At 68.2% G+C, this 57671-nt stretch carries 48 protein-coding genes and 6 pseudogenes (1 of these 54 running past the window's edge); 27 read left to right on the top strand and 27 right to left on the bottom strand.

Going from position 1 to position 57671, the window contains the following annotated elements; all coding sequences use genetic code 11:
- The 6 genes and pseudogenes from AB0G20_RS38050 to AB0G20_RS38025 all read right to left on the bottom strand — a co-directional run.
- Positions 1 to 1301, bottom strand: the 5' portion of a protein-coding gene (locus tag AB0G20_RS38050; RefSeq protein WP_361311054.1) for a M48 family metalloprotease. 820 nt of this gene lie to the left of the window's left edge; only the first 1301 of its 2121 coding nucleotides appear in the window; the start codon lies at positions 1299 to 1301; its stop codon lies beyond the left edge, outside the window.
- 1 nt (position 1302) lies between these two features.
- Positions 1303 to 1890: a hypothetical protein gene (locus tag AB0G20_RS38045; protein WP_358524252.1), complete on the bottom strand. Its 588-nt coding sequence runs from the start codon at positions 1888 to 1890 to the stop codon at positions 1303 to 1305.
- A gap of 133 nt (positions 1891 to 2023) precedes the next feature.
- A pseudogene (locus AB0G20_RS38040) lies at positions 2024 to 2194 on the bottom strand (SAM-dependent methyltransferase); the annotation flags it as partial.
- A 684-nt stretch (positions 2195 to 2878) separates the two neighbouring features.
- A pseudogene (locus tag AB0G20_RS38035) lies at positions 2879 to 3673 on the bottom strand (alpha/beta hydrolase); the annotation flags it as partial.
- 50 nt (positions 3674 to 3723) lie between these two features.
- Entirely contained in the window at positions 3724 to 4545 is an 822-nt protein-coding gene (locus AB0G20_RS38030; RefSeq protein WP_361311049.1) for an oxidoreductase, read from the bottom strand.
- A gap of 548 nt (positions 4546 to 5093) precedes the next feature.
- Positions 5094 to 5846, bottom strand: a complete 753-nt coding sequence (locus AB0G20_RS38025; protein ID WP_361311047.1) for an alpha/beta hydrolase — start codon at positions 5844 to 5846, stop codon at positions 5094 to 5096.
- 494 nt (positions 5847 to 6340) lie between these two features.
- Here AB0G20_RS38025 and AB0G20_RS38020 point away from each other — a divergent pair, with 494 nt between their 5' ends.
- Together AB0G20_RS38020 and AB0G20_RS38015 are read left to right on the top strand one after the other, a co-directional pair.
- A complete protein-coding gene (locus tag AB0G20_RS38020; protein ID WP_361311045.1) occupies positions 6341 to 6904 on the top strand; it encodes a helix-turn-helix domain-containing protein in 564 nt (187 codons plus the stop codon).
- Between the two features lie 73 nt (positions 6905 to 6977).
- Positions 6978 to 7837, top strand: a protein-coding gene (locus AB0G20_RS38015) for an IS5 family transposase (protein WP_361311104.1) whose coding sequence is annotated in 2 segments (ribosomal slippage) — positions 6978 to 7266 and positions 7266 to 7837 — 861 coding nt in all. Because the reading frame shifts where the segments join, the coding sequence is not laid out codon by codon here.
- Here the strand turns inward: AB0G20_RS38015 and AB0G20_RS38010 are convergent.
- The 3 genes and pseudogenes from AB0G20_RS38010 to AB0G20_RS38000 all read right to left on the bottom strand — a co-directional run.
- Positions 7834 to 8283, bottom strand: coding sequence for an SRPBCC family protein (locus tag AB0G20_RS38010; RefSeq protein WP_361311043.1), 450 nt, complete (start codon positions 8281 to 8283; stop codon positions 7834 to 7836). The genes AB0G20_RS38015 and AB0G20_RS38010 overlap by 4 nt on opposite strands.
- Positions 8284 to 8632: 349 nt before the next feature.
- The gene (locus tag AB0G20_RS38005) at positions 8633 to 8845 is read right to left on the bottom strand and encodes a hypothetical protein (RefSeq protein ID WP_361311041.1); all 213 of its coding nucleotides are present in this window, start codon (positions 8843 to 8845) and stop codon (positions 8633 to 8635) included.
- 171 nt (positions 8846 to 9016) lie between these two features.
- A pseudogene (locus tag AB0G20_RS38000) lies at positions 9017 to 9814 on the bottom strand (IS30 family transposase); the annotation flags it as partial.
- An 835-nt stretch (positions 9815 to 10649) separates the two neighbouring features.
- Between AB0G20_RS38000 and AB0G20_RS37995 the strand changes: the two are divergent.
- Positions 10650 to 11690 (top strand): hypothetical protein, encoded by a 1041-nt coding sequence (locus AB0G20_RS37995; protein ID WP_361311039.1) that lies wholly within the window; start codon positions 10650 to 10652, stop codon positions 11688 to 11690.
- A 202-nt stretch (positions 11691 to 11892) separates the two neighbouring features.
- Positions 11893 to 12090, top strand: coding sequence for a hypothetical protein (locus AB0G20_RS37990; protein ID WP_361311037.1), 198 nt, complete (start codon positions 11893 to 11895; stop codon positions 12088 to 12090).
- An 8-nt stretch (positions 12091 to 12098) separates the two neighbouring features.
- Here the strand turns inward: AB0G20_RS37990 and AB0G20_RS37985 are convergent, their stop codons facing one another.
- A complete protein-coding gene (locus tag AB0G20_RS37985) occupies positions 12099 to 12323 on the bottom strand; it encodes a hypothetical protein (protein WP_361311108.1) in 225 nt (74 codons plus the stop codon).
- A gap of 497 nt (positions 12324 to 12820) precedes the next feature.
- On the opposite strand from AB0G20_RS37985, the gene AB0G20_RS37980 reads away from it, so the two are divergent.
- The 6 genes from AB0G20_RS37980 (at position 12821) to AB0G20_RS37955 (ending at position 25421) form a co-directional block, all read left to right on the top strand.
- On the top strand, positions 12821 to 14239 hold the full coding sequence (locus AB0G20_RS37980) for an FG-GAP-like repeat-containing protein (protein ID WP_361311034.1): 1419 nt from the start codon (positions 12821 to 12823) through the stop codon (positions 14237 to 14239).
- Between the two features lie 222 nt (positions 14240 to 14461).
- Complete coding sequence (locus AB0G20_RS37975) at positions 14462 to 14656, top strand: DUF6207 family protein (RefSeq protein ID WP_361311101.1); 195 nt, start codon at positions 14462 to 14464, stop codon at positions 14654 to 14656.
- A gap of 830 nt (positions 14657 to 15486) precedes the next feature.
- The gene (locus AB0G20_RS37970) at positions 15487 to 22539 is read left to right on the top strand and encodes an RHS repeat-associated core domain-containing protein (protein ID WP_361311031.1); all 7053 of its coding nucleotides are present in this window, start codon (positions 15487 to 15489) and stop codon (positions 22537 to 22539) included.
- 64 nt (positions 22540 to 22603) lie between these two features.
- Entirely contained in the window at positions 22604 to 22891 is a 288-nt protein-coding gene (locus tag AB0G20_RS37965; protein ID WP_361311029.1) for a hypothetical protein, read from the top strand.
- Between the two features lie 711 nt (positions 22892 to 23602).
- Complete coding sequence (locus tag AB0G20_RS37960; protein WP_361311027.1) at positions 23603 to 24124, top strand: hypothetical protein; 522 nt, start codon at positions 23603 to 23605, stop codon at positions 24122 to 24124.
- Positions 24081 to 25421 carry a Dyp-type peroxidase gene (locus tag AB0G20_RS37955; RefSeq protein WP_361311024.1) on the top strand — a complete coding sequence of 447 codons (1341 nt, stop codon included), beginning with the start codon at positions 24081 to 24083 and terminating at the stop codon, positions 25419 to 25421. The genes AB0G20_RS37960 and AB0G20_RS37955 overlap by 44 nt, the downstream gene beginning before the upstream one ends.
- A gap of 546 nt (positions 25422 to 25967) precedes the next feature.
- Here AB0G20_RS37955 and AB0G20_RS37950 read toward each other — a convergent pair.
- The 3 genes from AB0G20_RS37950 to AB0G20_RS37940 all read right to left on the bottom strand — a co-directional run bounded on the left by AB0G20_RS37950 (position 25968) and on the right by AB0G20_RS37940 (position 27877).
- Positions 25968 to 26795, bottom strand: coding sequence for an HD domain-containing protein (locus tag AB0G20_RS37950; RefSeq protein WP_361311021.1), 828 nt, complete (start codon positions 26793 to 26795; stop codon positions 25968 to 25970).
- Positions 26792 to 27136 (bottom strand): PadR family transcriptional regulator, encoded by a 345-nt coding sequence (locus AB0G20_RS37945; RefSeq protein ID WP_361311018.1) that lies wholly within the window; start codon positions 27134 to 27136, stop codon positions 26792 to 26794. Before AB0G20_RS37945 ends, AB0G20_RS37950 begins: the two co-directional genes overlap by 4 nt.
- A 315-nt stretch (positions 27137 to 27451) precedes the next feature.
- On the bottom strand, positions 27452 to 27877 hold the full coding sequence (locus AB0G20_RS37940; RefSeq protein WP_361311016.1) for a hypothetical protein: 426 nt from the start codon (positions 27875 to 27877) through the stop codon (positions 27452 to 27454).
- A gap of 802 nt (positions 27878 to 28679) precedes the next feature.
- On the opposite strand from AB0G20_RS37940, the gene AB0G20_RS37935 reads away from it, so the two are divergent.
- A complete protein-coding gene (locus AB0G20_RS37935; RefSeq protein WP_361311014.1) occupies positions 28680 to 29369 on the top strand; it encodes a hypothetical protein in 690 nt (229 codons plus the stop codon).
- Positions 29370 to 29558: 189 nt separating this feature from the next.
- Here AB0G20_RS37935 and AB0G20_RS37930 read toward each other — a convergent pair whose 3' ends face one another.
- Positions 29559 to 31088, bottom strand: a complete 1530-nt coding sequence (locus tag AB0G20_RS37930) for a methionine--tRNA ligase (RefSeq protein ID WP_361311011.1) — start codon at positions 31086 to 31088, stop codon at positions 29559 to 29561.
- 295 nt (positions 31089 to 31383) lie between these two features.
- On the opposite strand from AB0G20_RS37930, the gene AB0G20_RS37925 reads away from it, so the two are divergent.
- Entirely contained in the window at positions 31384 to 31530 is a 147-nt protein-coding gene (locus AB0G20_RS37925; RefSeq protein ID WP_361311009.1) for a hypothetical protein, read from the top strand.
- 91 nt (positions 31531 to 31621) lie between these two features.
- Here the strand turns inward: AB0G20_RS37925 and AB0G20_RS37920 are convergent, their stop codons facing one another.
- Together AB0G20_RS37920 and AB0G20_RS37915 are read right to left on the bottom strand one after the other, a co-directional pair.
- On the bottom strand, positions 31622 to 32677 hold the full coding sequence (locus tag AB0G20_RS37920) for a YaaC family protein (protein ID WP_361311006.1): 1056 nt from the start codon (positions 32675 to 32677) through the stop codon (positions 31622 to 31624).
- Positions 32678 to 32976: 299 nt separating this feature from the next.
- Positions 32977 to 33153 carry a hypothetical protein gene (locus AB0G20_RS37915; RefSeq protein ID WP_361311003.1) on the bottom strand — a complete coding sequence of 59 codons (177 nt, stop codon included), beginning with the start codon at positions 33151 to 33153 and terminating at the stop codon, positions 32977 to 32979.
- Positions 33154 to 33197: 44 nt separating this feature from the next.
- On the opposite strand from AB0G20_RS37915, the gene AB0G20_RS37910 reads away from it, so the two are divergent.
- Positions 33198 to 33569, top strand: coding sequence for a hypothetical protein (locus tag AB0G20_RS37910; protein WP_361311000.1), 372 nt, complete (start codon positions 33198 to 33200; stop codon positions 33567 to 33569).
- Between the two features lie 67 nt (positions 33570 to 33636).
- Here the strand turns inward: AB0G20_RS37910 and AB0G20_RS37905 are convergent, their stop codons facing one another.
- Positions 33637 to 34920, bottom strand: coding sequence for an MFS transporter (locus tag AB0G20_RS37905; protein WP_361310997.1), 1284 nt, complete (start codon positions 34918 to 34920; stop codon positions 33637 to 33639).
- A gap of 56 nt (positions 34921 to 34976) precedes the next feature.
- Here AB0G20_RS37905 and AB0G20_RS37900 point away from each other — a divergent pair, with 56 nt between their 5' ends.
- The gene (locus AB0G20_RS37900; protein WP_361310995.1) at positions 34977 to 35987 is read left to right on the top strand and encodes a DUF5937 family protein; all 1011 of its coding nucleotides are present in this window, start codon (positions 34977 to 34979) and stop codon (positions 35985 to 35987) included.
- A 679-nt stretch (positions 35988 to 36666) separates the two neighbouring features.
- On the opposite strand, the gene AB0G20_RS37895 is transcribed toward AB0G20_RS37900, so the two are convergent.
- Complete coding sequence (locus tag AB0G20_RS37895; RefSeq protein ID WP_361310992.1) at positions 36667 to 37692, bottom strand: Gfo/Idh/MocA family oxidoreductase; 1026 nt, start codon at positions 37690 to 37692, stop codon at positions 36667 to 36669.
- A 50-nt stretch (positions 37693 to 37742) separates the two neighbouring features.
- Positions 37743 to 38525, bottom strand: a complete 783-nt coding sequence (locus AB0G20_RS37890) for a TIM barrel protein (RefSeq protein ID WP_031143643.1) — start codon at positions 38523 to 38525, stop codon at positions 37743 to 37745.
- Between the two features lie 182 nt (positions 38526 to 38707).
- On the opposite strand from AB0G20_RS37890, the gene AB0G20_RS37885 reads away from it, so the two are divergent.
- The 4 genes from AB0G20_RS37885 (at position 38708) to AB0G20_RS37870 (ending at position 42460) form a co-directional block, all read left to right on the top strand.
- The gene (locus tag AB0G20_RS37885; RefSeq protein WP_266898947.1) at positions 38708 to 39733 is read left to right on the top strand and encodes a LacI family DNA-binding transcriptional regulator; all 1026 of its coding nucleotides are present in this window, start codon (positions 38708 to 38710) and stop codon (positions 39731 to 39733) included.
- Positions 39734 to 39760: 27 nt separating this feature from the next.
- A complete protein-coding gene (locus AB0G20_RS37880; protein WP_361310988.1) occupies positions 39761 to 40816 on the top strand; it encodes a hypothetical protein in 1056 nt (351 codons plus the stop codon).
- 55 nt (positions 40817 to 40871) lie between these two features.
- Complete coding sequence (locus AB0G20_RS37875) at positions 40872 to 41459, top strand: ALF repeat-containing protein (RefSeq protein WP_361310985.1); 588 nt, start codon at positions 40872 to 40874, stop codon at positions 41457 to 41459.
- Between the two features lie 224 nt (positions 41460 to 41683).
- Positions 41684 to 42460 (top strand): hypothetical protein, encoded by a 777-nt coding sequence (locus tag AB0G20_RS37870; RefSeq protein WP_361310982.1) that lies wholly within the window; start codon positions 41684 to 41686, stop codon positions 42458 to 42460.
- A 662-nt stretch (positions 42461 to 43122) separates the two neighbouring features.
- Here the strand turns inward: AB0G20_RS37870 and AB0G20_RS37865 are convergent.
- On the bottom strand, positions 43123 to 43779 hold the full coding sequence (locus AB0G20_RS37865) for a TetR family transcriptional regulator (protein WP_361310979.1): 657 nt from the start codon (positions 43777 to 43779) through the stop codon (positions 43123 to 43125).
- 76 nt (positions 43780 to 43855) lie between these two features.
- On the opposite strand from AB0G20_RS37865, the gene AB0G20_RS37860 reads away from it, so the two are divergent.
- Positions 43856 to 44548 carry an NAD(P)H-binding protein gene (locus AB0G20_RS37860; protein ID WP_361310976.1) on the top strand — a complete coding sequence of 231 codons (693 nt, stop codon included), beginning with the start codon at positions 43856 to 43858 and terminating at the stop codon, positions 44546 to 44548.
- On the top strand, positions 44545 to 44949 hold the full coding sequence (locus tag AB0G20_RS37855) for a TIGR03618 family F420-dependent PPOX class oxidoreductase (protein WP_361310974.1): 405 nt from the start codon (positions 44545 to 44547) through the stop codon (positions 44947 to 44949). Before AB0G20_RS37860 ends, AB0G20_RS37855 begins: the two co-directional genes overlap by 4 nt.
- Positions 44950 to 45130: 181 nt before the next feature.
- On the opposite strand, the gene AB0G20_RS37850 is transcribed toward AB0G20_RS37855, so the two are convergent.
- On the bottom strand, positions 45131 to 45424 hold the full coding sequence (locus AB0G20_RS37850; protein ID WP_361311098.1) for a GNAT family N-acetyltransferase: 294 nt from the start codon (positions 45422 to 45424) through the stop codon (positions 45131 to 45133).
- On the opposite strand from AB0G20_RS37850, the gene AB0G20_RS37845 reads away from it, so the two are divergent.
- The 3 genes and pseudogenes from AB0G20_RS37845 (at position 45423) to AB0G20_RS37835 (ending at position 47927) form a co-directional block, all read left to right on the top strand.
- Positions 45423 to 46106 carry a LysR substrate-binding domain-containing protein gene (locus tag AB0G20_RS37845; RefSeq protein WP_361311096.1) on the top strand — a complete coding sequence of 228 codons (684 nt, stop codon included), beginning with the start codon at positions 45423 to 45425 and terminating at the stop codon, positions 46104 to 46106. The two genes, AB0G20_RS37850 and AB0G20_RS37845, sit on opposite strands and share 2 nt — an antisense overlap.
- Before the next feature lie 199 nt (positions 46107 to 46305).
- A pseudogene (locus AB0G20_RS37840) lies at positions 46306 to 47640 on the top strand (ISL3 family transposase); the annotation flags it as partial.
- Positions 47538 to 47927: a transposase gene (locus tag AB0G20_RS37835; protein ID WP_361311093.1), complete on the top strand. Its 390-nt coding sequence runs from the start codon at positions 47538 to 47540 to the stop codon at positions 47925 to 47927. The pseudogene AB0G20_RS37840 and the gene AB0G20_RS37835, both read left to right, overlap by 103 nt.
- Here the strand turns inward: AB0G20_RS37835 and AB0G20_RS37830 are convergent.
- The 6 genes and pseudogenes from AB0G20_RS37830 to AB0G20_RS37805 form a co-directional block, all read right to left on the bottom strand.
- Positions 47913 to 48515 carry a hypothetical protein gene (locus tag AB0G20_RS37830; RefSeq protein WP_361310971.1) on the bottom strand — a complete coding sequence of 201 codons (603 nt, stop codon included), beginning with the start codon at positions 48513 to 48515 and terminating at the stop codon, positions 47913 to 47915. The two genes, AB0G20_RS37835 and AB0G20_RS37830, sit on opposite strands and share 15 nt — an antisense overlap.
- Positions 48516 to 48870: 355 nt before the next feature.
- A protein-coding gene (locus AB0G20_RS37825; RefSeq protein ID WP_361310969.1) for an IS5 family transposase occupies positions 48871 to 49688 on the bottom strand; the annotation gives its coding sequence in 2 pieces (ribosomal slippage) (positions 48871 to 49328 and positions 49328 to 49688; 819 coding nt in all).
- A gap of 203 nt (positions 49689 to 49891) precedes the next feature.
- A complete protein-coding gene (locus tag AB0G20_RS37820) occupies positions 49892 to 51025 on the bottom strand; it encodes a peptidoglycan-binding protein (protein WP_361310966.1) in 1134 nt (377 codons plus the stop codon).
- A gap of 263 nt (positions 51026 to 51288) precedes the next feature.
- Positions 51289 to 51474, bottom strand: a complete 186-nt coding sequence (locus AB0G20_RS37815) for a hypothetical protein (RefSeq protein ID WP_361310964.1) — start codon at positions 51472 to 51474, stop codon at positions 51289 to 51291.
- 110 nt (positions 51475 to 51584) lie between these two features.
- Positions 51585 to 52402 (bottom strand): annotated as a pseudogene (locus AB0G20_RS37810) (IS5 family transposase).
- Between the two features lie 429 nt (positions 52403 to 52831).
- Entirely contained in the window at positions 52832 to 53482 is a 651-nt protein-coding gene (locus AB0G20_RS37805; RefSeq protein ID WP_361310961.1) for a hypothetical protein, read from the bottom strand.
- Positions 53483 to 54153: 671 nt separating this feature from the next.
- On the opposite strand from AB0G20_RS37805, the gene ctaD reads away from it, so the two are divergent.
- From ctaD to AB0G20_RS37785, 4 genes and pseudogenes are all read left to right on the top strand, one after another.
- On the top strand, positions 54154 to 55866 hold the full coding sequence (gene ctaD, locus AB0G20_RS37800) for a cytochrome c oxidase subunit I (RefSeq protein WP_361310958.1): 1713 nt from the start codon (positions 54154 to 54156) through the stop codon (positions 55864 to 55866).
- Positions 55863 to 56237 carry a hypothetical protein gene (locus AB0G20_RS37795; protein ID WP_361310956.1) on the top strand — a complete coding sequence of 125 codons (375 nt, stop codon included), beginning with the start codon at positions 55863 to 55865 and terminating at the stop codon, positions 56235 to 56237. Before ctaD ends, AB0G20_RS37795 begins: the two co-directional genes overlap by 4 nt.
- Before the next feature lie 56 nt (positions 56238 to 56293).
- Positions 56294 to 56392 (top strand): annotated as a pseudogene (locus AB0G20_RS37790) (IS5/IS1182 family transposase); the annotation flags it as partial.
- A gap of 96 nt (positions 56393 to 56488) precedes the next feature.
- The gene (locus AB0G20_RS37785) at positions 56489 to 57529 is read left to right on the top strand and encodes a pentapeptide repeat-containing protein (protein ID WP_361310954.1); all 1041 of its coding nucleotides are present in this window, start codon (positions 56489 to 56491) and stop codon (positions 57527 to 57529) included.
- Positions 57530 to 57671: the final 142 nt, after the last annotated feature.

The following is a 57671-nucleotide window of genomic DNA, read 5'->3' as shown; positions in this document are numbered from 1 at the left end:
AGCCCCACGAACAGCCCCAGGGCGAGCAGCGCGAGCCGCCCCACCACGGCGCGCCCACCGCGCGCACCGCCCCACGCGGCGACCGTGTGCCGGATGCCGGTGCCGAGGACGGCACCGGCGGGCAGGAGCAGGGGCAGCGCCAGCCAGGCGTAGACCGGGCGCAGCGTCTTGAGCTCCAGGAAGCCCAGGCGCAACCCGGACAGCATGATGTTGAAGCTGTCGCCCAGCAGCAGGTTCACGGCCAGCAGAGCGACACAGCCCGTCAACGCGGCGTCCCACACACCGAGTTCACCCGCGAGGTCGGGGTTGCACAGGACCGCCCGGCGGCGCTGGAGGGCGGGGTGGGTGGCGAACGGCAGACCGCTTCCGCCGCGTCCGGCGGCCAGATCGACGAAGAAGGTGTCCAGCCTCCGTCGCCGTTCGTCCCCCCGGCCCGTTCCGGTGGGACCGCCCCGTACGGCGAACGCGTCGGCGTGCAGTTCCCTGGACTGCAGGAAGGCGTTGCGGGCCGCGTACAACAGGCAGGCGAGCAGAGCCAGATGGAAGGAGAGCCGCAGCAGGTACGCGCCTTCCCCGGCGTCACCGAACACGGCGAAGCAGAAGGCGACGGCGAGCAGTACGAGGAAGGCGCCCCACAGCGCGGTGACGCCGTGGGTGAGGTCGAGGTCGCGGTGGCGGATGTGGCCGAGCTCATGACGGACGACGACCTCGAAGGTGCCTCGATCCTCGTCGAACAGCTTCTCCATGCCGCTCGCGAGCTCGATGTGCCGACGCCGCCAGTGCCCGAATGCCACCGCGTTCTTGGTGTAGTCGTCGGCGTTCAGCCACACCCCGTGGACGGTGACCCCGGCGTCGCCTGCCAGCCGGAGCACCGCGTCGGCGAGGTCCGGCCGGTAGCCGGATCCCGGGCGCAGTCGCAGCAGGCGGCGGAAGAGGATCTGCCGGTACGGGCTGAGCCAGTACAGGACGAAGCCCCCCACCCCCAGAATCCCCAGCGCCAGCCCCACCCGCGACTCGTCCCGCGGCTCAGCAGGCTGCGGGCAGTGCTCCTCCAAGTACCGCTTCAGGGCAGGTCCGTGCCCATCCGGTACCGGTTGCGGGGGCCACACCGGGGCCTGGCGAAGGATCTCGCGTTCCACCGGGGACATCGGCAGGGTCAACTGGAACGACCTGAGCGCGCCCGGCCAACACAGGCTGTAGGCCTCGGACTTGGCCTTCTCCTGGCTGGTGGTGGCCGGAAAGGCGATCGTGACGGCGGCGGCGGCTAGGGCGGCACAGAAGAGGAGGGCCCGTGCGAACACGTCAGCGCCCGGTCGCCGCTGAACCGTCTCCCTCTGTGTCTGTATCTGGGGCTGGGTCCCCAGTGTCCGTGGCGTCCGTCGTGTCCGTGGCCAGCATGCGGACGAGCTCCGCCAGCACGGAGTCGGCGACCCGTTCGGCCCGCTGCTCGGAGACATGACGCAGGGCGCCCGACAGCGCGGCCGCGCGCCAGCGGGCCAGTTCCGCCGCCGCCGGCACGGCGGGTGCGGCGGGCTCGGGCGGCTCCACCTCGGCCCGTCGCCGACGCCGCGCCACCCGGCCCACGAGGCGCGAGGTCAGCCTGCTCACCAACTCGGCCGACATCACCCCGAGCACCCCGACCGCCGCCGACAGCGCCGCGGGCGTCACCGCGTCGGTCGGCAGCCCGAGGATGTCCACCGACAAGGGCCTACGGCGCCACAGCCGGGGGCGGAAGTGGCTCCGGGCCCGCCGCTCGAAGAGCGGGAGCTCCTCCGCGGCCACCTCGGTCACCACCGACTCGGCCAGGGCCCGCGCGAGCAGACGGCGCTCCGCGTCGAGCCGCCACGGGCTCGTGGACAGGACGGTGCCGGACGGTGTCGGAGTCGTCATGAGTGTGCGTCAGCCCCCCGCTGCGTCGTCAACCCCCCGCCGCGACTGCGCGAATTCGGACTTCGGCACATGTGTCGCCACGTGTCGCAAGTATGGACCCGTGCTCCTCGCCCTGTCCGGCGAACGGCTCGAATCAGGCCTTGCGGGCCACACCCGCGTACACCGGCACGATGCCCTCCGCCTGCAGGGCCACGTCCTGCGGGTCCGGCCGCCATCCGGACACCGGGATCAGGCCCGGCCCGAGCAGCTCCAGGCCCTCGAAGAAGCGCGCGAATTCGGCCAGGGAACGCGGATGGAAGGGTGTACGGAAGTCACCCGTCGGCCGGGGGCGGACAAGCATTCCGAATCCCGCGCCCAGGCTGGCGGCACCTGCGCCCGCTGCGACTCCCGCCCAGCCGTCCAGGAGGAAGCCGAAGCAGGCTCCGCTACCCACCACGCACACCAGCACCGTGACGGTCATCGCGTACACGCGGGTACGGAGCGGGGTCGTCATGGCCAGCAGTATGCCCACGCCCTCGAGTGCTGCGGCCGGGGCCCTCATGTCGTTGGCGAGCGGAGTTGTACGTCGCTCGCCGGGCGATGCGCAGCCACTCGGGTGGCGGACATGGCGGGTGGAAGGGATGGGAGGTGACATGGACGCTGCCGGAGCCGATGCTGACCACCCCTGTGTCCGTGCCCGATCTGCGACCTGGCTGTGCTGCGGAGCCGAAGTGGGACGGATTTCGGGCTCTCGTCTCCGTCGATGCGGGCCAGGTGGTGCTGCGTTCCAGGCGTGGGGCCGTCGTTTCCGGAGGTCGTTGCCGGGGCCGTGCAGCTGCCGGACGCGACCGCGGCGCGCCGGGTCGCTGGTCAACTGCACGATGACTCTCCTCGGTGCGGGAGGCGTCCCGACTTTGTCGTGCCTCCTGGGGGGCCGGTGTCCGTGTGAACGGTCAGTCGGCGAGGAAGGCGTCACCTGGCTGGCGAAGTCCTTGGCGTGTTGGAAGAGGAAGGCGTGCCCGGCGTCGCTGTAGGCGACGAGGGTGGCGTCGGGGACGTACTGGACGGCGGTGTAGGACGCCAGGGCGGGGATCATCGCGTCCTTGATGCCGGTGGCGTACAGAACGGGCTGCCGGATGGTTGCCAGGTCCGCGCGCACCTGCTCGAAGGGGATCGACGCGTCCTTCTGGATCGCGGCGATCTGGCCCATGGCCGCGGCCTCGGACACGTCGGGGCGTCCGGCGGCCAGCCGGGGGGCCACCCTGGCGAGGTGTTCGTACCCGGCGGCGCGGCCGGTGTCCGTCTCGGGGAAGAACAGGAACACAAGGTCGTCCCCGGTGGTCTCGGGCTTGGTCATGGTGGCCCGCACCTTCGGGTCCGGGTCGGGAGCGCCGGGCACCGTGCCGCCGGGGTTGGCGGCCGCCACGACCAGCTTGCGCACGAGATCGGGCCGAAGGCGGGCGATGTGCTGGGCGATGGTGCCGCCCAGGGTCCAGCCGAGCAGGTCCACCTGGGGCAGACGGAGGGCCTCGATGAACTCGACGGTGCCGTTGGCCATCCCCTCGACCGAGTCGCGCGGGGTGCCGGTGGTGTAGCCGGTGCCGACGTTGTCGAACACGATCACGTCATGGCTGGCGGCGAGGTGGTCCAGGAACTCCGGGTCCCACCAGTCGAGGGTCCCGCGGACCCGGTTCAGCAGGACCAGCGGGATACCGCCCCGCGGGCCGATGCGCCGGTAGGTGAACGTCGCGGAGGGTCCTTCCACGGTGAGGTCCTCGGCCGCGTCTGCAATGTATGTGCTCATGGCGGGGTTCGCTTTCCTGTCGATGTGTCGTGGAGGTCTTCTGGGAGTCGTCAGGCGGGCAGGTGGTTGAGCTTGCGCAGCTGCTGGTCGAACATGCGGGAGGGGACCATGCGGCGCATGGTGCGGACGCGTCCGGTCATGGCGCCGGCGGTGTAGCGCAGCTTGGGCTTGGCGTCGGTGGCCGCCGCGACGATCTCCTTGGCGACGACGGCGGGGTCGTCGCCGCCCTTGACCGCGCCGGCCATGTACTCCTCGAAGGCGAGCCGCCGCTTGGCGTAGACGTCCAGGGGCTGGTCGGGCCGCACGCTGGCCGCCTCGATCGCGGTGTTGGTCCAGGCGGGTTCGACGAGCAAGGACCGTACGCCGTACTCGCGTACCTCGTGGTCGACGGACTCCGAGTAGCCTTCGACGGCGTGCTTGGAGGCGGCGTAGACCGCCATGTAGGGCTGCGGGATGAACCCGACGATGGACGAGATGTTGATGATCCGTCCGCTGCGCTGGGCGCGCATGTGCGGCAGGACGGCGTTCGTCATGCGGATGACGCCGAAGACGTTGATGTCGAAGAGACCCTGCGCCTGCGCGGCGGAGCTCTCCTCGGCGGCGCCCGCCGAGCCGATACCCGCGTTGTTGACCAGAACGTCGATCCGCCCGAACCGGTCGATCACCTCGCCGACCGCAGCGGTCACCGAATCGTCGCTGGTCACATCGAGGTCGAGGAAGGTCACGCCCTTCACAGGGGTGACGTGCACGGTGTTGCGGCTGGTGCCGACCACGTCGTAGCCCGCCGCGGCCAGCGCGAGCGCGGCTGCCTTTCCGATGCCGGAGGACGCACCCGTGATGAGGGCTACCGGTCGTGTTGTCGTCGTTGCCATTTCGGACTCCTGACTCATGGGATCGCTTCCGATGTCCCCTCAATCGGTTTCATCAATGTATCAGGTTTGCCTGTAGCAGCAACAGTAGAGCATCAATTAATCGGTTATCCGTAGCGCCAACGTATCCTCTACGGAGGGTCACCGGATGGGCTGACGCTGCCGGGCAGGGGTCGTTCCAAGGTGCCGCCGGCTCCATGGAGCAGACCCGCGGACGGCGGGCTGAGCTGCAACGACGTGTTGGGCCGGGCGGACACGCAGGCCGTCGCCGTGACGGCCAGGACGACGCACCGACCCTTTCGCGGCCAGCACGCGCCGCCGGCCGCGGGGGCGCCTCAGTCGCCCATTGGGCCCATGGCTTCGATGGCGGCGCAGATGTGAGCGAATGGTCTGGGGTGCGCAGTCGTGACGCGGAGGGCTGCGAGGGTGCCGGGGGGACTCTCTGCGTGGCTCTGCCCCGCCGGGCGGGGCTCCGGCGGGGCAGGTGTGTTGATCGGCCGTCACCGTGTGCGGTGTCGGTGACCGTCTCGCGGTGCTGGATTGATGGGTTGTCAGTGGTCGAGGAAGGTGTTCACCTCGGCGCCGAACTTGGCGGCGTACTGGATGAGGAACCCGTGGCCGGCGTTCGGGTAGATGCTGAGCTGGGCGTTGGGGAGGTACTTGGCCAACAGGTGGGAGTTCTTGGGGGGCATCAGGATGTCGCTGTCCCCGTCTGCGACCAGCGTGGGCTGGAAGAGGGCGTTGAGCCGCACCAGCTTGGACTTGTCCGGGATGCCCCACTCCGACATCGCGGTGAGCTGCGCGTCGCGGGTCTGGAGGCTCGCGGGCGCGTCGTGGTCAGTGGTGCGCTGGCCGAGGCGCTGCAGGAACTCAGTTCCGGCGGCCTGGCTGGATGCGGTGTTCTTGAAGAACAGGAAGAGGAAGTCGGCAGGGCCGGGGTTGTCCGCCAACGCGCTCGCCAGCACCTTGAGGTCGGACGCCCTCTGGTCGACCCCGCCCTGCGGGCCGGTGCCGGCCAGGACGACGCGACGGACCTGCCAGGGGCGCCGCAGGGCGACCTCCTGGGCCACCTGGCCGCCGAGGGAGAAGCCGAACAGGTCGTAGTGGGGCAGCTTGAGGGCGTCGATGAAGTCGATGGCGTCCAGGCTCATCTGCTGGATGGTGCTGGGTGTGGTGCCGGTTGAGCCGCCGACGCCGACGTTGTCCACGAGGATGACCTCGCGCTTGGCGGCGATGGTGTCGATGAGCTTGGGGTCCCAGTTGTCGAGGGTGCCGCGGTAGTGCTGGAGGAAGATCAGGGGCACGCTGCCGGCGCTGGGGTTGCCGAAGCGCCGGTACTGGTAGGTGACGCCGTTGGCGGCCTTGACGCGCAGGTTGGGGGCGGTGGCGGCGCTCTGGGGGGCTCTGCGTCTGTACGACCGCGTGACGGGTGACGCTGGAGCTGTCGCTCACTGCGCTCGCCACACTCGGCGCGGCGCCGGCGACGGCGGCGACGACCGACATGGTGGCCAGCGCCACTGCGGTGCGTCGGGAGACACGGGTGCGTAGCTTCGTTGTGGGCATGCCAATTCCTTGAGTCGGGCTCGGATGTCTCCTCCGGCAGGGGAGACGGGATACCGGTCGTGAGCGACGGTCGTGCAGATGCCCGCTCCGCCGGTGCGGCGTGATCCCTTAACAGTGTCACTAAAGTATCAACTATCGCCAGAGTTGCAACATTAGAGAATCAATTAATGAGATACCCGTAGCGCACCCGTATCCTCTACAAGAGACCGGGTAGCGAACCAGACAGGAGACAGACATGGGCCGAGCACTGCGGGCAGATGCCGAGCGCAGTGTGCGCGCGATTCTGGAGGCGGCCGAGCAGGTCTTCGCCCAGGACGCCGGCGCCTCCATGGAACAGGTCGCCGAAGCGGCGGGACTGACCAGGATCACCGTTCACCGCCGCTTCGCGAACCGGCAAGCCCTCCTGGAGGCGCTCGCCATCTCCGCCAAGCAGCAGCTCATCGACGCCATCGAGGAAGCCCGGCCGGACGCCGCTCCCGCACTCGTGGCTCTGCACCGAGTGACGGCGAACGTCCTACGGGTCAAGAACACCTGGCGCTTCACCCTCAGCCACGCCACCGCTCACACCCCCGCCGCAGCCGCCCTCTGGGGCGAGATCAACACCCACACCGTCAATCTCATGAACCGGGCGCAGCGCGAGGGGCTACTCGCCCCGGACGCAGACCTGGAGTGGACGCGGCAGGTGTACTACGCCCTCCTCAGCGAAGCCATCAACAAGCCCGGCGCGGAGCAGGACCCGGACGCACTGGCCACGCTCGTCATCGACACCCTCCTGCACGGCGCCGGGCCGCGCGGCTAGGACCTGTCTGATAATTGATCTTGTGGTGGGTCGTGGTGAGCTGACGGATGCGGCGTGGTAGCGGACAGCGCCTCTGCTGCCGGGTGTTGACGGACGAGGGCGGCCGTGGCGGGATCACCGGCAGGTGATCAACGGGGTGTTGTGGCGGTTGCGGACCGGTGCTCCGTGGCGTGACCTGCCGGTACGCTATGGTCCGTGGCAGACGACCTATGAGCGATTCGCCCGCTGGGAGACGGATGGAACCTGGGCTCGCCTGCTCGAGCAGGTCCAGGTCCGGGACGACTCCGTCGGGGCGGTGGAGTGGACGGTGCCAGTCGACTCGACGATCAGCCGGGCTCACCAGCACGCCGCCGGCGCCCGCAAAAGGGGGCGTCGACGGGGGACGAACTGGAAGATCCGGCACGTGCGACGGCTGGCCAGGCGCTCGGCCGGTCCCGCGGCGGGCTGACCACCAAGGTCCATCTCGCCTGCGACGGCCGTGGCCTGCCCCTGGCCGTCGTCGTCACGCCCGGCAACGTCAACGATTCCACCGTCTTCGACGACGTCATGGACGCCTTGAGGGTGCCTCGGGCCGGTGCCGGGCGGCCCCGCCGCAGGCCCGACGCGGTTGTCGCGGACAGGGCGTACTCGTCCCGGGCGATCCGCCAGTCCCTGCGGCGCAGGGGCATCCGGGCGGTGATTCCGGAGCGGGCGGATCAGAAGGCCAACCGTGTGCGGCGCGGACAGGCCGGCGGCAGACCGCCGGTCTTCGACCGAGAGCTCTACAAGGCCCGCAACGTGGTCGAGTGCTGCTTCAACCGCCTCAAGCAGTTCCGTGCGATCGCCACCCGGTTCGACAAACTGGCCACCCCCTACAAAGCCGGAGTCCACCTCGCCTCACTCATCCTCTGGCTCCGGGAGCCCGCCCAAGATCGTTCGTCAGACAGAACCTAGGCCGTGCCCGCCTCAAGCAGTTCTTTGAGGTGCGCCTCGTCCCGCGGAATCTCCTTGCGGACCAGTGGCTTGACCACGAGCGGAACGAGGACCTTGCCGATGCCGTGCGGCTCGAGATCGAGGGACAGCGTCAGTCGGGACCGCTCGCCGTCGTCGAGCGGCTCGATCGTGCCCTGGAGGTCGCTGCGGACCGGGCCGTCGACGCCGTGGAAATGCCAACTGCGCGGCGGGTCGAACTCCGTGACCTCCATGGTCATGGGGACCTTCAGGCGTCCGATCCGCCGCTGCACCTGGAAGCGAGAGCCGACACCGAGCGGCCCTTCACTCAGGGTGCGTACCGCTTCGGCGCTCTCTTCCCACTCAGCGATGTGCTTCGGATCTGTCAGGTACGAGAAGACTTCGTCGGGGCGACGGGAGATGTCGATGGCTTCTTCGATGCGGGACATTACGCCCCCTTCAGGTAGTCTCTAGGGCAAAATGATCCCATGGAGTGGGGTGGGCGACCATAGGTCGCCGCGGCCCGGCGAGCCGCCTGTCGCACCACGCCAGAGCATGGCCCTGCCGGCCGTGATCAACGAGCCCAAGATCATTTGCCAGACAGGGCCTAGGCCGCGCAGCACAGCTTTGACCATGTACCGGTGATAGCGGCCCAGACCGGGGCGCTCTCAGCGTTTCCCTTGATACGCCGCCCATGTGAGTGGATGGTCATACCAGCTGGGTCACCCAGCACCTCGCGCGGTCGGCGTCCTCAGCGGCCTCGGAGCACCCATCCTGTCGGTCGAACTCCGGTCTCGTTCAGCGCCCTGACTGAGAGACGCCCTGCACTACCTGAACGACCACGTCCAGGATTCCCTGGCCGACCGCTGTCGGGGCGATGAGCACGCCGAAGACCAGCACGATGGCGACGGTCAGCTTCTCGTCGAAGCGGCTTCGCGCCTGCGTACGCCGACGCAGCCGCAGGATGATGATGATTGCCAGCAGAACCGCCACGTTGATCGTCACTAACATCAGGTCCGCCCTCCCCCATCAGGCACGCGTGTCCTCGAACCTGTGTAGCTGGAGCAACTTCACACGGCGGTCCGGTTTCCGATCGTTGGCGGTATAGCGCTTCTGTCCGGCCGGATTACGGGTCTTGACCAGCGCATACAGTCGTCGGCGCTCTCACACGACGGGCGCGTCCAGGTCCTCGCGGGTGTGGACCGTCAGGTCGGTGTCCTTGGGGAAGTGCTGCCGCAGCAGGCCGTTGGTGTTCTCATTCGAGCCGCGCTGCCATGGGCTGGCCGGGTCGCAGAAGTAGACCGGGATGTCCGTGGTGATCGTGAACTCGCGGTGGCGGCCCATTTCGCTGCCCTGGTCCCAGGTCAGGGACCGCTTCAGGTGGGTTGGCAGGTGCTGGACGGTCTCCACCAGGGCGTCGCGGAGCAACTCGGTTCCCCGGCCGTTGGGAAGGTGCAGGAGCATCACGTAGCGGGTGGCGCGTTCGACGAGCGTGGCGATCGCGGAGGCTCCGTCCTTGCCGATGATCAGGTCGCCCTCCCAATGGCCTGGAACGGCGCGGTCGGCGTGCATCGGCGCGGGCCTGGGCGGCGAAGGGCCGGTACTGGCCGTTGGCGGGAGCCGGTTGCGACGGATCTCCCGGCTGACGGTCGACGGGCTCCTGTTCAGCTCACTGGCTATCGCACGGACCGTGGCCTTCTCCCGAAGCCGGTCGGCGATGAAGATCCGTTCTCCCTCGCGCAAATACCTGGACGCGCCAGAAGGCGGCGCCGCCGGCCGAACCGGAGATGCCGCCTTCTGCTTGCGGTCGGCACGGCGGCCGTTACGCCACCGGCGGCCCGTCTTGGCGTTGATACCGACGATCCGGCACGCCTGGTTGTTACTGAGGCCACGCTGCATGAGCAGGAAGTATGTCTCCCGCTCACGCAGCAGCTTCTTCGACCCCTGGGCCGTCCGGATCTCCCGGATCTCGAAGTCCATCGCATCCCCTGAACTGGGGCGTTGCAACGACCGCTAGAACGGAAGGTGTTCGCTGCCGGGCCTTCGTGTGCTCAGCCGGGCAGCGAGGCTCTCGCCCCGCGTAGCCGAGCTGCTTCGGCCTCGACGCTGTTCAGCTCTCCGCACGTGCACAGTGGCCTTTGCCGCCCGGGGGCGGGTGGAGCGCCGACGGGCGGGACCTATCTGTGTGGCGTGGCGTCGGCTCAGGCCACGGGAGGTTGCGGGGGTTGCGCCTGCCCTGCCGCGTGTGTTGACGTCCGGGACGCTGGGACACGTAACACATGTCGTCCGGGTCGCTGTGCCGAACCGCGACATCTAGTGCGTGAGCGACGCGATCGATGTCGGCCGTGTCAGGAAAGACGCACACCAAGGCGCGAGCTTCAGCGCTTCTTCGACTACGCCGATAACCAGGTGGCAGCCGCCCGAACCTCGGGCAAGCAAGGGCTGGCTCCCGGCCATGCGTGACGCGACCGCCATGAAGGCCACGTATGCCCTGGGGGCTGCGTCGCCGCGAGGTAATCACCATGCTGGGCATCGCCCGGATGCACGAAATGGCAGGTCCGGTACTCCCAAGAAGCGCGAATTTCATATCCGGCTATCCTGAAGGAGAGGCCCAATTGCAGTGCCTCATTCAACCTTCGGGCCTTCAACTTTAGGGCAAGGCCGTTCCCTTCGCGAAGCTGAGCGGGACAGCCCGCCTTTCAACGAATTCGCAAGCACCCTGGCGGGACCGGGCTTGGTAGGCCGCATGTTAGGGGGAACCTCCGGGGCGAATCCATATGGTTCAAATGAGCCAGACATCAGGAGGGTCGAGATCATGGCAACAGTAATGACAGCCGAACCGCATGCGTTCGTCGACTGGACGTCGAGCGAAAGCGGCACAAAGGCCATCGGGAAGCTGCTCGGCCGGAATGTGACAGTCACGGGTAGGTCCCCCAACAGCGTGCGCGAAGTGAACGTCAACAGGGAGCACACTGACTTTCAGTGGCCCGCCTTCACTCCCTCACTGGACACCTCAGACTCGGTAGAACTCATCAGCAGGGCCACCGAAAATGAGTTCACAATCGACCTCGGTGGCGAGGTAGAGGAATTTGTCCTTCACGTGGGATCACTCGCCTCAATCCTGACGTTTATTGACCCGGGTACGACTGTCACCAAGGTCAGCGGCGACGTGGAGTTCGAGGTCCTCCCCGGGCGCGACGGGGTCAAAGGTGCACTAAAGGGAGACGCCCGCCCCACTGATTCCAACGGTACCGTTCGCGTCAGGAAGTCCCGCGCCTTCAGCTCGATCAAGTTCAAACTACAGAAGAACTACATCGAGCCTTCTCCGGACGACGGCGTATACCTGCAGTTCGGCAGGATAGTAAAGTTCGTCGACTGGACGATTCGCGAGAACCAGCAAACGGTCGCCGGGAACTTGGACGGTCAAAGGGTAACGGTCACTGGGAACCTGACCGAGGTGCTTCTCAACGGGGAGCATCAAGGGTTTGGAACTCCGTCCTTCACTCCCTCACTGTCTTTCTCGGACTCGGTGGGACTCGTGAGCCTGCACACCGAAAGCGAGTTCACAGTCAACCTCGGTGGCGAAGTGCAGGAAGTCTTCCTTCACTTGGGGTCCTTCGGCTCCATCATGACCTTTGATCCGGAGATGATTGTCACCGAGGTCAGCGGCGACGAAGGTTTCGACGTCCCCCAGCCAAACGTAGTCACAGGCAAGGCGAAGAACGGCCCACCCACTGATTCCAATGGCACCATTCGCGTCAGCAAGCGCCGGCGCTTCAGCTCTATCACGTTCCAATTGAAGATGAGTTCCGATCAGGGCGAGCAGGATGGCGTATACCTCCAGATCGGTCGTTAGGACGTGGCCGCTCGGCCGCCCTCTCCGGGCCTAGAGGTCATCCAGGGGCGGCAGGGCGGCGAGAGCGGCCGCCAGGGGCTCGGGGCTGCCCTCCCGGTTCCATAGCTCCGTGCCGCGCTGCGCCCAGTGCCACGCGGCCGACGGCGCGACGCGGAACGCCCGGGCGATGTGCCGGACGGCAGCGGCCGCCAGGACCGAGACCGTGCGCAGGTGGTCCCGGTCGGCCCTCCTCCTGGCGCTCCGCGTCGTCCAGCTCCTCGCGCGTGGGGCGGCCGTCCAGGATGGCGGCGAACACGGCCCGGGGCCGCTCGCGCTCGGGCACCAAGCGCTCGAACAGGTCGGCCGCGGTGAGGGCGCGCGGCGGATCGCCTCGGCGACGGTGACCTTCCACGGCCAGTAGACCTCGGCCTACCAGCGCTCGCGACGGGCCCGGCGCTCCTCGGGCGGCAGGCTCGTGTCTGCCTTCGGCGGCCGGGGCGCGCAGCGCTGCCGCAGCGGCCACGGGAACAGCTCGCCCCCGTCGACGCGCCACAGGGTGGTCACCTCGGGGTCGTGCGGGTCGCGTACCGCGTACGTGCCGCCAGGCAGGCGCGGGACGACGGGACGGGCGGCGAGCTGTGCAGCGGACGCCATCGCTCCTCCTGGTGGTCTGTGTCCTTGTTCGCATCCCTTGTCACGCAGTGAGCGAACGCTCAGGGGGCGAACGGGCATGGTCGGGGGGTGGCGGCGGGTGGGCCGTGGTGGGGCGGTGTACGGGCGTAGAGGGCGCTCGGAGGCTCCCGGAGGGTCTGATGGGCGGGCGAAGACGTGCTCGACACGGGCCCGGACCTGCTTGTGGGACTTGTTGTGCGCCTGCTTCCAGGCGGGCAGTGTCTCGTCCTTCGCGTGGCGGCGATGTGGCGAGTGCGTACGTCCGCGGCTCTCCGTGTCCTCAACGGACCACCTGGCCGGAGGCGCAGGACGCAAGCCGATCTCGTCGCGGAAGGCGGTACAACCATCGGTGATGGTGGGGCGTCTGTTCTTTGTTACGCATCGTGTGATCGAGCGGGTACCCCGCCGGACGCCGGGTTGCGGACCACCATTCCGGGTCGTAGACGCCATCGGCGTCTGCGGTGACACAGGAGGATTTCGTGCGTCACTCAGTCCGTCTTGCCGTGGCAGCGGTCCTCGCGGCGTGTCTGACCGGCACTCTGGTGGCCGTCTCGGCCGACCAAGCCGTCGCCGCCGGGTCCAAGCTGACCGACGACTTCAACGGCGACGGATACCGCGACCTGGCCATCGGCATGCCTGGAAAGACGATCAGCGGGAAGGAGGACGCCGGCGCTGTCCTCCTCACCTTCGGCTCCGCCCACGGCCTGACCGGCAAGCACTTCTACATCACGCAGAACTCCACCGGCATCCCCGGCACAGCCGGGTACCAGGACTTCTTCGGCAGCAGCCTGGCCAGCGGCGACCTCGACCGCGACGGGTACGCCGACCTGCTGGTCGGCAGCGAAGGAGATGCCTCGGGCAACGGCTCGGTGACCGTGCTGTGGGGCGGTACCTCACCGTTTCGCAGTGCCCTCGCGCTGCCTTCGGGACCGTCGTATCCCTCGCGCATGTTCGGCGCCGACATCGCCGTGGGCGACTTCACCGGCGACTCGCGCCCGGACGTCGCCGTCAGCGGGCAGACATCCCTGCGGCTGTACTCCGGCACGTTCACCCACACCAAAGCCCCCGCCGGCCATGACGTCACCGGCCCCGATTCCACCAGCAGCGGGCACCTCGCAGCCGGCGACTTCACCGGCGACGGCAAGAGCGAACTGGCCGTCGTCCAGCAGAAGACCACCCTCGTCTACGGCCAGGCCCCCGGCACCGCCGACACCGACTCCTTCACCGCCCAGGCCCGGCTCGCCGGCGGAGACCACGTGGCGGCCGGCGACCTCAACGGCGACGGCCGCGACGACCTCGCCATCGCCCTGTCCAACCCCCGCCTCAACCCCAATGGACTGGCCGACCCCAGCAACGGCTCCGGCTACATCACCGTCCGCTACGGCGACCCCCAGATCGATGGCGGCCTCGCCCCCTCAGGCCGCAGCTACCACCAGAACACCGCCGGCATCCCCGGCGCCAACGAGAAGGAAGACGAGTTCGGCGCGGCGATGTCCATCGCCGACATCAACGGCGACCACCGTGCAGACCTCGCCGTCGGCATCCCCTACGAGGCCCTCGGTCGAGCCTCCAGGGCAGGCGACGTACTCGTGCTGCGCGCAAGCGCCAGCGGGCTCACCACCACCGGCGCGGCACGCTACTCACAGGACACCACCGGTATTCCTGGCAGCGCCGAGACCAACGACGTCTTCGGCTCCCAGGTCCGCCTCGCCGACTTCAACCGCGACGGCAAGGCAGACCTCGCCGTCTCCGCCCCCTACGAAGACCGCGGCAACGGCGCCCTCTGGCAACTGCGGGGCACCAGCAGCGGTCTGAACACCAGCAGCGTCAGCGTCTACGGCCCCAAGCAATACGGCGTCTCCTCCGCCTCCGGCATCGGCGAAACCCTCCTCAGCTGAAGCGGAAAAACACCGAAGCCCGCTTCGGCCCGCCGCGGCAGTCCTTGAGGTGGCGCGCGGGCTGCAGGGGTTCGGCCGACCGCCGGGGCAGTGTCGCGAGCGGCGATGGCGGTGCGCCGGCCGGGACGTACTCGGTTGGGTGAACATGCCGAGAAGGGGCCCCCGGGCGCGTAGTGCCGGGCCGTGAAGCGGATCAGCGAAGCGCACCTGGCGTAGCCGGGCCTGGCCGTCGTCGGGATTGCGGCATGTGACGACCAGACCACGTTCGCCGTCCAGGAACTGCTCGCCGGGCGTTGGGCGACCGCGTCGGTGGACGGTACGACCCGGGCACCTGGCGAACCGGCGTACGGCTGCGCTGCTGCCTGGACGTGCGCCAAGAGCTCCGCTCGTAGTGTCGGATTCAGGGTCCAGCACTAGCGGGGCCGAGTTCCTGCCTACCGGTAACCGTCTCTCACCAGGGAGGTTCCATGGGTGGCCGACCAGCCTGTTGCGGTCGTCCCAAGTCGCTGATCCGCGCGGTGCGGCAGCGAGTTCAGCACTGCGGCCTCGACGGAAAGTACCACCGAGGCCGCGTCGCAGTCGTCTAGGCCGTCAGCGCCCCCGCCAGCCAGACCAAGCTGCCGGCGACCACGATGGCGATCGATGATCAGCACGCGGCCAACGTTGCAACTTGTCCACGCTGACGCCGCGAAGGCCACTTTCCGTCTTCGACCGGAGTAGGAACGGACGGCTGCTCGCGCTGCGGTGTCGGCTCTTCACGGCTGCTGATGATGGCCGTCCGATCGCTGAACGCAGTGCCATCCAAGATCCTGACCCAGGATGGGGGGGGTGGGTCCTCACCATGATCGCGCTTCACTGGCCTGACTGGTGGAGCACTGTTTTCTCGCCGACCGTGCATCAGGCGACAGAGACCAGAAGGTACGGGCTCTCGCGACATGGCTGCTCAGCACATTCCGCGAGCGCTGACACCTCCGCTCTAGCACCTCCGCCCATCCTGAGGGCTGTGTCGCATGGGCGCGAGCTCACCAGTGAGGCTGGGTCGAGGAGCCGAGCGATACCCAGAGAGCATCGGGCTGCTTCCGGCCGCGTCTTCCTCACTTGCGACACGTGTGACTGCCCAATCTCGGCCACATGCCGGGAACTTCTGTCACGTACATGACCGAGTGTGGTTATGGTGTGACGGCTCGTGCGATGTGGCTGGGGTTCACGGGGCCTGGGTGCCCTGTGCAGTGCCTTGGGGAGGGCGCATGCGGTCGCGGGTCGGGCTCTTACGTGTGATCAGGCGTGGTCGGCATCGGCTGGCGACGGTCGGTGTTCTCGTCCTGGCGCTGGCCGCGGGGACGGTGTCCGCCGAGGCCCTGCCGCCGGAGCCTCCGCCTGCCAAGACCACGCCGTCAGTGAGCGCTCCTCCTTCCCAGCCCCGGGACCAGGCGCAGGCCGAGCCCGCGGCAAAACCCAAGGCGTCGGCCGCCGCCGAGCCCACGACGAACAACGCCGTCTACGCCTATGACGCGGCAGGCCGGTTAGCCGGTGTCACTGATCCGGGCGGTCAGACGGCGCGTTACCGCTACGACGCGGCCGGCAATCGGCTGGGCATCGACCGCTTCGCCTCCAGCACGCTGTCGGTGCTGTCGGTGGTTCCTGTCCGGGCAGCCCCCGGAGCGAAGATCACACTGTCGGGTACCGGCTTCTCCCCCACCGTCGCCAGCAACACTGTGACGATCGGCGGCAAGACCGCGGCCATCACTTCCGCCTCCGCCACCCGTCTCGTCGTCACCGTCCCCTCCGGGGCGGTCAACGGGAAGGTCACCGTGAGCGCGGGCGGTGCGTCCGCCGACGCGGTGGAGGCGTTCATCGTGGCGTCGGCCGGGCCGAGCGTAACGAAGGTCGAGCCGGCCTCCGGCGCGCCCGGCAGCGAAGTCACCCTGTCCGGCGCCGGGTTCGCCTCCGCAGTCACCGACAACGTGGTGCGGTTCAACGGCCTGGTCGCCGAGGTGAAGAAGGCTTCTGCTTCCTCGCTGACCGTCGAGGTGCCGCCCCACGCCCGTACCGGGCGGGTGGAGGTGGACACCCCCGCTGGTTCGACTGCGGCGCCGGGCGACTTCACCGTCACCGCCGACGGCGAGGGCGCTCTGTACGACACGACGATGCGGGCCTCGTTCACCGACGCGGACCCCTCGCAGGTGGCGGTGGTGACGGCCGAGCACAAGGCGCGGATCCTGTTCGACGCCGAACGGGGCGACACGGTCGGGTTCGGTCTGCAGGGAGGCTCGTTCACCTCCCAGACCTCCATCAGTCTCGTCTCGCCCCAGGGCGTGACGGTCGCCTCCAACAGCTTCGGTGGCACGGCGGCCGACTGGGAGGTCACCGGCCTGCCGGAGTCGGGGACGTACCAGTTCGTCATCGACCCGCGTTCCACCGACACCGGCTCGGTGGCGGTGATGCTGTCCAAGCCGGTCAATGCGGCCGTGTCCTTCGAGGGGCCGACGGTGTCCACGGCCTTGTCCCGGATCGGGCAGGACGGCGACTGGACCTTCACTGCGGCCAAGGGCGAATCGCTGAGCGTCGGCGCGGATGCCAAGGCGATGGGCGGCTATCTGCGCTGCTACGTCTACCGCCCGGACGGCACGCAAGGTGAGTATCTGCCCGTTCCCAACGGGGACAGCAACTCCCTGGACATCGACTCGCTTCCGCAGAGCGGCCAGTACACGCTGCGCTGCGACCCCGACGGCGGCGGCACTGGAACGGTCAAGATCGCCATCTCCCACTACGTCCAGGGCGGGGTGCTCAGCGCGACCGGCGCGTCGCCGACCTTGAATATCACCCGTCCCGGCCAGGACGGCATCGCCACCTTCACCGCTCAGGCCGGGGAGTTTGTCAGCCTTGCCGCGACGGGGGCGACGATGCCGTCGTACGCAACCGTCACGATCACCGGGCCGGACGGTAAGTACATCACCAGCATCACAGCAGCGCCGAACCGCAACGACGCCTGGGACAGCGGGGCGCTGGCGGCCGGCACCTACACGGTGCGGGTGGCGGACCGCAGGGTGGACGTCGGCAAGGTGACGTTGACCCTGTCCAAGCCGGCCGACGTGGGCGTGCTCGCGCGTGGCGGTGCGGCGGTGAAGGCAACGGCGGCCCGGGCCGGGCAGAACGTTCATGCCTCGTTTACCGCCAAGGCGGGTGATGACCTGTCGCTGGAGGTGGCGGCGAACACCTTCACCAGCAGCCTCTGGGCGGACGTGCTGGCCCCCTCGGGCACCGCGGTGGTCAGCTCCCGGCTGATCTCGGCCGGCGCTTCCGGCTCGATCGCCTTGACCGACCTCGCCGAAGCCGGCACCTACAAGGTGCGGCTCAACCCCAGCAACGCGGCCACCGGCTCACTCAACCTGAGCCTGAAAGCGGCGACCGCGGCTGCGAGAACGGATGCGTTCACCAGGGACGCGCCGCGGGTTTCGGTGAAGAGTGCGTGCCGCGCCGAGCGCCTGGCCCGCACATTCTCTCTGTCCTTGCCGGACTGGCTCAAGGTGCGCGCGGATAAGTGTGACCGGCTCGAGCAGCAGGCGAAAGCCAAGGCTCAGAAGGCGAAGAAGGCAGCCGGCATCGTGCCGAATGGGCGCGATGCCTGGCGTCCGGCTACCCACAACCTCAAGGGCCGGGACTGGCTCACCGGGCGGGGCGCAGGGCCGAAGGCCCCGCCCGCGCTGCGTGCACCGCCCGGCAGCACCGCGGTGACCGGGCACGTGCTGAAGCTGGACGGCAAGCCACTGCCCAAGGTCACCGTCCGGGTCGGGGCGAAGACCACGAAGACCGACAGCCGGGGACGCTTCCTGCTGTCCGGTATCAATGCCGAGGCCACCACCCTGGTCGTCGACGGAGCGAGTGCGAAGACCGGCAAGCGCAGCTACGGGCGCTACGACATCCGGATCCGGCCGGTGGCGGGCCGCAGCACCGATTTGGGCTTCCCCGTCTGGATGACGCCGCTGGACACCAAGCACACCGTCACCTTCGACACCCCGACCCGGTCGGACGTCACGCTGACCACCCCGCAGATCCCGGGCCTTGAGGTCCGTATCCCCAAGGGATCGGTGGTGCGCGACGAGCATGGCAAGCCGGTCACCGAGCTGGGCATCACCGCGATCCCCGTCGACCGGCCCCCCTTCCCGCTGCCCGAGAACAGTGCCGTGCCGGTGTACTTCACCGTCCAGCCGGGCGGCACGTACCTGTTCCCCAAGGGCGCGCAGATCGTCTATCCGAACTACACGCACGAAGCTCCCGGTACCCGGATCGACTTCCTGGCCTACGACCCTGAGCGCAAGGGCTGGCACACCTACGGGCACGGCACGGTCACCCGCGACGGCAAGCAGGTCGTCCCTGACGACAAGACGCGCGTGTGGGCCTTCCACGGCGCCATGCTCAGCATCTCCGACGTCATCCCCTTCGACCTCTCCGCTATCTCGGACATCGTCGACTGGCTCTCCGGTGACCCCGTCGACCTGCAGACCGGCCTGCTGACCGACTCGCGCACCGATCTGGGCGTGTCCGGCCCGCTGGGCTCGGCCGAGGTCACCCGCACCTACTGGCAGGGCGACACCCGCTCCCGCGCCTTCGGTATCGGCCGCGACCTGTCGTACAACATGTACCTGCACTCCAAACGCCTCTACACAGAGGTGGACTTGTATCTGCCGGGCGGCAAGAAGGTCCACTTCGTGCGGACCTCACCGGGCAGCGGCTACGCCGACGCTGTCTTCGAACCCGAAGGCACGCCCACCGCCCTTAACGGCGCCAAGATCAGCCAGGAGTCGAGCAGCTGGCACCTGCGTCTGAGGGACGGCACCGACTACGTCTTCCCCTGGTACGGGCCCTTGCAGGAGATCCGCGACCGGCACGGCAACGCGCTGCGCATCAAGCGTTCCAACGGCTCCAAGGGCGACATCACGTCCGTCACCGCTCCCGGCGGACGCTGGGTCTCCTTCAGCTACGACAGCGCCCAGCGGATCACCAAGGCGCAGGACAACACTGGCCGCAGCACCTCCTACACCTACGACGATGCCAGCCGGCTCAAGACGGTCACCGACCCCGCAGGCAAGGCCAGTTCCTTCACCTACGACGGCGCGACCAACCGGATCGCGACCGCCAAGGACGCCCGCGGCATCGTCTACATGACCAACAGCTATCACGCCAACGGCCGGGTCAAGAAGCAGACACTAACCGAGGGACAGGAATACTCCTTCGCCTACACGCAGACCCCGGCCGGCCAGATCACCGCCACGGAGGTCACCCAGCCGGGCGGCGCGGTACGCAGAGTGGAGTTCGACAACAGCGGCTTCGCCGTCAACGAAACCCATGCGTACGGCACGACACTGGCCCGGAAGACGGTCTACGAGCGCGGCACCAAGCACCGCATCGCCGCCGTCGTGGATCCCTACGGCCGCCGCACCGAACTGTCCTACGACGCCAACGGGCACATCACCTCAGCACTCGAGCTGGCCGGCACCGCCAATGCCCGCTCCACGGGCAAGACGGCCTTCGACGGCCCCTACGACCAGCCGACCCAAGCCACCGACCCGCTGAACAACGCCACCGTCCTCGGCTACAACGCTGCCGGCGATCTTGAAACCGTCACCGACCCCGAAGGCCGCAAGACAGGCTTCACATTCACCGGCGACGGCCAGGTCAAGACGGTCACCGACAACGCGAACGCGACCACTGAATTTACGTACCAGCATGGTGACCTGGCGCAGGTGAAGGACGCCGAGGGGCGCATCACCCGGCAGTTCACCGACGCAGCGGGCCGCATCAGCGCCCTTACCGACGAGGCGGGCTCGCAGACCACGGTCCTGTTCGACGCGCTCAACCAGCCGAGGGAGATCACCGACCCGCTGGGGCACACCACCGCGCTCGGATACGACGAGAACGGCAACCTCACCACCCTGACCGACGCCCGCCTGAACACCACGAAGTGGGACTACGACCAGGCCGACCGTCCGAAGACGGCTACGGACCAGCTGGGCGCGCAGGCGCTGTTCGAGTACGACGCGGCCGGTTTCCTGAAGAAGGCCACCAGCAGGTCCGGCAAGGCCGCCGTCGCCGAGTACGACCTGCTCGGCCGGCCCAAGAGCACCAAGTACGGCGTCGACGCCGTCGGCCAGGCCGAGTCCACCGTCACCTACGACTATGACGCCCGTGACCTGCTCAAGCAGATCACCGACAGCAAAGCCGGCAACCAGGCCTTCACCTACGACGTCCACGACCGCCTGGCCACTACCACCGGCCCCACCGGCAAGGTCACCTACGACTACGACAACGCCGACCGCCGCAAACTGATGACCGCAGCCGGAACCAGCACCACCTACGGCTACGACAAGTCCAGCCTCCTCAAGTCGGTCAAGACCGGCACCCAGGAGGTCACCTTCAGCCTGGACAACGTGGGCCGGGAGAAGACCGCCTCCCTGCCCGGCAGCATCACCCGCACCACCGGCTACGACACCACCGGCGTCATCAAGTCCATCACCTACGCACAAGGCACCAAGACCGTCGGCGATCTGACGTACACCAGGGACGTCCGCGGCCTGCAGGCCGGCCTGACCGGCTCGCTGACCAAGGTCGCTTTGCCCGCCGCGGAGAGCGGAACGCAGTTCGGCGACGACAACCGCATCACCACCTACAACGGCCGCACCTTCACCTACGACACCGACGGTCAGCTCAAGAACGACGGCCTGCGTACTTACACCTGGAACGCCCGCGGAGAACTGACCGGTCTGGCCAAGGCAGGCACCGCGTCATCGTTCGGCTACGACCCGCTCGGCGGCCGCATCTCCAAAACGATCGGAAGCACCACTAGCCGGTACCTGACCGACGGCGCCAACCCGCTGGTCGAGCAGAAGGCCGCCGGGGAAACGGCAGCCAGCGTGGCCACCTCTGGTCTGGATGAGTTCCTCACCCGTACCGAAGGCGGCAAGACCCAGGTCTACCTCACCGACGCTCTCGGCACCGTCGTGGGCCTGGCCAACACCGACGGCACCATCGCCACCACCTACGCCTACGACCCGAACGGCACCCCCACCGCCACCGGCACCACCACCTCCAACCCCTACACCTTCACCGGCCGCGAAGACGACGGCACCGGCCTGCTCTTCTACCGCAACCGCTATTACGACCCCCAGACGGGCCGATTCATCTCCCAAGACCCCATCGGCCACGCCGGCGGCACCAACCTCTACCAATACGCCCTGTCCTCCCCCACCACCTACACCGACCCCTCCGGAAACAACCCCCTCATCGCCGGCTGCATCATCGGCGGCGCCGTCGACGGCGGACTCGACTGGCTCACCCAGCGCCTGTCCGGCCGCAAAGTCAACTGGGGCCAAGTCGGCCAATCCGCCGCCCTCGGCTGCCTCGGCGGCATGCTCGGCGCAGGCATAGGCGCCAAGGCCGCCAGCAGAGTCGGCTGCACCTCCCCCAACAGCTTCACCGGCGACACCCCCGTCCTCATGGCCGACGGCACCCGCAAACCCATCAAGAACGTCACTGTCGGCGACACCGTCCTCGCCACCGACCCCAAAACCGGCGAGAGCGGACCACGCAAGGTCACCACCCTGATTCAAGGCGGCGGCGACAAACAACTCGTCGACATCACCCTCGCCATCGATGGCCCCATAGGCAGTAAGACCAGCAGAATCACTGCCACCGACGGCCATCCATTCTGGGCCCCCGACCTCCATCAGTGGGTAGACGCCGGCGACCTCATGACGGGGGAGTGGCTGCAGACCAGCGCCGGCACCTGGGCTCAGGTCGCTTCCATACACCACCGCACGCAATCCGTCTCTGTTTACAACCTCACCGTCGAGGGCCTGCACACGTATTATGTGCTGGCAGGGGCTACGCCGGTACTCGTTCACAACTGCAACACATCGCTGGCAGAGTACGCAGACAGTCTGCGTCCGGGGTTCAATAAGGTAGACGGTCCGTTCTTTGCGGCGAAATACACTTCTTCGTCAGGGCGAACCTATTTCGGTCATTCAGGTCATGGCCTCACTCCAACTCCTGGTGGGGAAGTGGATTCTCTTGTTCGGCGGTTCACGCCGGAAGGTGGCCGTTACCATGCGGGATGCGCTGAGACGATGTGCCTCATTCAGGCTGAGGCCGCCGAGGGTGCCGCTGGGGTCAGAGGAGGGACGTTCGAAGTGGTGAAGGTGAGAGGATTGAATTCTCCTCCGGGTGGCGCCCACGGCACCCCTGCCAGCCCGTGCCTAACGGTCTGCCAACCCAGGCTGGATCATCAGGGAATCGGCTACTGAGGGAAATAATGTGAGTAGGCAGCACCTCCGAGTGAATCGCTTCGGTTTCGCCGAATATGAAGACATGATTGAGATTTCCAGAAATGTGGATATTTCCGAACTGGAGAGTATCCTCGGTTCAATCGTGGAGTTCGCCCTCTCGGAGGAGTCCGATCTTCTCGATTCACTATCGGAAGGCGCCCAGTCGGACTTTATGGTTCCTTTGGGAATGTCTGCGAGAATGCTGGCAAGCCGAGATTATTCGGAGATGGAGTTCCTCTCTGCCGCCTGCACCGTGAGGTACTGTGCCGAGCTGCACTTGTCAGAGTTTCCTGACGAGCTCGTGCAGATGCTATCTCGTCTGCCCCGGTAGCGACAGCAAATTGAAAGCGTCGCCCGGTGTATCTTGGCGCGGCCTTCGCAGGCTGTGACGGCAGCAGCTGACGGCAACAACCCCGCACAACCACGAACACCAGCGCACGTCACCGGACCAGCAAACCTGGATTACATAAAAGCAGGTAGATGGGCCCAAATAGCACCATGGTAAACAGGCAGAAGGGCCGTTGGCGGATGCATTCCAGCAGGCTGGTCACCACGGAAGATGCGCGGAGGTTCACTGCCTAATTCAAGCACGGCAGCGGAGGGGATCGGCGCCATCAGGGGAGGAATCATGCGCACAGTAAATATACGGAATAATCTAATGCCGACGTCGAATACGGCTAGACATGGCGAACCAGCTCACCCCTGCGGCCGTTGCAGTCGACTGTTGGACGGTGTGGGAATCGACTGATGCCCCGTCTGGCCACATGTACTTCAACTCCGCCGACGCCGCTCTGCCGCTGGGCTCCGGGAGTTGCCCTCTCGCCCTGAGGCGAGTGGGCAGACAGCTCAACCACCACGGTGGTTGAGTCGAGATCGGTTGCATCGCCGACGCCCTCAATGCAGGCGAAAGGATCATAGGGAGCAAGAGCCTGGCTATGGCGACAACCCTGGCAACAGGCGACTGCAGCCGGGGTGCCCCGCCTGTCAGCGTCTCATGGCGCGGTTGGGCATCATCGACACCTTCTGAAACGGGTCAAACAACGTGGGTACCATCCTCAGAGATCTGCAGCGCGTGCGGTGGACACGCCTCCAGGCAGCTAAAGAGTCGACAGCGCGTGCGGTGCCGGCTCTCCTGTCGAAAGCGGCATGGTCCGACCGGGACACGGCACGGCAGGCCGTGGACGAACTGGGTGACCTTGTCTGCGAACTGGGCCTTGTCATGCAGGAGGCGACTGCCCCCACCGTGCCCTTCCTCACTGAACTGGCCGGTGCGCCCCACGTCAGTTGCAGGACAGAGGCACTCGAACTCCTTCAGAAGATTTTCGCCGGACGGCAATGGAGCGCTGCATCACAGGCCTTTTCTTCCCGGCACGACACTCACTTGGCCCGGCAGGTCGCGTGGGAAAAGTCGGCTCAGGAGTCCGTCCTGGCAGGGCGGCACGTCTTCGAGATCCTGGCAACTTCGGTGGACCCTGTCGTCGCCCGGGCCGCCGCCAAGCTCCTGCAACCCTTCGCGGATCATGACCAGCAGTCCGCCGGGGCCAAGGAAAGAGGCGACAAGTGAGGAAGGTGCGCAGGCGGGCCGTCATCGGCGGCACGGTGGCCGTCGCGGCCCGAGGAACCGGCGGGCTGGTCGCTTCACGCGTCACGCCCTGGGAGGGCCTGTCCATCCGGCAAGACCGTGGTGCCGCACCGCTTCCTCATGCGTACGTCATCCCCTTAGGCCTAGTCGTGCGCTTTTCATATGGTGGACTCCCCCACCACAACGGCGGTTTGTGCTCGCAACACGGGGTCACCCCATGCGTGTAACGAGGCGGGGAGCTCTAGCCGTAGGAGCGGGAGCTGTCGGCCTGGCGGGGGTGAGCGCTATTGCCCTGCATCGCGACTCCTTCGAAACTACCGACGCGCCGGCTCATCTGCGCGGCGCAGCACCAATGCCGTTTACGCAGATCCACTCTCTTGATTTGCCTACGCGCGGAGAGGGACGCGCCGGAGTTTTGCGTGCCGCACACCGTGCTATCGCTGCCATTGACGGAGGCGACATCTCCGCCTGGCTGGCGCTCGGCGAGGGCGCTCTGTCCTCGCGCGTCGATAGGCCACGGCATTTGAGGAAGATGCCCTTGTTTGCGGGTGACGTCCTTGATCCGGCCCTGTCACACGGCGACCTCCTGCTCCATGTCACCGGGTCCTCAACTCGCACTGTCCGGCAAGCCGCCGACCAGATGCTGCGCGCGTTACCACAACGGCAGGTGCGTTGGCGTGTGGATGGCACTCGCCCCGAGAGCCGCGTCGAGGAGGGACGAGGCCTGTCCCGCAACCCGTTCCACTTCACCGAAGGACATGGAAACCCGGCCACGGCGGCCGAGATCACCGAACGCGCGACCGTGAGGACTGGTCAAGGTGAGCCGTCCTGGGCTGTAGGGGGCAGCTACCAGGTGATCCGGATCATCCGACTCGCCACCGACTTCTGGGATCGGGACACCGAGGAGGAGCAGGAACGCATCACCGGCCGACGCCGGAACGGACGGTGGCTGGATGGCACCCCCAGCACCGAACGAGCCGTCTTCGCTACCGACCCGCACGGCAAGATCACCCCACTAGACGCACATGTCCGCAGAGCGGCACCAGACCCCCGCACCCCTCCCCCGATGGTCCGGCGCAGCTACAACTACCACCGGGCCGCGGACGACCAGGGGCTGATCTTCTCGTGCTTCCAGAGTGATCTGGAGAAGGGTTTCGAGGCGGTACTGCGCAGGCTCCAGGGAGAGGCCATGGCCAAGTACACCCTCACCACGGGAGGCGGCTACTTCTTCGTTCCGCCACCGGGCGAGGCCTGGCTCAGCGCGCTCACTGAGAGCTGACACTCCCAGCGGTTGCGGCCCTCGATGAACGTGGACCTCACCCGGGGTGTCCTGGTCAGTTGCGCTTTAGCGGGGCCGGTACGACGCCCGGCTCACCCCGGGCCGGCGATGCGGACGGAATCGGTGCGGCTCAGATGGCGGCGGTAGGGCCATGCAACTTTGAAGGACCTTTCGTGGCTGCGTTCCTACGCGCCCAGAGTAGGGCTGCGAGCTTCGATCAACAGTGCTGGTCGGCGTAGGGCCAGGTACCAGGGCCGCCGAGCAAGTTTTCCCTTCATCTGGATTCTCGGAGCGGCGACGGTGGAAGCGCAGGAGACTGCACTGGCTCAGGGCCGGCGTCTCTTGCCGAGACACGCCACGCGTGGATCAGCTGGCGCAGTCGGCGGGCCGGTGTCTCGCTCGGTATGAATAGGACGGCCGCGACCAAGACTAGGGCGCCGACTGTGAATGCTCCGGTCGTCCGGTCCAGCAGGTCTCCGCTCATGGCGGTGATCGCGAAACCGACCATCCCGGCCAGCGCACTGCCGATGCGTGCCGATGTGCTTGTCATCGTCGCCCCCAGCTTGGGTGGCGCAGCGTCAGAGTCAGTCGGGGCGTGGTGAGCAGGATGTGCGCGGTGAAGCCGGTGCGGGCGCGGCGGGTGGGTAGCGTGCGGAGTTCGGCGTGCCACTCTTCTCGCCAGCGCGCTCGTTGCGAGGCGGGCAGCAGCAGGGCGAGTACGGTCAGCAGGCGTGAGGTGGCCCGTGCAGGCGTCGTGGGCTTGAGGACGGCTGAGGAGAGGTCGTGGAGTTCGCGGCCCACGTCAGTCAAGCCCGCCGCCTGGGCCAGGGGTGTGACCAGCTCGAGGGTTTCACGGGCGACACGGTGCTGCCTTGTCGAGGGTACGAATGTGATGGTGCGCATGTTGTGCAGCCGGTCGGCGAGGCGGATGGCCAGCACGGCTTCCTCGCGTGTGGGCTGAAGCGGCCTTGGTCCGTTGCCTACATTGAGTGCCTTCAACGGGATCTCGTCGAGACGGGTGGTGCGCACTGCTGAGATCAGATCGGTTGTCTCCTGGCCAAAACGCTCGGTTATGCGGCCTGGCGGGCAGCGGGTGTCCTCGATGTCATGCAGCAGGGCGGCACAGACCACGGCAGACGGCATGCCGATGTCGGCGACGATGGCAGCGACGGCGACGCAGTGGTCGAGGAAGGGGTCACCGCTACGGCGAGTCTGACCGGCATGCCATATCGCGGCCTCGTCGTAAGCGAGCTGTATCAGGGAGAGGTCGGTATCCGGGTGGTGTGTCCGGACAACAGCCAGAAGGCCGCTCAGGGATGAGGTGGAGCAAGGGCGCCGGCCCTGTCGTGGCGATAAGCGGCGCCTGACACTCATGACACTCCCCCGTCGCTGACCGGGCGGGCGGCCCACCCCGGCAGGGGCTGCTTGCGGGCCCGGTAGGCGCGTGCCAGGGCGTCGCGTGCGCTCTCGGCGCCATCCTTGGTGATCTGGTAGAAGCGACGGCGCGGACGGCCGGCTTCCTCGTGTACGGCGGGGTCTTCCCAGGTGCTGTCCACCCAGCCGACTTGTTCCAGGCGGGCGAGGATCGGATAGATCGTGCCCGACGGCAACCCCGCCAGCTCGCACAGCTCGAGGCCGTAGCGCTGCTTGGCGGGGTCCTCCAGCAAGGCCCGCAGGACCAGTTGGGTCTGCAGGGTCATACGTGGACTACCCATACTCGTACTCTACATAGCCTATATACGAGCTGTCTTAGCCGCCCTTGAAGGCGTCGTAGCCGTTCTGCAGGTGGATCCGGTCGCCGTACTTGAGCTCGTTCGCCATCTGGAATTCCCCTTGTCCGCCGATGTCTGACTCGAACCCGGACGGTCCTTACTGAAAGCCCCTCAACGCCCCCGCTGTGGCGCGCAGCTCCTGCTTTCGCCCAGGCCGGGAGGTCGAGATGCCACGCCGAAGTTCGATGACGCACGCCATCCCCGCCCCCTCCTTTTTCATGCCGAACGTGTTCGGCTTGCCCGCTCGAAAGCAGGGGCCTAGAACCCGGGGCTCACCCAGTGCGCCATAACTCCCGTACGCCCGTCGCCGTTGCTGAGGACGGAGGCACTGCCCGTCCCGATGCGGTACGCGTGGAGCATGATGACGTCGTTGACGTCGAACTTCTCGAGGATCGTCTGCCCGGCGGTGGTCTGCATGATCGCGTTCCCGCCGGTGAGGGCTTCCGTGCCGGGGATGAGCTGGCCGTTCTTGAACAGCGCGGTGCGCACGAGCACACCCGACCCGCCGGTGTACGAACGAGCGTTGTAGGAGATCTCCCACACCCCGGGGTGGAGGATCTTGAGTTCCTCGACCTCGGAGATCCGCTCATCGGCGCGCTCGGCGCCGGAGAGGGTGCGGTTGAATTCGACCGGGATGGTCTGGAGCCACGTCGAGCCCTGCCGGTAATTCGCTGGAGTCGTCATGCCATTCCGTTCCGTTGCCGCGCCGGATACACACTGACCGTGCCGGGTGTTCATGCCGCCGGCACCGGACCTATAAGAGCAGCGCCACCCGCAGTGGCGGTAGGCAGCCCGGGGATCGGCAGGCCAATCCGGCCTTACGGGTTTGATCCGGCGTTCCGGTCCTGCGCCAAGGGCCTCCCGCACGCAGAAACCCTTCTCCACACAGGCGTTCACCCGTGATGGCGCTCCACAACGGCGGGAATGCGGCTCTACCGCCGCCCTTTCCGTCACCTACAGGAGTGAACGACGCCATGCCCGTATTGACGTCAGCCCCGCTGTCGTCGGGTCAGCCGGAGTCGGGCGTTGCCTGTGCCGGGGTCAGCGGTGCGCCGTCTTGGTGCACCGCCTTTCAAACGGTTACGCACCCGTCTCTCGAGTGCCGGCCCAATGCGCTGCCCAGCACTGGAGGGGCCCGCAACTTCTGGGCCGTCTCGCTCGCCAGCCAGGCGACCTCAGCCACGATGCACTCGACGCCCTCGGACGACAGGCCGCCACCGCTTACGTGCGCGGCCTGCTGGTGACCGCAGGCATTCTTCCGAAGCGCGACGAGAACCTCGCCCTCCTTACGAACTGGCTTGCACGGGCCCTCGCAGGCGTCCCTTCCCACCACGTCACGCTCATCCACCCCTTCGCCGAATGGCACGTGATCCGTGATGCCCGACGGCGCTCGGCACGGGGCCGCTACTCCTTCAACGCCTACTAGGGGGACTGCGGCAACATCCGCGCCGCCATCCAATTCCTGGCCTGGCTGGACGCACACCGGTTGACGCTCGCAACGCTCGAACAGGGCCACCTCGACACCTGGTCGATGGACAGGCGTGGAGTACGCACCCGCTCCATCCCCTTCATCCGCTGTGCAGCCGCGCGACGTCTGATCGCCGACCTGACCATCAACCACCCACTCAGCCAGCTCCCAGGCGAGTTCCAAGTCGAGGACATCCATCGGGAGGAGCTACGCCGATGCCTCAACGACACCTCGCTCCCCCTGGCGGTGCGCATCACCGGCGCCTTGATCCGTCTCTACGCCCTCCCCCTCACGCGGATCGTCGAGCTGACCGCAGACCAGTTCCACCGTGCTGACGACAAGAACGCCTACTTGACGATCAATCGCCACCCCGTGGTGCTCCCGCCGAAGTTGGCTTGTCTCATCGAGGAGCAACTCCGCGAATCCACCACACTGCATCGACAACCACAGGAGATGGAGAGGTTCCTCTTCCCCGGTCAGATCCCCGGCCGTCCCCGCAACCCTGTGGGCCTCGGAGACACGATGAAGCGCCACAACCTGCCGGCCCGCGCAGCACGGAACACCGCCATGATGGAAGCACTCGCCGATCTGCCACCCATCGTGATCTCAGACCTCGTCGGCATCAGCCCAGTCACCGCCCAGCGCTGGGCACGGCTCGCGGGCGACAGCTGGTCCGACTACCTCGCCGCCCGCCAGTCAGCCCAATGAACGTGAACAACGCATCATGCTGCTCCGTGACCATCACGAAAGTGCCGGATGCCGATGAGGTCGCCGATGAGGAGCGGCGGTAGCGCTCCGGCCATGCCGAACGATGGGCGCTCAGCGCCCTGGGCGCCCCGCTCCCGAAACTGCACCAAGATTGAGAGGAGGGCGACCAGGGCCATGGAGCACCGGACGTCATGCTGGCTGTGTGTCCTCCTGAAGGCGAGGGAAAAGCGGCTCGGATGCGGGCAGACGCCCCTCGACTGGTGTCAGCTGTTCGGTAATCCGTGTCGCGGCATCTGGGATGAAAGGGCGTAGTTCATCGGCCAGCACACGACATGCAGCGACCAGTGTGACGAGGACCGTGTCGAGCCGCTTCGCTGCTTCACTGTCGCCCTTCCGCTCTTCCCGAGCCAGTTCCCATGGCCTGGTGGCGTCAATGCATCGGTTGGCTTCCTCCACGATGTCCCAGACAGCGCGGGTGGCACGCCGGAAGTCGAAGCTGGCCAAGGCGGCATCGACGAGGCCAGGCGTCTTCTGGCAAACGTCCACCAGCACCAGCCCACTGGAATTGTCAGGCGCAGAGGCGGGGACAATCCCGCCGCGAAAGCGGTGAGCCATGGTCACGATGCGGTGGACGAGGTTGCCCAGTCCTCCGGCGAAATCCGCATCTGCGCGGGCGGTCAGGCGGTCTGGAGTGAAGTCGGCGTCTCCGACCCGGGGTACATCGCGTAGGAGCCACCAGCGCACCGCGTCTGTGCCATAGGTCGCGGCCAGCGCAGCCGGGTCGACAGTGGTTCCGGCGGACTTGCTGATCTTGCGGCCGTCGACGGTGAGGTAGTCGTGGACCAGGATGTCGGTGGGCAGCGGGAGCCCGGCCGACAGCAGCATGGCCGGCCAGTACACGGCGTGGAAGCGCACCACTCCCTTGCCGACCAGGTGGACGCGGCGCTCGCTGGTTTCCCACCACTGGTCGTAGGTGTTGTCACCAGTGCCGTATCCGAGGCTGGTGACGTAGTTACCGAGGGCGTCCCACCACACATAGACGACCTGGCTGGGGTCGTCCGGCACGGGAATGCCCCAGCCGCGGGCGCGGCTGTGGGAGCGGGAGACGGAGAAGTCGTGCAGGCCACGTTCGATGAGGGCGAGGACCTCGTTGCGGCGGGCGGCGGGCTCGATGCGCAGGTCGCCGCTCGAGATCAGGTGATGGAGGCGATCGGCGTAGCGGGACAGCCGGAAGAACCAGTTCTCTTCCGCGACGAGCTGCGGTTCTGTGCCGTGCTCGCCGCACCGTCCATCGACCAGTTCGTCGGGGGTGTAGAACTGCTCGCAGCCGACGCAGTACAGGCCTTCGTACTCTTTGCGATAGAGGTCGCCTGACGCCGAGCACTTGCGCCACAGTCGTTCGACTCCGACGCGGTGACGTGGGTCGCTGCTGGTGCGGATGAAGTCGTCGAGTGAGAGTGCCAGTGGGCCACGCAAGGCGGCGAACCCGTCGGCGTTGCGGTCGACAAACGACTGCACGTCGACGCTGGCCGCTTCGGCGGCCAGGACGTTCTTCAGAGAATTGTCGTCGGTTCCGCTGAGCAGCCGGACCTGCTCGCCCCGTCGGCGGTGGTGACGGGCCAACGTGTCAGCTTGGACGAGCTCCAGGGCGAAGCCCAGGTGCGGGCGGGCGTTGACGTAGGGAATGGTCGTGGTGATGTAGCGGCGTCGTGCGGTCATCAGTCCTCCTACCGGGTAGCGAGGCCTGGTCGCACAACAATCGAGGCCCCGTCCCGGGGCCTCGGATTCGGTACGCGTCCGTTCTCAGCAGCCCCGTCGACGGGGCATCATCCGGTACTGAGGCGAAAGCGTGATCATGCATGCGAGCGTAGCAACAGAGCGCCGTCTCAGCACGCTATTTCCGCCCCGTCATGGCAGCCGCACGCACCGGGGCATCTGGGACAGTGCTGGGCGAGGCAGGTGTCACCCGGTGCCCCACGCACGCCGAATTGCGCAGGGTTAGAACACTGCCTCTTTGCCGTTGGAGGTCCCGCTGCTGTCGGTGCACGCTGCCGTGGTGTTCCTGGCGGCCGTCATCATCGGCCTCGTCATGGGCGGGCTCATGTTCCTCCACGAGAAGTCTGTGCCCGCGGCCGTCGCGACGGGCCTGGTGGCCGCTTGAGCCAGCGTTCCCGTGCTGCACAAGCTGATCGGCTGACCGGCGGTGGGGCCGGGCTGGTCTGTCTGCCGGCCCCACCGCCATGGCTCCTGGATCAGGTGCTCACTTCGGTGATGGCGTCCGAAATCAGGACGGGCAGGTGGTTGATGGCGCGTTCCAGGAGCCGCTCGATCGGGACCGCGTGCCGGCTGGTGTCAATGCTGATGAGCGTTCCCCAGACCGCGGGTTGGTAGCGGGCGAGCATGGACAGGGCGTACAGCACGGCCCACCAGGCCATCAGGGGGTGCAGTTCCCGCTTCATTGAGCCCAGGACGGGCAGGAAGTACCGGCTCCCGGCGTAGGCGCGGGTCATGGTCCGCAAGTGGGCCAGTCGTTCGGCTCCGGTCGCCATTCCGTCGAATCCGGTGCCCACGCCCTCGGGCATGAGCCAGTTCATCACCAGTTCGCCGCCGCCGTGGTTGTAGCGGGTGTACTCCGGAGGCTCCTCCGGACCGAGGCTGAGCGCGCGGGTGGTCACGTAGCTCTCGTGCTGGGCGACGGCCGGGTACGAGGCCAGGAAGTCAGCCAGTGCCTCGCGGGTACCGGCGTCGATGACCCGGTCGGGGATGTCGCACACGGGGACGCTCAGCAAAGAGTGCTCGTGCGTGCCGACGCCGCCGTCCCCTACGACCGTGTACAGCGGGGTGAGCCGCTCTCTGGTGGTGAGCGGGTAGCGGAGGTTCGGCGGCAGCAGGTCCCAGACGTCTTCCAGGCGCAGCGGGTCCATCTCCCACACGGGTGAGTCGAGGACCTCGCTGACCTTCACGAAGCTGCCCTGGGTGCCGGACGGATCGGTGCGGATCTCGATGTCGGGGAAGGGCAGGTGGAACCCCGTGGTCTTGATCCCGTGGGTGTCGAGGCGCCAGTCCTCGCCCTTGAGGGACCAGGCGGCGGCCGTGATGGCGCGACCGGCCTGGCTGAGGCCATAGAAGGTCAGGACCGATCTCGTGGCCGGGCCCACGACGGAAGCGGCGCGGAACAGCTGCTGAGCCTGCTCCAGGGCTGCCGAGTACGTCTTGCGGCGGGAGCCGGTGTTGGCTCTGGCCGGTGGATCGGAGCGGCTGGCCCGCAGCCGCTCCCACGCCTCATCGGCGTCGAGATCGCTGTGCATGGCCGGGACGCTACCCGCCGTCGAGTTGACGCCGCAGGGTGAATTTTTCCCTCGCGTACGCGGGCGCGGATCTAAGCGAATGAGTCCAACTTGACCATTTTTAAAGGCTCTTGACGGTCTTTCAGAGGTTATGTGACGGTCTCGTTCGCCGCTCCGGGCGGACCACGAGAGAGGAAGATCCCCATGGCACGACGCACCGAGTACGACGAAAGCCAGGCCGCCGGACGACTTCGGGTGCCGATCGCCTCCTTCCGGTTGGCGCGGCACACCGGCCTCGTCCCGGCTCCGGACGCCTCCTCCTACCAGTGGTCGCGGGCCGCCGTGGAGACGATGGACGCGGACGCGATCCGGGCCTCGCTCCCCCACGAGCTGATCTCCGCCGCAGCGGCCGCGGACCGGATCGCCCGGGCCCTGGGAACACCGAACGTGCCCGACGAACCGCCGGTCGTGAGCGCCTTCGCGGTGCGCCGGCTCATCGCCTGCGGGCTGCTGACCGACCTGACGGCGAACCCGGAGGCACGTGCTGATCAACCCCGACCAAGTGACGGCGCTCTGCGGCATCGAGGGCCTCGCGCAGCGGCTCGCCGACGAGGCCCCGCTCGGGCCGGACCAGGCCGCCACCCGGCTGGGCGTGAGGAGGGTGGACTTCGACTACATGCGCGACTTGTTGTGGGTACGGCCGGCGGAACGGCGTGAGGTACGTTTCGGCACGTCGCGAGCCGGGGCAGTGCTGGTCCCGATGTTCACCGCGGCGTCCGTCGACGCGTTGCCCGGCGCGCACCCCGAGGTCGACTGGGAGCAGCTGCGCGACACCGGAAAGGGCCGGCGGTCCCCGCTCGCCGCTCTGGTGCAGGCCAAGCAGCATCAGGACAAGGAGGCCGCCGTAGTGTGAGCGGGCGCCACTGTGACTGAGCGCCTCAGTTGGCCTACAGGGCACGACCGCGCAGGTGCGTGCCGGTTCACGTCTCGGTGGTGGATGCCGGTGATGCCCGGCGGGGTGGCGTGGTGGCCAGGGGAAGCTCTCTCAGCGTACGGACGGGGGAGCAGAAGACCGGGAGGAAGGCGCCGGCCAGGCAGATCGCGCCCGCCCAGACTGCCGTGCGTACGCCGGCCGCCTGGCCGACGAGGCCACCGAGGGCGGAGCCAATGGCCAGGGCGCCGGTGAGCAGGAATCGGAAGGTGGCGTTCATTCGGCCGAGCAGCGGGTCCGGGGTCAAGTGCTGGCGCAGGGTGACGCCGAGGACGTTGTCGATGCCCGTCTTGGTCATGACCGCGAGCCACCCGGCACCGGCCACCCACAGCCACGGCCCCTCGCCGATCAGCGCGACGCCAAGTGCGGCGGGTGCGAACCAGAGTCCGGCCAACCCCAGGGTGCGACCGTGGCCGAGGCGGGTGGCGAAGCGGCGGGCGAGGCCGGCGCCGAGCAGGATGCCCAGGCCGCCGGCAGCCCAGTACGTCCCGAGCGCCCCGGCGGGCAGGCGCAGTTCGCGGGTGAACAGCACCGGCAGTACGGCGTTGATCATCTGTGCGCCGAGGTTGGTGAGGGTCGCGGTGAGGGCCAGCGCGCGTAGCTCGCGGCTGCCGAGGACGTGGCGCAGCCCTTCCGCAATATCGGTCCGCAGCCGTCGCCGGTCGGCCGATATCACGGCAGGAGCGTGTCGTCGGCCGATGCCCGTGAGGCCGGCGGCGGAGATCAGATAAGCGATGGCCCCGCCGAGGATCGCAAGGGGAGCCGTGAAGAGCTGGACCAGGAAGCCGCCGGCGCCGCGGCCTGCGATGTTGGCGCCGGCCATCAGGCTCACGAGGGCGGTGTTCGCCGGCACCAGACGCTCGCGGCCGACCAGTTCGGGCAGGACGCTCTGCGAGCCGACGTCGAAGAACACCGTGGCGCAGCCGTTCAGCAGCACCACCGCGTACAACTGCGGCAGCGACAGCACGCCCAGCCACCATGCGACGGGGATCGAGGCGAACAGCACGGAGCGGGCGGCGTCGGCGGCCACCAGCACCCGGCGGCCGGGCAGTCGGTCCACCCAGGCCCCCGCGGGCAGGCCGATGAGGAGGAAGGCGGCGGTGGACAGCGCGGCCAGCGCACCGGCCTGGCCGGGGCCCGCGCCGAGGGTGGTGACGGCGAGCAGCGGGATCGCCACGTAGCCGACATTGCTGCCGAGGTGGCTGAGGGCGCCCGCGGTGAAGAGCACGCGGAAGTCGCGCAGCCGCCACGGGGAATGAGGTGCTTCGGACATGCCCGCTACCGTGCGCGACCACCAACCGCTCCACCTATTGATTTACCCTCAGCTAAATGATCGAGATCGAACTCGGCTTGGAGGACGTGGCCCGTACCCGCTTCGCGATCTCTCCGTTGTGGGAGGTGGTGGCCAGCGTCCGGGTGCTCAAGGGCGCGGACGAACACGGCCTGCATCGCACCTGGGCCGAACAGGTACGCCCGCGGCTGGCGACGGCGGACCTCGACCTGAGGCCGCTGTTCGACCTTGTTCCGGTGCCGACGCGCTCGCCCTGGGCCGGCCGCGTTCCGGGGTTCATCTGCCCGCCGCCCACGACGCCGCTGCCGTCACTGGATGTGGAGCTGGCCACCGTCCGGGCCACCCCGTCGGCGCTGCTGCACACGACGGCCGAGGTGCCGCCTGCGCGGATGGCGGCGCTGCGCGCCGACCCGGCGGCCGAGCTCGGGCGACTGGCCGACGTGCTGGAGACGTACTGGGAGCTGGCTCTGGCACCGTACTGGTCGCGGATCCTCACCTTGCTGGAGGGCGACATCCGCTACCGCGCCGGCCGCCTGGTCGAAGGCGGCGCCCAGCACCTGTTCGCAGACCTCGACGCACAGGTCACCTGGGCCGCAGGCACCCTGCACCTGGAGCACCGCACTGTGCGCGGAGCGCGTCGGCTCGACGGCCGGGGCTTGCTGCTGGTGCCGTCCGCCTTCGTGTGGCCGCGCGTGTTCTCCGTGCTCAACGAGCCATGGCAGCCCTCGCTGCGCTACCCGCCACGCGCCGTCGGCACGCTATGGCACACGCAGCCCGCGACCGTGTCCGATGCCCTGGCGGGGGTGTTGGGCCGCTCCCGCGCGACCCTCCTGACCGAGCTGACCGCCCCCGCCTCGACCACCGGCCTCGCCCGCCGCACCGGGCTGACTCCCGGCGGTGTCTCCCAGCACTTGACGGCCCTGCGCACCGCTGGTCTGGTCAGCGCCCACCGTGCAGGTAGAGAGGTGCTGTATGCACGCACCCGGGCTGGAGAGATCGTCGTGGAAGCCGCAGGCTCAGGATCACCACCCTCCACCACCCGAGTGTGAACCACTCACCGGCGCGATCGGGCCCCGTGGCCAACTACAACGCTCAGCAGGCCAACTCAAGCGCTGACGGGCCAACTGAAGCGCTCAGTCACAGCCACCCGTGTGGGTGATGACAGCCGGGCAGCGCGGCGAGACGCTCAGTAGAAGGTCGAGAACACCACAGACCACTACAGAGCCCGGTCGCGTAGCGCGGCCGGGCTCGCGCCTTCGCGGCGGCGCGGCTGCACCGCAGCAGCTGCGCCGCCCGGGCCGCCTGCTGGCAGTGCGGGAGTACGCCAGCAGGCGGCCGGTGTCCCGAAGGCGCAGGCTGATGGGATGGAGTGGTCCGTAGACGTCGCCCTGGCCCGCTCCGTGACGCAGCTGCCGACGGGCCCGTGGGCGTATGAGATCAAGTTATGGACAGGGTTTGCCATTGCCCGTTGTCCATGGCCCAAGTCAGGACGATGAAGGGCGGCTGGCCCACTCGCACGGATCGCCGCACTCGTCGGTGTCGGTGTCGGTGGACTGATCGCCTCCGTCATTGCCCTGTCCGTCGGCTCACCCTCTTCAGACGTCTACAAGTCACCGACACCCCCGCCGCACTCGAGCAGCGGGGGTGTCGCATGTTGGACTGACCTGGCCGTCACCCCGCACTTGTCACGCTGCGCCGGGGTCCGCGCTGCGGCCGAAGACCCGTGCTTCACAGGTCTTGGAGCTTGTCGACGCGGACGGGACCGCCGGTGGTGACGGACTGGACGGCGGCGAGGGCGATGGCCAGGGCAGCGCGTGCGTCCTCGCCGGTGGCGGAGGGGGTGCGCTCGGTGCGGACGCTGTCGGTGAAGTCGGCGAGTTCGGCCACATAGGCGTCGTGGAAGAGGTGCTGGTCATAGGTGACGCACTCGGCGGCGACGCCGTCCGGGCCGTATGCGGTCAGGTGGGTGCCTCGGACGTCGCCCATGGTGAGCATCCCGGCCGAGCCGAGGACCTCGGCGCGTACGTCATAGCCGTAGACGGCCTGGAAGCTGGCCTCGGCGGTGGCGAGGGCGCCGTTGTCGAAGCGGACGGTGACAACGGCGGTGTCGAGCAGGCCGCGGTCCTTGAAGTCGGGGCGGATCAGGGCGTCCGCCATGGCGAAGACCTCGACGGGTTCGGCACCGGGATTGAGGTGGCGCAGGACGTCGAAGTCATGGATGAGGGTCTCCAGGAAGATCGTCCACGGCGGCATGCGGGCCGGGTCGGCCAGAGCGGGGTCGCGGGTGAGCGAGCGCAACAGCTGCGGTGTGCCGATGGCGCCGGCGGCGATCTTCTCGTGGGCGGCCCTGAAGCCCGCGTCGTAGCGGCGGTTGAAGCCCACCTGGAGGGGCACGCCCGCATCCGCGGCGGCCGCGATGGCGCGGTCGGCCTCGGCGAGGGTGACCGCCATCGGCTTCTCGCAGTAGACCGCCTTGCCCGCCTTGGCGGCCGCCTCGACCAGGTCGGCGTGGGTACGGGCCGGGGTGGCGATCACCACCGCGTCGATGTGCGGGTCGGCGAGCAGTTCACCGATGTCGGTGTAGGCGGTGGCGCAGCCGAGCCGGTCGCCCAGGCTCCGCGCGGCGCCCGGGGTGGGGTCGGCGATGGCGACGAGCCGGACGCCCGGGAGGCGGTGGGCGAGGGTCTCGGCGTGGAACGAACCCATCCGTCCGGCGCCGAGGAGGCCGACGGCGAGAGGCTGCTGGGTGGTCATGCGGGTGCTCCGTACGTCGTCGTCAGGGTAGGTACAGGCTGTGGAGACAGTCAGACGGTGAAGGCGGAGCGGAAGCGCTCCAGAGCGAGCTCGCTGTCGCTGGAGGCCCACGCCTCCATCGCGACCGTGCCCTCGTAGCCGAGGCCCGCCAGGGCGCGGGCGACGGCTGGGTAGTTGATCTCCCCGGTTCCGGGTTCGCGGCGGCCGGGGACGTCGGCCACCTGGATCTCGCCGATCAGGCCCAGGGCATGGGCCCTGCGGACCAGCTCGATCAGATTCCCCTCGCCGATCTGGGCGTGGTAGAGGTCCAGATTCATCCGCAGCCCGGGCCGGTCCACGGCCGCGACCAGGGCCAGGGTGTCGGCGGCCGTCGCGAACGGCACCCCGGGGTGGTCGACGGCGGTGTTGAGGTTCTCCAGGGTGAAGACGACCCCGGCGCTCTCGCCCAGCTCGGCGAGGCGGGTGAGCGTGCGGTGGGCGGCGATCCACATCTCTCCGGTGACCTCACCGGTCACCGGCACCACCGGCAGGCCCTGGCCGTCCAGTCCGGTGCCGTGCAGGTTCAGGCGAGGGCAGCCCAGTTGCTCGGCCGCCTTGAGCGACTCCTCGGCGGTGCTCAGGAGTTCGGCCGCGCCCTCCTCGTCGGTCAGACTGCCGCGGATGTAGCCGGTCATGGAGGAGAAGTCGGCCGGGGTCCGGGCCAGAGCGGCAAGGTCGTGCCGGGTCCAGTCCCAGATCTCGACCTGGAAACCGGCGTCATGGATGCGCCGTGCCCGCTCGTCGATCGGCAGATCCAGGAAGACCATCTCGGCGCAGGCCGCCAGTGTGTACATCGCCACGTACCCCTCTCCGCGACTTCAGACTAGAACGTTCAAGGAACTAGAACGTTCTAGAACTCCGTGGAACAGCAGTACGCCAGCTGTCGCCCTCCCCTGTCAAGGCTCCGGTGGCCCGTGAAAGCTAGAACGTTCTATAGTCGACTCCGTAGGAGACGACTCCGACCAGGGAGGACAGGTTGCCGGCGACCCCAGCGGTCCCCAACGGAAAGCGACCGACGCTCGCCGACGTGGCGTCACGGGCAGGGGTGTCCACGGCGCTGGTCTCCATCGTGATGCGCGGCGCGAAGGGGGCCGGCGAGGCCACCCGCGAGCGCGTCCTTCAGGCCGCGCGGGAGATCGGTTACCGACCCGACGCCCGGGCCCGGCTGCTCCGCAGCCACCGCTCCCATCTGCTCGGGGTGCAGTTCGGCCTCCAGCATCCTTTCCACTCCGACCTGGTGGAGGGCATCTACGCGGCGGCCGAACCGGCCGGGTACCAGATCGCGCTGAGTGCCGTGGCCGCCGGGCGCGGCGAGCAGCGCGCCGTCGAGACGCTGCTCGACGACCGCTGCGAGGCGCTGATCCTGCTCGGCCCGCAGGCCCCCGCCGCGCGGCTGGCGGAACTCGCCGGGCAACTGCCGGTCGTCTCCGTGGCCCGCCGGCTGCGGCCGTCCGTCCCGGGCCTGGAGGTCGTACGGACCGCCGACGACGAGGGGGCCCGCCAGGCGGTGGACCACCTCGTCGCTCTGGGCCACCGCGACATCGCCCACATCGACGGCGGCCGGGCACCGGGCGCAGCCGACCGGCGCCGCGGCTACCGCACCGCCATGAACCGCCACGGCCTGGGCGAATACATCCGCATTCTCCCCGGCGGTCTCACTGAGGAGGAAGGCGCCGAGGCCGCGCGAACCCTGTCGGCCACTCGCCCGCGCCCCACCGCCGTACTGGCCTTCAACGACCGCTGCGCGACCGGCGTACTCGACCTCTTCCTCCGCTCCGGCGTCGCGGTCCCCGGCGACATCTCCGTCGTCGGGTTCGACGACAGCCATCTGGCCCGCCTGGCCCACATCGACCTCACCACCGTCGGACAGGACATCGCACGCCTCGCCGGGCTTGCCGTCGGCCGGGCCGTCGCACGCCTGGAGGGCGCGGAGATCCCCGCCGGGGAACAAGTCATCACCCCCCGTCTTGTCGTCCGGGGAACGTCCGCCCCGCCCCGCTGAAGGCAGATCCCGGGGTGCGCAGCCTGTGTGTTCCACGGCGACGACGCCGGCCACACCGAGAAGTACCGGTTCGACTCGACGTCGTACATGCAGGCCGGCCTGATCAGGAACGGCTGCCCCTCGGGCACACGCATCCCGCGGCCACATCAGCTCGGCGAGTGGGGACTTGTGGACGACTTACCGCCGTCGCCCGCCCAAGTACCGCGCCGCCTGCTGGCCGACCCTACGTTCGTCCGAGCCTTGCACGAGCGGGACTTCACCACGGTGTTCGCGATGGCCCACGACGTGGGGATCTCCTTCAACCGGATCGCGGAGGCGTGCACGCTCAAATCCGAGCGTGTCAGCCAGATCGCCCGGGGCACCGCAGCTGTCACCGCGCTGGCAACTGTCGAGAGAATCGCCAGCGGACTGCGCATTCCCGGTGCCCTACTGGGGCTCGCTGCGCAACCCTGGGAGGACACCTCCGCCCACAGCACGGAGTCCGACCATGGAGAAGATGATCCGATGAAGCGCCGCAACCTGCTGCGCGGCGCAATGGCCGCCGGCCTCACCGCTCCGGCCCTCGCCGCCCTCACCGCCGCCCGGACCGACGTCGACCAGACCCTCTCCCCCGACATACCCCAGGACTTGGCCGACCTGGAAGCGGCAGCCGAGAGCTGCGGGTACGGCTACCACGGCCAAGCGCCCACCCGCGTCCTGGCCGACCTGACGGGCGAGGTCGATTCGGCAGTCGGGCAGTGGCGTCCGTCCTCGGGGGGGCGTCGTCGTAGCTCACACCCGGCTGGCCAGTGCGGCCGGGCCGCAGCGTTGCAGGCCGTCGGGGGCGCGGTGGCCTGCGTGTTTTTTGCGGCCACAAAAGTTGAGCCGGAGCCCGGTCTCGTGGGCAGAGCCACTGCTGCCGGTGTTGCCCGATCCGCAGGGGTTGGCGAACGTCATGCCCCGACAGCCACGAGCCGGGCTCAAGGCCGCCCTTCTCGAAGGCGCGCCGCCATGAAACACCGGCCACGTCCGCGGCGACGGTGCCCTGCGACCGCAGCGGGGCAACTGCCACTGTCAGACTCAGGTGGAAGCATCACGAAGTGAACGCCCTAAGGCGTCCTCAACTCACCTCCGTAGCCCACGAAGAGGAGCATTCCCCTTGCGACTGCATCGCGTAGCGCCCGGCATTGCCGCGGGCATCCTCGCCCCGGCCCTCCTGCTCGCCACCCCGTCCTTCGCCGCCACGGCGGCACCGACCGCGGTGACGGTGCCCGCGGTGTCCTCGTCCGCGGACGAGCCGGACGCCGACGACCTGAGGGTGGCCATAGTCCGGATCCTCGCCGCCCCGGACAGCGGCCGACATGTGACACGAGAAGCCAACGCCCTCCTGGACGCCAACGACCCCGAGGCGATGCGCGCCTGGCTGGAGACCGGCTACCGGATCGCCCAGGCCGAGGACGACCGCGTCGCCATCACGCGCCTGCTCGCCGACCCTGACAGCGGCCGGCGCGTCATCGCCGAGGTGAACGCCCTCCTGGACGCCAACGACTCCGACGCGATCCGCGCCTGGCTGGAGACCGGCTACCGCATCGCCCAGGCCGAGGACGACCGCGTCGCCATCGCCCGCATCCTCGCCGACCCGTCCATCAGCCCGGCCCTGCGCGCGGCAGCCAACGCCGCCCTCGACGACAACACACCCGAAGCACTGCGCCACTTCCTGGAAGTCGGCAGGTACCAGGTCGCCTGACCGGCACGGCGCCGCACCACAGCGCGTCGCCCTGGCACCCCCTGCCGCACGCCCGGTCGCCGGAACGCCGAGAATCCGGGCGGGGCCGCCTGCACCTCTGTGTGCCGGCGGCCCCGCCCGGCAGGCCCTGTGCCGGCTCGGCGCCCTCCGCAGAGCTCTGTGGTCTCGCCGCCCGGTGCGGCATGGGCCACTGACACCTCCGACAGCAGAAAGCACATCCTTCGATGACCACACAACTCCTACGCACCGAGCGCAGCGGTCCGCAGACCGCTTCCGTCGTGACCGACCTGCCGTTCAAGCCTCAGCTCGTCAAAGCGGTGTTCAGGGACGTGACCTCGTTGCACGTCTCCCGGCCGGCCGCGTGGGCCGCCGCGTCGGTGACGCGGACCGTGCTGACGGAGATCATCGACGGCGCGAGAAGCGCGGCGGCCGAGGAGGCCAGGACGAGGCTGATTCCCAAGGACCTCATCTCGGCGATCGACCGGAACGTCGAGGTGGAGGTGGGATCGGCGTGGTACATGCACAGCCCGACCTTCCACGGCCTGATGGGCGAGGTGCGCAACGCCGATGGTGCGCTCGTGTCTCTTCGTGAGCGCCGCGGGACGCGTACACCGAGTGGTGTGGCTGGCGCCCACCGGTTCGAGGCCGGGGTGAGAAGGCTGCTGGGGAGCCGGGGGGTGAGGGCCGTCCCGGCGATGGTCCGCGACCTGGACGGAATCGCGAGCGTGTTCCTGACGGCCCTGGCCCGGGACGCGGCCAAGGTCGTCCGCGAGGGCGGGGTCAAGCGGTTCGGGACGGTCAGTCTGGTGGTGCCGGGCGAGCCAGCCCCGGCCCCGCTGCTCAAGGACCCCCTCCTCACCCTGTCCACCCGCCGCGGGGACGGGCGGACTGTTGGCGGGGACGACGTCCTGGCCGCCGTCACGATGCAGCTGTTCGGCGATCTCAGACAACGCGCCATCACCGAGGCAGCCGAGCTGACACGGAACACGTCGGCCAACTGATCGGGCCCGCCCCTGCGCTCTGCCCACTGCGCACGGTTCCCACGTGTGCGCGGCTCCCGGAATCTGCCGCCCGCATTCGGCTCCGGTCGGCTCGCGAGAACGGGCTGGTCGTATGGGCGCGGACCGCCGACCGCAGGCACCCCACGGGAAAGACCTCCCTTAAGCGGGCCACCCACGAATCGGACGATCACAACGGAACCTCCATCCGGCGAGTGGAACGCCTCGATCGACTTCCGCACCTCGGATGCCCGTTCCCCCTCCTCCCCGTACTCCCCCTCGGGGGTGCGCCAGTGGCGCACGAGTCCTTCGGTGATGCCAGCAGCGTCGTCCGGAACGGCGAAGACCCGGCGCAGCGAATCGACGGTGGCCTCGAAGAGGACCTCGGGGGCGTCAGTCCCCAGCTGATCGCGGCCGTGTGGTCGCCAGTCGCCACGGTTCGGCGGCCCTCGCGGCGGGGTCGCCGGACGCGGGATCACCACGGCGGCACGCTGAGCGGAGCGCCCACGACGGGCCCGACCACACCGCGGCAGCAAGATCGAGTACGCGCGCCTGCTCAAGGAGCAGGGCAGCAGCTACGGGGAGATCAGCACCAAGACCGGCATCCCGAAAACCTCCCCACACCGCTACCTACAGGGGTAGCCGTACCGGATGTGCTGAGGTGGTCAAGGCCGGACGGGGCCTCCACCGAAGGTCGGCGAGCCCCGACGGCCCGCTCTGGTGGTTGCCGCGGTGCGCGGCCTCGGGGCCAGTGCCGCGCGCAGCGCCGGGGTGAGGATGTGGCGGGTCTCGGACGGGGTGAGGGCGGCGGGGGTGGGGAGGGGGTTGAGGTAGCGGGTGTAGATGAGGCCGCCGAGGATCGTCACCACGGCCGTGGCGCGGGCGGTTGCGTCCTGGCCGCCGAGAAATTCAACAAGCCGGGCCAGCAGCTCGCGTTCCAGGTATTCGCGGATCACCTCGGCAGCCTCCTCGCCCTGGGCGGTGAGCTGTAGGAAGTCGGCGTCCTCCCACAGGTCCGTCACCGCGTCGATCAGGCGATCGGGGAGGCTGGCCGGGTCGCCGCCGAGGACATCGTCCACCGCCAGCGCATTGGCGCACTGGAACTGCATCACATCCGCGAACAGGCCCTTCTTCGAGCCGAAGTGGTACGCGATGAGCGCCGGGTCGACCTCGGCGGCCCCGGCCACCGCACGCAGGGTGGTGCCCCGGTAGCCGCGCTCCAGGAACAGCGCCCGGGCCGCCGAGACGATCGACTCGCGGGTCGGCGGGTTGCCGCGGGGGCGGCCTCGGGTGCGGGCGGGGGCAGGGGCGGCGTTATTCATCAGCGTTGAGCCTGCTTTTCGTGATCGGCACAGTCAAGGGCGTTCCGGTAACCACATGAAGGGATGACCCGACGCCATGCGTATCGCAGTCTTCGGCGCCAATGGACCGACCGGTCGCCACCTCACCGACCAGGCCCTCGCCGCCGGCCACGAGGTCGTCGCCGTGACCCGCCGCCCCGGCTCCCTCCCCGTGCGGCCCGGCCTCGCTGTGGCCGTCGCCGACGCCACCGACCCGGCGGCCGTCGACGCCGCGATCGGCGGGACGGACGCCGTCCTCTCCGCATTGGGCGCGCGCTTCAGCAAGGAGACCATCACCACGTACTCGGCGAGCGCCACAGCCATCACCGGAGCCATGGCCCGCCACGGCATCAAGCGGCTGCTCGCCGTCAGCTCCAGCATCGCCGACCCGAACTGGCGTCCCACCGGCGCGCACTTCTTCAACCACGTGCTCGACCCGCTGGTGAACCGACGCCTCGGCCGCACCCTCCACGAGGACATGCGCCGCATGGAGGCCGTGATCCGTCAGACGGACCTCGACTGGACCCTCGTCCGACCCTCGGGCCTCTTCGAGCACCCCGTCGTCACGGACTACCACACCGCCGAGACCAGCGCCGACGGCGTCTTCACCGCCCGTGCCGACCTCGCCGCGAGCATGCTGCGCGAGCTGGAGGAGCGGCGGTACGTCCGTACAGCCATGGGCGTCATCACCACGGCTGTGAAGCCGAACATCGCCAAGCTGATCTGGAACGAGGGCGTGAAGAAGAAGTGAGCCGGGCGACCGTCGAACTCCCGGCCGCCACACGGGCGTTCCTCACCCGCCCCCACACGGCCACCCTCACCACCCTCCGCCCCGACGGCACCCCGCACGTCACCCCTGTCCGCTTCACCTTCGACGCGGCCACCGGCCTGGTCCGGGTGACCACCCGGGCGGGAGCGCGCAAGGCCCGCAACGTGGTGGCGGGCGGCCCGACGGCCCGTGTCGCGCTCTGCCAGGCGGACGGCTTCCGCTGGGTCACCCTCGAAGGCCGGGCCGCCGTCACCGACGACCCCGCGCGCTTGGCCGAGGCGGTCCACCGCTACACCGTCCGCTACCGCGCGGCCCCGCCCGCCCCGCTGGACCTGGTCAGCGTCGAGATCACCGTCGACCGTGTCCTGAGCCTCAACCTCTGAATCCCCGTGTTGAAAGCGAAGTGAAACACCGCCGTGCCCATCCTCCCCGTCCTCGACTCCACCCTCCACTACCGCAAGTCCGGCGACCCCGGCGTGCTGCCGTTCGTCTTCCGAAGGGGGGCAGCCGATCTTGTGAGCGCCGCCCGAAAGTCGGGCCCGGGGCGCGGAGGCAGGGAACGGCTCAGGGCATGAGCCGGTAGTGGTAGGTGTGCGAGACGCGGAATCCGACATGGTCGTACAGCCGGCGCGCGGCATGGTTCTCGTCCATGACTTGCGGGTACAGCTCATCGGCGCCGCGTGCTGCGGCCCAACGGGCACCTACGTGCAGAATCGCGGTGGCGATTCCCTGCCGCCGATGCGCGGGGTGGGTAGCCATGCAGAAGACTCCGGCGCAGCCCGGGGAGGCCACGATGAGTCCCATACCGGCCACCTGGTCGCCGTGTTCGACGCTGAGGTAGGCGGCGGGGCCGGGAATACGTGCGAGGACCTGGTCTGCGGCCCCCTGGCTGTCGTGGCCGTCAAGGCCGAACGTCGCATGCTTCTCGACCCTCGCCGCGGTGCATGTAGTCCCTGCCCTGAGAACCGGCCGCGAACGGTATCCGGACCTGCAGGTCTCTCTCCACGAGCTGGAACCGCCCGAGGCCCTCTCCGCGCTCCGCGCGCGGCGCTGCGAAGTGGCCGTCTGCTACAGCTACAATCTCACGCCCACCCCGGCCCCGGCCCCGGCCGAACTCGATGTCCGTCCGCTGACCGTCGAACCAGTCCTCCTCGCTCTTCCAGCCGGCCACGCCTGCGCGTCGGACGGGGATGGACGTTCGGTGGACCTGCGCAGCCTGACCGACGCGCCCTGGATCGTCGGTTCGCGAGAAGACGGCAGCGCCGCCCTAGTCCAACGCGCCTGCGCGATCGCTGGCTTCCCACCCGAGATCACGCACGCGGTCGACGACTACCAGCTCGTTCTCCGAATGGTGGCCCACGGACTCGGAGTGGCCCTGGTGCCGCAACTCGTGGCCCACGCCCACGGCCCAAGCCTCGATGTCGTCCTGCGGCCGGTTGCCAACACGGAGCTCACCCGGGCCATCTACGCCATGACCCACCCCTCGCTCGGCGCCAGACCGCCAATTGACGCTGTACTCGACCTCCTGCGTACTCTTTGAGGAAACCTCAGTGAGCCCTCGCGGAAGTCCTCCGCGCGACGCATACGCCACAATCGGCACCGCGATCGACTCTCCAGTCAGCAACCTGGCTGTGTCGGTCTGGACGGGCTCTGGTCCACTTGTGGTGGTCGCGCACGCAGCGTGACCGTTGATCTTAGAGTCATGGCAGGCAAAGTCGCCCGGAAATCGTTCCGACCGTGTGTGGTGGGGGCGACAGTTCTGCGTCGTGGACGAAGTATGGCCGCAGCTGAGTGAGCTGCTGTTCTGGTCGGTGAAGAACGTGGCGGTGGAGTCGGTCGAGGTGGCCGACACGCTTGTCCGAGTGGAGGCCCGGGCCACGGCCGGGCAGGCGGCCTGTCCGGGCTGTGGGTGCTGGTCGGGGCGAATACACGGCTCCTACCTGCGGTTTCCCCGAGATGTTCCCACGTCGGGCAAGCTCGTCGTGATGTCGTTGCGGGTACGCCGGTTCGTCTGCGAGGAGGACTCCTGCCCGCGTAAGACGTTCGCCGAGCAGGTGCCCGGCCTCACCCGTCGATTCGGTCAGCGGACGGAGCGGCTGCGATCGACGCTCGTCTCGGTCGGTCTCGCGCTCGCGGGACGGGCCGGCGCCCGAATGTCGGACGCCTTCGGAGTCCGAGTCAGCCGGAACACCCTGCTGAGGCTGATCACCTCGCTGCCGGATCCGCCCACCGCCACGCCGCACGTGCTCGGCGTCGACGAATACGCTCAGCGCAGGGGCCGGATCTACGGAACCGTGCTCGTTGATGTCGAGACACGCCGTCCGGTGGACCTCCTTCCGGACCGGGAAGCGGACACTCACGCGGCCTGGCTGTCTGAACGGCCCGAAATCGAGATCATCTGCCGGGACCGGGCTCTCTTTTACGCCGAGGGCGCCACCCGCGGCGCCCCTCAAGCTCTCCAGGTCGCTGACCGATGGCACCTCTGGCACAACCTCGGCGAAGCCGCCGAGAAGTGCGTCTACCGACACCGCGGCTGCCTGCGCTCTGTACCGGCGCCGCCGGAAGAGCCACAACAGGCGCCGGAGACGACCGCGTCATCGCCGTGGCCGACTGGTCATCGGTTTGCCGAACGCACCCGCGCCAAGCACGCCACTGTCCACGCGCTCCTGGCCGCCGGGCACAGCAAGCGGTCCATCGCACGACAGCTCGGCATGGGCCTCAACACCGTTCTCCGCTTCTCCCGCGCCACCGAACCGGAGCAACTGTTCACCGGCCAGTGGCAAAGCCGCCCCACCAAGCTCGACGCCTACAAGCCCCACCTCGACCAGCGATGGCAGGAAGGCTGCACCAACGCCTGGAAACTATGGGAGGAGATCAAGGCACAGGGCTACCCGGACGGCTACGGCAACGTCCGCGCCTATGTCAGCCGAAACCTACGCGGTAAGCCCCAGCCGGTCGGACCCCGGCCGCCATCGGCCCGCGCCGTCACCCGCTGGATTCTCACCCACCCCGACGCCTTGGCCGAGAACGATCGACTCCAGCTCAAGGCCGTACTGGCCAACTGCCCCGAACTGGAGGCACTCGCCGAGCACGTGCGCTCCTTCGCCCACATGCTCACGCAGCTGCAAGGCCACCAGTACCGGCATGGATCGAAGCCGCCACCACCGTCGACCTGCCCAGCCTCCAGCGATTCGCCCAGCACCTCAAACGCGACATCGACGCTACTGTCGCTGGCCTCTCACACCCTTGGGACTCTGGTGTCGTCGAAGGGCATGTCAACCGGATCAAGATGCTCAAGCGCCAGATGTACGGTCGCGCCGGCTTCGACCTGCTACGGAAACGGGTCCTACTCGCCCGCTGAGCCGTCGGCCCCTCGGCGCAGATCGTGAATCGGGAACGTCGAAGATGAGGGGTGTGCCTGGCATCCCTCTTCCTGAAGTTCCTCTGGCCGCAGTGCCCAGGCGATGGCCTCGCCCGGGCCGACATACGAGGGGTCGAGGTGGAACGTGGTCCTCGTTCCGTACGGCCTGGGCGCGGGGCACTCCTCCCAGAGATCAGCGGGAACCGCCCCGGCCAGCTCCTGGCGGTATCCCTGGCCGTCCAGCCAGACCTCGATGACCGTGCGGACGCTGAGCGCGGCGGCTGCTGCAGGAGCCCACCGGTCCTTGTCGAGCAGCGATCCATAGAACCCAGGAAGGGGCCTTCCCCACTCGTCGGCGCTGTGCGTTCGCTCGTCCTCCACCGTGAAGCTGAGGTCGGATGTGATCTCGACGCTGACCTGCCCATGCGTGCCGTCACGGTGGTGCATCGCGTCCCACACCACCCGCTGAAGCACCTCCGTCGGCAGCTCCGCGCTGTCCCGCTCGACACGGAAGTACATGGCCGGACGGGCCCGCACGTGCTCCTCGAACGCAATCACCCGAAGCTGATCGGCTGTGTAGCGCTCCACTCGCCCTCCCCCGTCACCACCTCATTCGCCAAGGCACGATCATGGCACCCGTTCACGTCACGCTCGATGCTGTCCACTCACCGAAAGTCGTGACGCTCTGTCATAGGTCACAACAAGTGGACCAGAGCCCGTTCTCATGAACAAACCCACGCGTCCTGCCGTACGGCAAGTCGGTCAGGCCATGGCAGAGCACTGAAGGTGAGTGACATGCCGCTGATGGCGCAATAGGGGCCTTTGGGCTATCCGGTCACTCACGCTGTTCTCTGTTGATCGTGGCCTTGTCAGGAGGGTTCTCGGTCCTATGACCGAGGGACGAGAGAGAACCGATGGCAGCAACAGGCGTCGTTAACTGGCCCTACCAAAGCCTCTGGACGTGCCGGTGGGTGATCAAACATACGGCGAGTCCGAGGAAGGCCTCGTGAATGTCGTCGCGTCGTTCCCAGCGGATTCGTAGGCGGCGGAAGCCGTGCAGCCAGGAGATTGTCCGCTCGACGACCCAGCGGAAGGTGCCCAGGCCAGTGCCGTGCGGTTGTCCCCGCTGGGCGATCGCGGGGCGGATCCCGCGCTGTCGAAGGAGCCGGCGGTACTTGTCGTGGTCGTAGCCGCGGTCCGCGAAGAGCATGTCGGGCCGCCGCCGCGGTCGCCCGACAACACCGGCAACGGCAGGGATCTTGTCGAGCAGGGGCAGGAGTTGGGTGACGTCGTTGCGGTTGCCGCCGGTCAGCGACACCGCGAGCGGGATGCCCTGGCCGTCGGTGATGATGTGGTGCTTGCTGCCCGGCCGTGCGCGGTCGACCGGGCTGGGCCCGCTTTTGGGCCACGCCGAGCGGCCCGGACGTGGGAGGAGTCGATCACCGCCCGAGACCAGTCCAGCTGGTTCTTCGACCGGAGCTCATTCAGCAGCAGCTGGTGCAGTTGGCCCCAAACCCCCGCCTCGTTCCAGGCGGCCAGGCGTCGCCAGCAGGTCATGCCCGAGCCGAAGCCGAGCTCCTGGGGCAGGTACTCCCATTGGATGCCGGTGTGCAGCACGAAGAGGATGCCGCACAAAGCCTGCCGGTCAGGAACTCGAGGTCTACCCTCGACCTGCTTTGGTGGTGGTTCGGGCAGCAACGGCTCGATGAGCGACCACAGTTCGTCCGACACGATCCACGGCCGCGACTGACGCTTCCCCATGCCCTCATCAACGAGCGATCAAGCCGACAGTTACATGATCAACCCGCTTTTGTTAGAGCCAATAGGCGCTGCCGCGGCAGTCTAAGGTCGCGAGCTCCATCGTGTCGCTCGGCTCCGGCCCCCCAGAAGGACGCCGGAACTGCCCTCCCTCGATACGGACCGTCATGCGTACACGTGCCGCGGCGGCATGTGGCTGTTGACGACTATTTCGTCCGCAACATGAGGGCGTGTCGAGTGTTGTCCCCGTAGACGCCGGTCTCGTCTCCATGGATGCCGTACGCGTTCTGGAATCGGCCCACTGCCTGCCGGACCTCCGTGTCGAAACGGCCGTTGAGGGCGCCGCCGTCATAGATGTGAGGGATCTGGAGCAGACGCACCTGCAACTCGTAAACACCGTGGCCGGTGTCGCCTTGGCGCAGTAGCCCGGTGCCCGGGATCTCGGGAAGCGAGGCGTTGCCGGGAGTCGGCCGGTTCGGTTGCCCGGTCGGTGGGGACGGTACTGCAGGTGCCGGATTCTCAGGCAGTGGCCGGTCCGGTTGCTCCAAGGACGCAGGCGGCGCCGGTGCGGAGTCGCCGTTGCTGAGCAGCCATGAGGCAAGGACCAAGCCACTCACGGCGCCCAGACCGAAGACTCCGGCGAGCCGGCTGTGTCGTCGGTCGGTGAAGCGCCGATGTCCTTGGCTTGCCCTCGGCTCAGGCGGGCGGACCGGTTCTGGCCGCAGTGGCGTCTGGGAGGGCGGGGCGACGAAGCGGCTCGGCTGCGCGGCCTGCGATTGATAGGGGGAGTCCTCCGTTGGGTCGGTCCTTCGGCGCGCACATTCCTGTAGAGCGCCTGGGGGCGGGGGGAAAGCTGCTGGCGGTTCGGCCTGCGCTGGACCCCCGCCGCTCGCAGTGGGTGGCTGTCCCGTCTCCGGTGGTGCGACCGCGCCGGGGGGCGTGACCGCCTCCTGCCGCACACCGCGTGACCACAGCGGCTCGACCACGGCGTTCTCGGCGGCTGGTCGGCCCCGAGCGGGTTGAGGCGGGTCGGCAGACGGTAGGAGGCCTTCCGGACTGACCGGAACCAGTTCGGGCCGGGACCCCACGCCCTGCGTCCGTGGGTGCGGTGGCGACAGGGACGGGTCGGGATGAGTGGAGCTACCATATCCGGCTGTTGCGCTGGGGTGGTCCAAGGACGGTAGCGGGCTTCCGGACGGTTGGTGCTCCTCCACTGCGTAAAGATCGGCGCGAGCGGCATCCAGGGCGTTCAGAACTGCCTGAAACGAATCCTGGATTTCTTGCGCGGGCTCGCGCCCCCAGTGGAGGGCCCGGATCGGTTCGGCCTCGTCGCATCCCATCGGTAGTCCTCCTCGACCAACCAGGTCCGGGGCGGGGCGCCACCACGGCCCGCCCAGTGCTGCATGGAATCCGTGCCGGCAGACCAGTGATCTGCTGAACTGGCCGGTCAACGCGGGAGATCGGGTCGATATCGTCTGTTGGTGAGCTGGGCCGCAGAGCTGTGCCTACGGTCTCCTTGTCAACCGATACGCACTCGGCGCGGCGTCGTCTCAATCCTTTGGCAGGCGAAACCAGGGCCTGGAGAATTGGCCGCGAGAGTAGATCAGGTGGTCGGCCGCGGATGGATCGCCGCTTCCTTCACGTCCGCCTCGACCTGGCGCCGTGCACAGCCCTGCTCGACCGCGTAGTCGCTGATCGCCGCCTGAACGTCACGGGCAGCATCGACCCAGGCCTTCCAAGCGGCGTGCCAGGCAGAGCGCTGGTTCTCGGTCCACCCGTTCGCAGGCATACCGGTCTACATGTAGGATCGGATGGATACCGTGACATCCATGTCGAACGCGTTCGCTCCCGCCGTGGATGGCAGGCCCAGGGTCCGGTCGAGCGCGCGGCTAACTGGCCCTAACAAAGCCTCTGGACGTGCCGGTGGATGATCAGGCAGACGGCGAGTCCGAGGAAGGCCTCGTGGATGTCGTCGCGTCGTTCCCAGCGGATGCGCAGGCGGCGGAAGCCGTGCAGCCAGGAGATGGTCCGCTCGACGACCCAGCGGAAAGTGCCCAGGCCGGTGCCGTGCGGTTGTCCCCGCTCGGCGATCGCGGGCCGGATTCCGCGCTGCCGCAGGAGCAGGCGGTACTTGTCGTGGTCGTAGCCGCGGTCCGCGAAAAGCATGTCGGGCCGCCGACGCGGCCGGCCAACGGCTCCCGCCACGGCGGGGATCTTGACCAGCAGCGGCAGCAACTGTGTGACGTCGTTGCGGTTTCCGCCGGTCAGTGACACCGCGAGCGGCATGCCTTGACCGTCGGTGATGATGTGGTGCTTGCTGCCCGGCCGAGCGCGGTCGACCGGGCTCGGCCCGCTTTTGGGCCCCTACGTGCGGCCCGGACGTGGGAGGAGTCGATCACCGCCCGCGACCAGTCCAGCTGGTTCTTCGACCGCAGCTTGTTCAGCAGCAGCTGGTGCAGCTGGTCCCAGACACCTGCCTCGTTCCAGGCCGCCAGGCGACGCCAGCAGGTCATGCCCGAGCCGAAGCCGAGCTCCTGGGGCAGGTACTCCCACTGGATGCCGGTGTGCAGCACGAACAGGATGCCGCACAAGGCCTGACGGTCGGGCACTCGCGGCCGCCCCTCCACCTGCTTCGGCGGTGGCTCGGGCAGCAACGGCTCGATGAGCGACCACAGTTCGTCCGACACGATCCACGGCCGCGACTGACGCTTCCCCATGCCCACATCAACGAACGATCAAGCCGACAGTTACATGATCAACCCGCTTTTGTTAGAGCCAGTTAAGTCGCGCAGGGTGGTCAGCCACACCCCGATGCCCCCAGCTCGGACCATTGGTCCGAGCTGGGGGCAAGCAGGCATTCACCGTGATCGCTTCACAGGCCGCGCCCGCCACAGCCACTCCCTCGTAGAACTTCCGGATGTTCTTCCTGGCTTCCTCGTTACCGCAGATCCCCGGTCCCACGATGAACCCGATCACACTGCGCACGCCGCCAGGTCACCACCGACCCCGTGCCTCTGCGGATGATCCGCAACAGGCGCTGCCCCTCGTCGCCATCGATCTCGCGGACCCGTACCGGTTCTGTCACCCGCACAGCCTGGCGACACCGCGCCGTCCGGACCAGCGTCCGAACGGCGCGTCATGTCACCTCAGGACGCGATGGCAAACTCCGTGGTCGCTTGCGCAAGGCCGGTGAGGAACTGAGCACGGTCGAAGCCCTCGTCTTCGACCGTGCCCGGCGGAGGCGTATTCATGAAGCTGAAGTGACCAGCCCCCGGCACGATGCGAAGGTCGACCTGGGCTGGCGCGCTCTTCAAGCGGATGGACTGCTCGACGGGCGTAACGGTGTCCCTCTCTCCCGCATAGACGAGCATCGGCGCTGTCACCGCGTCCAAGGCGCCCGGAGCGGCGAACCAGCCGGCAGCGGGCGTGTACAAGACGAGACGGCCGACGCGTGGCTCGCGTGGGACATCCAGCGGCTTGCCGTCCCGCCCCCAAGGCGTCGCACCGGCGAGACAGAGGCCGGCCCATCCACCGATCGAGTGGCCGACCACCGCAACAGCCGCGTCCGGAGACGCCCACCGGTGGAGCGCCTCGACCAGCCCGACCGGGCGTGCAAGCAGCTCAGCGGTGGTCGCCTCCCGCACGGCAAGGCGCTCGAAGTAAGGCGCGATGACCTGGCAGCCATGGGCTGCCAGGTGCTCTAGGAGGGGCCGGTAACGCTCCGGATCGCCGCCCGCTCCAGCCGCGAAGAGCACGACCCGCCCATGGTTCGTGGGACCAAGTGTCAGTGCCTGCATCCCGCTCCTCCACCACAGCGCCGTTCCCCGAAGACGGCCCACGGGTCACTCCGTGCTCTGTTATGGCCTCAGGTTAACGCGCAGCAGATCGCGGCATCCGAACGGTGCGTCGCGTCAGCGGGGGCAAAGATTCTCTGACGCGGCACTAGACACCCCCGCCCACACACCGCGGCACGGGGCAGGCCCGGCATGGCCGTTGAAGCCGCCCCGAACTGGGCGCGGGTGAGCACATCTGCGCCTGGCCGGGCCCCGCCAGGACCAGGACGCAGAATGTGAACGCCCGCGCGCTGGCCGTGACGCGGTGAACAGCTCCGGCGTTGGACTGGTCAATCCGCCGGCGGATCGGCCGGGGGCGGGGCAGTGCGGACGTTGCGGGCGGCCCTTCGGACCACGCCGCGCACGGTCGGCTTATGGGCACTTCGCAGGTTTGGTGCTCGCCGCGGTGTGAGGGTCGGTAGGACGCGTAGCGTGTTTCACCTTTTGCCGTCGTGGTGTGCGCGGGTTTCTGGCGCGTTCCGCCCGCGCTGCCAGGCGCCGCTCGAATGGATGGCTCCTTCGACCACTCGGCTCAGTGCCAGGCTGTGGTGACACATCGCGGGGGCTAGTTTCCTCCCGGCTGGATGCATCCTGCCTTTCTCCGTCCGTGCACCCTTGCTGCCGATCGAGGACTGATGGCGACACACACTGAGCCGACTTCGCCCGTAGCAGCGGTGGAGCGCCGCGGCAGGGGGAAGGTGATTGTTTCCTGGCTGACGACCACGGATCACAAGAAGATCGGTCACTTGTATCTGATCACGTCGTTCGGCTTCTTCCTGGTCGCCGGGGCGCTGGCGATGGTCATCCGGGCGGAGCTGGCCCGGCCGGGGCTGCAGATCGTCTCTAGCGAGCAGTACAACCAGGCGTTCACGATGCATGGCACGATCATGCTGCTACTGTTCGCGACGCCCACCTTCGCCGGCTTCGCCAACGCGGTCATGCCGCTGCAGATCGGCTCACCCGATGTGGCGTTCCCGCGCCTGAACATGTTCTCGTACTGGCTGTTCCTCTTCGGCGGCCTGATCGTGCTCGCCAGTTTCCTCACCCCGCAGGGCTCGGCCGACTTTGGCTGGACCGCCTACACCCCACTCAGCGGTGGGGAGCGCACCCCTCAGGTCGGCGGGGATTTGTGGATCATGGGGCTGGCACTGTCGGGGTTCGGCACCATTCTCGGCTCGGTCAATTTCATCACCACCATCATCTGCATGCGCGCGCCGGGCATGACGATGTTCCGGATGTCGATCTTCACCTGGAACGTGCTGCTCACCTCGGTGCTGGTGCTGCTGGCCTTCCCGGTCCTGGCCGCCGCGCTGCTGGTGCTGGAGGCGGACCGCCGTTTCGGCGCGCAGGTGTTCAACCCGGAGAACGGGGGCGCGGTCCTGTGGCAGCACTTGTTCTGGTTCTTCGGCCACCCCGAGGTGTACATCCTGGCGCTGCCGTTCTTCGGGGTGATCACCGAGATCATCCCAGTGTTCGCGCGTAAGCCGATCTTCGGCTATACCGGGCTGATCGGCGCCACCGTCGCTATCGCCGGGCTGTCGGTGACGGTGTGGGCGCACCACATGTTCGCCACCGGTGCGGTGCTGCTGCCGTTCTTCTCCTTCATGACGTATCTGATCGCCGTGCCGACCGGCGTGAAGTTCTTCAACTGGATCGGCACGATGTGGCGGGGTTCGCTCTCGTTCGAGCCACCCATGCTCTGGGCGGTCGGCTTCCTGGTCACCTTCCTCTTCGGCGGTCTGACCGGCGTCATCCTGGGCTCTCCGCCGCTCGACTGGCACGTCACCGACAGCTACTTCGTGGTCGCCCACTTCCATTACGTGCTGTTCGGCACCATCGTGTTCGCGATGTTCGGCGGATTCAGCTTCTGGTGGCCGAAGATGACCGGCACGATGCTCGACGAGCGTCTGGAGAAGATCCACTTCTGGACGCTGTTCGTCGGCTTCCACACCACGTTCCTGGTGCAGCACTGGCTCGGCGCCGAGGGCATGCCCCGCCGCTACGCCGACTATCTGGCCGCCGACGGTTTCACCGCCCTCAACACCGTCTCCTCGATCGGCGCGTTCCTGCTCGGTCTGTCGACCCTGCCCTTCCTCTACAACGTGTGGCGGACCGCTCAGAAGGGCGAGAAGGTCGAGGTCGACGACCCTTGGGGATACGGGCGTTCCCTGGAGTGGGCGACCTCGTGTCCGCCCCCGCGGCACAACTTCGTCACGCTGCCGCGCATCCGCTCCGAATCCCCGGCCTTCGACTTGCGCCACCCCGATGTGGCCCAACTGGATGAAGCCGAGAACACCGGACGACGCGATGCCGTGGACGCGGAAGGGCACAAGGGCGAACGGCCGTGATCCGCGGCCGACGCCCGGCACCGGCTGGAGAACGGGACAGTGGGCTGGCCGACGAGGCCGAGGGTTACCTCCTCGCCCAGGCGCATCACGACCAGGCGCAGCGTGAGGCGGAGGATCTCTGCGCGCGGATGCCGTGGCTGACCACCGCCCAGGCAGAGGAACTCACCGGCCACTACGTCCGCCGACGCCTCGACGTCACCTGCGACCTGCTGCTCACCACGGCCTTGCGAGCCGGCCAACTGCGGCGGGAGTACGAAGCCCGCTACGCCAGCCTCCGCCGCGCCCTGCTCAAACGCCACGCGGCAGGCGTCTGCGCCGTCCTGGTCTGCGTCGGCGGAGCAAGCACATCGGCCCGCCTGCTCACGCGCTGATCGGCCGCAGCGCGCTGACGGCGCTGCACACGTCCGGTGACGTGTCGACTGAGCTCCTGCGTGTGCGCTGGGAACGCAGGGCTGAAATCCACGTAGCCTTCCTCAACCTCGCCTGCTGCCTGATCACCCTGCGCCAGATCCGCTCACTGTGTTAGCGGATCTGGGTGAGAATTCGGCCGTTCGCCCGAAGCTGTCGTCCGCCGCGCTGCCAGAACGCCGATCCTCCCCGGTTTCGGGGTTCCATGGCCCGTATGACCAGGCTGAGCACCCTGGCGCAGCTGCGCCGAATCTCTCACCGCGGCGCACGTCACGGAAGCCAAAGGCGGGCAAGATGTCCTCGCACGGGCGACCGTACGGAGGGAAACCGCCTGCAATGGGCGGCGCTGGCCGCGGCATCGCTACCGGGAATCGCAGCTCTTGCCGCCTTGCTGTTCACCTGGGTTTCGGTCGCGCAGTCCGGCGAACAGTTGCGGATCGCCGAGCGTGGGCAGGTCACCGGTCGGTTCAATGCAGCAATCGGCAACCTCTCCTCGTCGGCCGTGGACGTCCGCCTCGGCGGCATCTACGGCCTGGAGCGCCTCATGCGAGATTCGCCGCACGATCACCCCACCGTCGTCACCCTGCTGACGGCCTACGTCCGTGAGCACACTCACGGACAGGTGGGCGGCTCAGCCGATGCCCGCCCGGCCGCGGACGTCCAGGCAGCCATGACGGTACTGGCCAACCGGGATCCCACGCGTGACGGCCCCGGCGACTTCAACCTGCGCAACGTCCGCCTCCGCAACCTGGGCTACATGGGGATGTGGGACCGGGCCCGCCAACGCGTGATCGGTATCAATTTCCATGACGCCGACTTCAGCGACGCAGACCTGCGCAGCGCGGACTTGGAACATGCCCATCTGGCCGGGGCGGTCATGGCGCGCACAATTCTGCAGGAAGCAGCTCTGAACCAGGCTGAGTTGGCGGACGCCGATCTGACTGATGCCGACCTGAATCGGTCGCACCTCAAGCGCGCCAACCTGAGGCGGATCCAGGCGGCGGGGGCGCACTTCGACGAAACGGACCTGACAAGAGCTGTATTGGAGGATGCCCGTCTGCAGCGGGCCAGTCTCGTCCGTGCCAGCCTGCCCCACGCCATCCTGCGCGGAGCGGACTTGAGGCAGGTCGATCTCCGCGACGCGGACTTCACCGGAGCGGACCTGAGTGGCGCAGATTTTACAGGCGCGAAGAACCTGTCGACCGCGGAGTTCGAAGGTGCGGTCCGCAAGGGCACCCGAGGGTTGCCTTCGTGACAACAGCCGGACTTCCACCACCTCGACTCATTGTGTTAGCCGCTCTTAGAGAGCATCTGATCAGCGTTCATGTTGTAGTGAGCGGGATGTCCGTTTCGATTCGCCAGGTTGGTGCAGATTCTCCGGTCAGTTCGCGGGACAT

Source organism: Streptomyces sp. NPDC024017 (genome assembly GCF_040638895.1).
In the GTDB taxonomy this organism is placed as follows: Bacteria; Actinomycetota; Actinomycetes; order Streptomycetales; family Streptomycetaceae; genus Streptomyces.
This window is presented reverse-complemented; position numbering and strand designations above follow the sequence as displayed.

Coding starts and splice junctions, on each gene's coding strand:
- AB0G20_RS38045 (WP_358524252.1), bottom strand. CDS start 1,890: ATGACGACTCCGACACCGTCCGGCACCGTCCTGTCCACGAGCCCGTGG.
- AB0G20_RS38030 (WP_361311049.1), bottom strand. CDS start 4,545: ATGGCAACGACGACAACACGACCGGTAGCCCTCATCACGGGTGCGTCC.
- AB0G20_RS38020 (WP_361311045.1), top strand. CDS start 6,341: ATGGGCCGAGCACTGCGGGCAGATGCCGAGCGCAGTGTGCGCGCGATT.
- AB0G20_RS38010 (WP_361311043.1), bottom strand. CDS start 8,283: ATGTCCCGCATCGAAGAAGCCATCGACATCTCCCGTCGCCCCGACGAA.
- AB0G20_RS38005 (WP_361311041.1), bottom strand. CDS start 8,845: ATGTTAGTGACGATCAACGTGGCGGTTCTGCTGGCAATCATCATCATC.
- AB0G20_RS37995 (WP_361311039.1), top strand. CDS start 10,650: ATGGCAACAGTAATGACAGCCGAACCGCATGCGTTCGTCGACTGGACG.
- AB0G20_RS37985 (WP_361311108.1), bottom strand. CDS start 12,323: ATGGCGTCCGCTGCACAGCTCGCCGCCCGTCCCGTCGTCCCGCGCCTG.
- AB0G20_RS37970 (WP_361311031.1), top strand. CDS start 15,487: ATGCGGTCGCGGGTCGGGCTCTTACGTGTGATCAGGCGTGGTCGGCAT.
- AB0G20_RS37965 (WP_361311029.1), top strand. CDS start 22,604: ATGATTGAGATTTCCAGAAATGTGGATATTTCCGAACTGGAGAGTATC.
- AB0G20_RS37955 (WP_361311024.1), top strand. CDS start 24,081: ATGACCAGCAGTCCGCCGGGGCCAAGGAAAGAGGCGACAAGTGAGGAA.
- AB0G20_RS37950 (WP_361311021.1), bottom strand. CDS start 26,795: ATGAGTGTCAGGCGCCGCTTATCGCCACGACAGGGCCGGCGCCCTTGC.
- AB0G20_RS37945 (WP_361311018.1), bottom strand. CDS start 27,136: ATGGGTAGTCCACGTATGACCCTGCAGACCCAACTGGTCCTGCGGGCC.
- AB0G20_RS37940 (WP_361311016.1), bottom strand. CDS start 27,877: ATGACGACTCCAGCGAATTACCGGCAGGGCTCGACGTGGCTCCAGACC.
- AB0G20_RS37930 (WP_361311011.1), bottom strand. CDS start 31,088: ATGACCGCACGACGCCGCTACATCACCACGACCATTCCCTACGTCAAC.
- AB0G20_RS37920 (WP_361311006.1), bottom strand. CDS start 32,677: ATGCACAGCGATCTCGACGCCGATGAGGCGTGGGAGCGGCTGCGGGCC.
- AB0G20_RS37915 (WP_361311003.1), bottom strand. CDS start 33,153: ATGAGCCGGCGCACCGCGAAGGCGCTCACGACCGGCGGTTCGTCGGGC.
- AB0G20_RS37905 (WP_361310997.1), bottom strand. CDS start 34,920: ATGTCCGAAGCACCTCATTCCCCGTGGCGGCTGCGCGACTTCCGCGTG.
- AB0G20_RS37900 (WP_361310995.1), top strand. CDS start 34,977: ATGATCGAGATCGAACTCGGCTTGGAGGACGTGGCCCGTACCCGCTTC.
- AB0G20_RS37895 (WP_361310992.1), bottom strand. CDS start 37,692: ATGACCACCCAGCAGCCTCTCGCCGTCGGCCTCCTCGGCGCCGGACGG.
- AB0G20_RS37890 (WP_031143643.1), bottom strand. CDS start 38,525: ATGTACACACTGGCGGCCTGCGCCGAGATGGTCTTCCTGGATCTGCCG.
- AB0G20_RS37870 (WP_361310982.1), top strand. CDS start 41,684: ATGACCACACAACTCCTACGCACCGAGCGCAGCGGTCCGCAGACCGCT.
- AB0G20_RS37865 (WP_361310979.1), bottom strand. CDS start 43,779: ATGAATAACGCCGCCCCTGCCCCCGCCCGCACCCGAGGCCGCCCCCGC.
- AB0G20_RS37860 (WP_361310976.1), top strand. CDS start 43,856: ATGCGTATCGCAGTCTTCGGCGCCAATGGACCGACCGGTCGCCACCTC.
- AB0G20_RS37820 (WP_361310966.1), bottom strand. CDS start 51,025: ATGGGATGCGACGAGGCCGAACCGATCCGGGCCCTCCACTGGGGGCGC.
- AB0G20_RS37815 (WP_361310964.1), bottom strand. CDS start 51,474: ATGCCTGCGAACGGGTGGACCGAGAACCAGCGCTCTGCCTGGCACGCC.
- AB0G20_RS37805 (WP_361310961.1), bottom strand. CDS start 53,482: ATGCAGGCACTGACACTTGGTCCCACGAACCATGGGCGGGTCGTGCTC.
- ctaD (WP_361310958.1), top strand. CDS start 54,154: ATGGCGACACACACTGAGCCGACTTCGCCCGTAGCAGCGGTGGAGCGC.
- AB0G20_RS37785 (WP_361310954.1), top strand. CDS start 56,489: ATGACCAGGCTGAGCACCCTGGCGCAGCTGCGCCGAATCTCTCACCGC.